This is a genomic window from Verrucomicrobiia bacterium, assembly GCA_035629175.1.
In the GTDB taxonomy this organism is placed as follows: Bacteria; Verrucomicrobiota; Verrucomicrobiia; order Limisphaerales; family DASXHY01; genus DASXHY01.
In genome coordinates this window covers 114,551-172,221 of sequence record DASPIL010000091.1, presented here as the reverse complement: position 1 = coordinate 172,221, position 57,671 = coordinate 114,551, and the positions used below count along the sequence as shown (strand labels likewise).

General features: G+C 59.1%; 44 protein-coding genes (1 of these 44 cut by a window edge). 28 read left to right on the top strand and 16 right to left on the bottom strand.

Annotated features, from left to right (window positions below):
- Positions 1-7 precede the first annotated feature (7 nt).
- From VEH04_16080 to VEH04_16060, 5 genes are all read left to right on the top strand, one after another.
- Positions 8-736, top strand: coding sequence for a PEP-CTERM sorting domain-containing protein (locus VEH04_16080; GenBank protein HYG24298.1), 729 nt, complete (start codon positions 8-10; stop codon positions 734-736).
- A gap of 91 nt (positions 737-827) precedes the next feature.
- Entirely contained in the window at positions 828-3,026 is a 2,199-nt protein-coding gene (locus VEH04_16075) for a BNR-4 repeat-containing protein (protein HYG24297.1), read from the top strand.
- Positions 3,027-3,090: 64 nt separating this feature from the next.
- Positions 3,091-4,698, top strand: a complete 1,608-nt coding sequence (locus VEH04_16070; protein HYG24296.1) for a family 16 glycosylhydrolase — start codon at positions 3,091-3,093, stop codon at positions 4,696-4,698.
- Between the two features lie 193 nt (positions 4,699-4,891).
- Positions 4,892-6,997: an ATP-binding protein gene (locus tag VEH04_16065; protein HYG24295.1), complete on the top strand. Its 2,106-nt coding sequence runs from the start codon at positions 4,892-4,894 to the stop codon at positions 6,995-6,997.
- A complete protein-coding gene (locus VEH04_16060; protein HYG24294.1) occupies positions 6,994-7,620 on the top strand; it encodes a response regulator transcription factor in 627 nt (208 codons plus the stop codon). The genes VEH04_16065 and VEH04_16060 overlap by 4 nt, the downstream gene beginning before the upstream one ends.
- A 15-nt stretch (positions 7,621-7,635) precedes the next feature.
- Here VEH04_16060 and VEH04_16055 read toward each other — a convergent pair whose 3' ends face one another.
- Complete coding sequence (locus VEH04_16055; GenBank protein ID HYG24293.1) at positions 7,636-9,951, bottom strand: glycoside hydrolase family 95 protein; 2,316 nt, start codon at positions 9,949-9,951, stop codon at positions 7,636-7,638.
- A 246-nt stretch (positions 9,952-10,197) separates the two neighbouring features.
- On the opposite strand from VEH04_16055, the gene VEH04_16050 reads away from it, so the two are divergent.
- Positions 10,198-11,763 (top strand): IMP dehydrogenase, encoded by a 1,566-nt coding sequence (locus VEH04_16050; GenBank protein HYG24292.1) that lies wholly within the window; start codon positions 10,198-10,200, stop codon positions 11,761-11,763.
- 49 nt (positions 11,764-11,812) lie between these two features.
- Here the strand turns inward: VEH04_16050 and VEH04_16045 are convergent, their stop codons facing one another.
- Entirely contained in the window at positions 11,813-12,448 is a 636-nt protein-coding gene (locus tag VEH04_16045; protein HYG24291.1) for a peroxiredoxin, read from the bottom strand.
- A 245-nt stretch (positions 12,449-12,693) separates the two neighbouring features.
- Here VEH04_16045 and VEH04_16040 point away from each other — a divergent pair, with 245 nt between their 5' ends.
- The 8 genes from VEH04_16040 to VEH04_16005 all read left to right on the top strand — a co-directional run bounded on the left by VEH04_16040 (position 12,694) and on the right by VEH04_16005 (position 28,611).
- The gene (locus tag VEH04_16040; GenBank protein ID HYG24290.1) at positions 12,694-14,916 is read left to right on the top strand and encodes an immunoglobulin domain-containing protein; all 2,223 of its coding nucleotides are present in this window, start codon (positions 12,694-12,696) and stop codon (positions 14,914-14,916) included.
- A gap of 19 nt (positions 14,917-14,935) precedes the next feature.
- The gene (locus tag VEH04_16035) at positions 14,936-18,478 is read left to right on the top strand and encodes a FecR domain-containing protein (protein HYG24289.1); all 3,543 of its coding nucleotides are present in this window, start codon (positions 14,936-14,938) and stop codon (positions 18,476-18,478) included.
- 47 nt (positions 18,479-18,525) lie between these two features.
- Positions 18,526-20,544, top strand: a complete 2,019-nt coding sequence (locus VEH04_16030; GenBank protein ID HYG24288.1) for a serine/threonine-protein kinase — start codon at positions 18,526-18,528, stop codon at positions 20,542-20,544.
- Positions 20,545-20,747: 203 nt separating this feature from the next.
- A complete protein-coding gene (locus tag VEH04_16025) occupies positions 20,748-21,500 on the top strand; it encodes a sigma-70 family RNA polymerase sigma factor (GenBank protein ID HYG24287.1) in 753 nt (250 codons plus the stop codon).
- Positions 21,501-21,582: 82 nt separating this feature from the next.
- The gene (locus tag VEH04_16020) at positions 21,583-23,955 is read left to right on the top strand and encodes a serine hydrolase (protein ID HYG24286.1); all 2,373 of its coding nucleotides are present in this window, start codon (positions 21,583-21,585) and stop codon (positions 23,953-23,955) included.
- A 442-nt stretch (positions 23,956-24,397) separates the two neighbouring features.
- Positions 24,398-26,212 (top strand): hypothetical protein, encoded by a 1,815-nt coding sequence (locus VEH04_16015; GenBank protein HYG24285.1) that lies wholly within the window; start codon positions 24,398-24,400, stop codon positions 26,210-26,212.
- 33 nt (positions 26,213-26,245) lie between these two features.
- Entirely contained in the window at positions 26,246-28,135 is a 1,890-nt protein-coding gene (locus tag VEH04_16010) for a M4 family metallopeptidase (GenBank protein HYG24284.1), read from the top strand.
- 32 nt (positions 28,136-28,167) lie between these two features.
- Positions 28,168-28,611: a hypothetical protein gene (locus VEH04_16005; GenBank protein HYG24283.1), complete on the top strand. Its 444-nt coding sequence runs from the start codon at positions 28,168-28,170 to the stop codon at positions 28,609-28,611.
- A 54-nt stretch (positions 28,612-28,665) separates the two neighbouring features.
- Here VEH04_16005 and VEH04_16000 read toward each other — a convergent pair whose 3' ends face one another.
- Both VEH04_16000 and VEH04_15995 read right to left on the bottom strand, forming a co-directional pair.
- Entirely contained in the window at positions 28,666-28,917 is a 252-nt protein-coding gene (locus VEH04_16000; protein ID HYG24282.1) for a hypothetical protein, read from the bottom strand.
- On the bottom strand, positions 28,914-29,558 hold the full coding sequence (locus tag VEH04_15995; GenBank protein ID HYG24281.1) for a hypothetical protein: 645 nt from the start codon (positions 29,556-29,558) through the stop codon (positions 28,914-28,916). The genes VEH04_16000 and VEH04_15995 overlap by 4 nt, the downstream gene beginning before the upstream one ends.
- Before the next feature lie 285 nt (positions 29,559-29,843).
- Between VEH04_15995 and VEH04_15990 the strand changes: the two genes are divergently transcribed.
- Positions 29,844-30,416: a thioredoxin family protein gene (locus tag VEH04_15990; GenBank protein ID HYG24280.1), complete on the top strand. Its 573-nt coding sequence runs from the start codon at positions 29,844-29,846 to the stop codon at positions 30,414-30,416.
- A gap of 7 nt (positions 30,417-30,423) precedes the next feature.
- Here the strand turns inward: VEH04_15990 and VEH04_15985 are convergent, their stop codons facing one another.
- On the bottom strand, positions 30,424-30,990 hold the full coding sequence (locus VEH04_15985; protein HYG24279.1) for an SIS domain-containing protein: 567 nt from the start codon (positions 30,988-30,990) through the stop codon (positions 30,424-30,426).
- 92 nt (positions 30,991-31,082) lie between these two features.
- Here VEH04_15985 and VEH04_15980 point away from each other — a divergent pair, with 92 nt between their 5' ends.
- The gene (locus tag VEH04_15980) at positions 31,083-32,735 is read left to right on the top strand and encodes an excinuclease ABC subunit UvrC (protein ID HYG24278.1); all 1,653 of its coding nucleotides are present in this window, start codon (positions 31,083-31,085) and stop codon (positions 32,733-32,735) included.
- A gap of 321 nt (positions 32,736-33,056) precedes the next feature.
- Here VEH04_15980 and VEH04_15975 read toward each other — a convergent pair whose 3' ends face one another.
- From VEH04_15975 to VEH04_15960, 4 genes are all read right to left on the bottom strand, one after another.
- Positions 33,057-33,971, bottom strand: coding sequence for a sugar phosphate isomerase/epimerase family protein (locus VEH04_15975; protein HYG24277.1), 915 nt, complete (start codon positions 33,969-33,971; stop codon positions 33,057-33,059).
- Positions 33,972-34,066: 95 nt separating this feature from the next.
- Positions 34,067-34,264, bottom strand: coding sequence for a 30S ribosomal protein S21 (rpsU, locus tag VEH04_15970; protein ID HYG24276.1), 198 nt, complete (start codon positions 34,262-34,264; stop codon positions 34,067-34,069).
- A 329-nt stretch (positions 34,265-34,593) separates the two neighbouring features.
- On the bottom strand, positions 34,594-35,523 hold the full coding sequence (locus tag VEH04_15965; protein HYG24275.1) for a diguanylate cyclase: 930 nt from the start codon (positions 35,521-35,523) through the stop codon (positions 34,594-34,596).
- Positions 35,524-35,576: 53 nt separating this feature from the next.
- Entirely contained in the window at positions 35,577-35,891 is a 315-nt protein-coding gene (locus tag VEH04_15960) for a hypothetical protein (protein ID HYG24274.1), read from the bottom strand.
- Positions 35,892-36,084: 193 nt separating this feature from the next.
- Between VEH04_15960 and VEH04_15955 the strand changes: the two genes are divergently transcribed.
- Both VEH04_15955 and VEH04_15950 read left to right on the top strand, forming a co-directional pair.
- A complete protein-coding gene (locus VEH04_15955) occupies positions 36,085-36,705 on the top strand; it encodes a DUF2231 domain-containing protein (GenBank protein HYG24273.1) in 621 nt (206 codons plus the stop codon).
- 285 nt (positions 36,706-36,990) lie between these two features.
- Positions 36,991-37,275 carry a DUF983 domain-containing protein gene (locus VEH04_15950; protein HYG24272.1) on the top strand — a complete coding sequence of 95 codons (285 nt, stop codon included), beginning with the start codon at positions 36,991-36,993 and terminating at the stop codon, positions 37,273-37,275.
- Positions 37,276-37,360: 85 nt separating this feature from the next.
- Here VEH04_15950 and VEH04_15945 read toward each other — a convergent pair whose 3' ends face one another.
- Complete coding sequence (locus VEH04_15945; protein HYG24271.1) at positions 37,361-37,966, bottom strand: DinB family protein; 606 nt, start codon at positions 37,964-37,966, stop codon at positions 37,361-37,363.
- 165 nt (positions 37,967-38,131) lie between these two features.
- Here VEH04_15945 and VEH04_15940 point away from each other — a divergent pair, with 165 nt between their 5' ends.
- Complete coding sequence (locus tag VEH04_15940) at positions 38,132-38,659, top strand: hypothetical protein (protein HYG24270.1); 528 nt, start codon at positions 38,132-38,134, stop codon at positions 38,657-38,659.
- A gap of 18 nt (positions 38,660-38,677) precedes the next feature.
- Here the strand turns inward: VEH04_15940 and VEH04_15935 are convergent, their stop codons facing one another.
- Positions 38,678-43,021 (bottom strand): LamG-like jellyroll fold domain-containing protein, encoded by a 4,344-nt coding sequence (locus VEH04_15935; GenBank protein HYG24269.1) that lies wholly within the window; start codon positions 43,019-43,021, stop codon positions 38,678-38,680.
- A gap of 127 nt (positions 43,022-43,148) precedes the next feature.
- Here VEH04_15935 and VEH04_15930 point away from each other — a divergent pair, with 127 nt between their 5' ends.
- Positions 43,149-44,159 (top strand): hypothetical protein, encoded by a 1,011-nt coding sequence (locus VEH04_15930; protein HYG24268.1) that lies wholly within the window; start codon positions 43,149-43,151, stop codon positions 44,157-44,159.
- A gap of 91 nt (positions 44,160-44,250) precedes the next feature.
- Positions 44,251-45,549, top strand: coding sequence for a diaminopimelate decarboxylase (lysA, locus tag VEH04_15925; GenBank protein ID HYG24267.1), 1,299 nt, complete (start codon positions 44,251-44,253; stop codon positions 45,547-45,549).
- A 45-nt stretch (positions 45,550-45,594) separates the two neighbouring features.
- Here lysA and VEH04_15920 read toward each other — a convergent pair whose 3' ends face one another.
- Positions 45,595-46,704 (bottom strand): aminopeptidase, encoded by a 1,110-nt coding sequence (locus VEH04_15920; protein ID HYG24266.1) that lies wholly within the window; start codon positions 46,702-46,704, stop codon positions 45,595-45,597.
- A gap of 170 nt (positions 46,705-46,874) precedes the next feature.
- Between VEH04_15920 and VEH04_15915 the strand changes: the two genes are divergently transcribed.
- From VEH04_15915 to kduD, 5 genes are read left to right on the top strand one after another with little or no spacing between them, the layout of a single operon-like run.
- A complete protein-coding gene (locus tag VEH04_15915; GenBank protein HYG24265.1) occupies positions 46,875-47,588 on the top strand; it encodes a (Fe-S)-binding protein in 714 nt (237 codons plus the stop codon).
- Positions 47,589-47,592: 4 nt separating this feature from the next.
- Positions 47,593-49,002, top strand: coding sequence for a LutB/LldF family L-lactate oxidation iron-sulfur protein (locus VEH04_15910; GenBank protein HYG24264.1), 1,410 nt, complete (start codon positions 47,593-47,595; stop codon positions 49,000-49,002).
- Positions 48,999-49,685: an LUD domain-containing protein gene (locus tag VEH04_15905; protein ID HYG24263.1), complete on the top strand. Its 687-nt coding sequence runs from the start codon at positions 48,999-49,001 to the stop codon at positions 49,683-49,685. Before VEH04_15910 ends, VEH04_15905 begins: the two co-directional genes overlap by 4 nt.
- 11 nt (positions 49,686-49,696) lie before the next feature.
- The gene (kduI, locus tag VEH04_15900; protein HYG24262.1) at positions 49,697-50,527 is read left to right on the top strand and encodes a 5-dehydro-4-deoxy-D-glucuronate isomerase; all 831 of its coding nucleotides are present in this window, start codon (positions 49,697-49,699) and stop codon (positions 50,525-50,527) included.
- Between the two features lie 24 nt (positions 50,528-50,551).
- Positions 50,552-51,313 (top strand): 2-dehydro-3-deoxy-D-gluconate 5-dehydrogenase KduD, encoded by a 762-nt coding sequence (kduD, locus tag VEH04_15895; protein HYG24261.1) that lies wholly within the window; start codon positions 50,552-50,554, stop codon positions 51,311-51,313.
- A 104-nt stretch (positions 51,314-51,417) separates the two neighbouring features.
- Here kduD and VEH04_15890 read toward each other — a convergent pair whose 3' ends face one another.
- From VEH04_15890 to VEH04_15880, 3 genes are read right to left on the bottom strand one after another with little or no spacing between them, the layout of a single operon-like run.
- On the bottom strand, positions 51,418-53,682 hold the full coding sequence (locus tag VEH04_15890) for a bifunctional alpha,alpha-trehalose-phosphate synthase (UDP-forming)/trehalose-phosphatase (protein HYG24260.1): 2,265 nt from the start codon (positions 53,680-53,682) through the stop codon (positions 51,418-51,420).
- Positions 53,683-53,698: 16 nt separating this feature from the next.
- Positions 53,699-53,989, bottom strand: a complete 291-nt coding sequence (locus tag VEH04_15885; protein HYG24259.1) for a hypothetical protein — start codon at positions 53,987-53,989, stop codon at positions 53,699-53,701.
- On the bottom strand, positions 53,986-54,411 hold the full coding sequence (locus tag VEH04_15880) for a response regulator (protein ID HYG24258.1): 426 nt from the start codon (positions 54,409-54,411) through the stop codon (positions 53,986-53,988). Before VEH04_15880 ends, VEH04_15885 begins: the two co-directional genes overlap by 4 nt.
- A gap of 138 nt (positions 54,412-54,549) precedes the next feature.
- Between VEH04_15880 and VEH04_15875 the strand changes: the two genes are divergently transcribed.
- Together VEH04_15875 and VEH04_15870 are read left to right on the top strand one after the other, a co-directional pair.
- Positions 54,550-56,025: an ATP-binding protein gene (locus tag VEH04_15875; protein ID HYG24257.1), complete on the top strand. Its 1,476-nt coding sequence runs from the start codon at positions 54,550-54,552 to the stop codon at positions 56,023-56,025.
- Positions 55,991-57,424: a sigma-54 dependent transcriptional regulator gene (locus VEH04_15870; GenBank protein ID HYG24256.1), complete on the top strand. Its 1,434-nt coding sequence runs from the start codon at positions 55,991-55,993 to the stop codon at positions 57,422-57,424. Before VEH04_15875 ends, VEH04_15870 begins: the two co-directional genes overlap by 35 nt.
- 8 nt (positions 57,425-57,432) lie before the next feature.
- Here VEH04_15870 and VEH04_15865 read toward each other — a convergent pair whose 3' ends face one another.
- Positions 57,433-57,671: the final stretch of a hypothetical protein gene (locus VEH04_15865; protein ID HYG24255.1), read on the bottom strand. 919 nt of this gene lie beyond the right edge of the window; only the last 239 of its 1,158 coding nucleotides appear in the window; the start codon falls outside the window, past its right edge — the gene reads right to left on this strand; its stop codon occupies positions 57,433-57,435.

The following is a 57,671-nucleotide window of genomic DNA, read 5'->3' as shown; positions in this document are numbered from 1 at the left end:
GAAACCTATGTTCAACCTAAACCAGATCCGATTGCTCGCGCTGTCCACAGTGTTGGGCGCTTGCGTGTCGAGCGCCTCGGCGCAAAAAACCTTCGTGAATGCCACTTCCGGCGCGGCGGGGAATACCACCCTTGCCAATGGTGGCTTGTTCTCTCCTCCACTCAACGGCACCACCGGCGCCGATCAACTGTGGGAGGAACGAACCACATTCGCCAGCGGCGGCAATGTGTTTGAATCCCAGGGCGAATCCGCCGGGGAAAATGCCCCGCGCCTCGCCGTCAATCTTTCCCTCGCCAACGGCACCTACAATATCTACGCCTACTTCTGGTCACCCGGAACCGAGACAGCCGATAACCAGCAGCAATGGCTCCTGCGTGCCGGGCTTCAAAACACCGCTGAAGAACTCCAGCTCTACAGCCGCGTTCTCGGCGTGGTCACAACTCCCGTCAACGAACCCGGAATGCAGATCGCAACGCAGGTCACCTCGGGCGACGGCTTTGACGTCGCGCCGACCCTATTCACGGAAAACAGCCGCAACCTGTGGGAGGCTTATCTCGGGCAGGCCGTGGTGAACAACGGCACGTTGCAGGTGTTCATCGATGACTATTCACCCGCGACAACCGTCAACAACCGCACCTGGTTTGATGGCGTCGGCTTCTCCGTCGTTCCTGAGCCATCCTCGATCGCGCTGTTCGGCCTCGGCCTCGCAGGGATGCTGGCGCGCCGCCGAAAGTAACCACTGCGTCGGAGGGTAGATTCACAAAGGACGCCAATCAGCTTTGGCGTCCTTTTTCCTGTAAAACCGAAATCAAACTCGCGTTCCGCGCATGAAATCCCGCCTCGATCCCGCCATTCGACTGATCCTCCTTGCTGCCCTGCTTCATCTGGCGGCAGCTCCTGGCACGGTGGCTCAGACAAATTTCGCGACCATTGCACGGGATGGAGCGTGGACCTGGTACAACGATCCGCGCGCGCTGTTCCACAATGGGAAGCTCTACTTCGGGTTCGTTCGCGCAGCCGACGGAAAAAGTGCCCTCGGCGTTTTCGACCTCGGCACAGGCATCGGCACCAACCTCTGGGCTTCAGACTTCACGCAACTGGACGATCACAACAACCCGGGCCTGCTTTCGAAACGAGACGGCGGGCTGCTCGCGATTTATGCGCGGCACATTTCTGACCAGTTTTTTGCCTATCGCCTTTCCACGTCTCCCGAGCCCGCCACTCCGGCCGATTGGACATCCGAACAACGGATTCCATCGAGCGGCGCAGGGATGACCTACGCCAATCCGTTCCAGCTTTCTGCTGAGGCAGGCACAATCTACAACTACTGCCGCAACCTGAACTTCAATCCCACGGTATATGTGTCAACCAATGGCGGAAGCAATTGGACGTCGCCCCGCCTGTTTATCCAGGCTGGCACGGGCGGCTCGGTTCGTCCTTACGTGAAGTACTCGTCCGACTACGAAAACCGCATCGACTTTCTCTACACGGATGGCCATCCGCGCGATGTCGCAAACTCGCTGTATCATCTCTACTATCGGGATGGCGCTTACCACAAAACCGACGGAACCGTCGTCAAAAGCTTTTCCAACCTGCCAATCCTCCACGATTCCGGCGAGCGTGGATCGGTGATCTACCAGTACAGTGCCGCTGCACAAAGCGATCCCAATCAATGGATTCCCACCGCCCGCGCCTGGTGCTGGGAAACAGCAACCCACACCAATAATCAGCCAGTGTGCGTGTTCACAGTTCAGCGCGACAACGTGATGGGAGGAAACTGGTTCGACGATCGAATCTATTACTATTACGCGCGATGGACTGGAACGAACTGGCAGAAGCGCTTCATTGCTCATGCAGGGCGGCCGCTATATTCGGCTGAAGACGATTACGCGGGCGGCATTTGTGTTGATCCGAAGGATCCCAATGTCATCTACATTTCCAGCAACGCCGCTGATCCATTCAACCTCGCGAATACCGCCAACGTTCCGTTGCGCGCAGCCGAACGATACGAACTCTGGCGGGGCGTGACGAGCGACGGCGGTTTAACGTTTGATTGGACGCAGGTGACACACAACTCGACAGTCGACAACCTGCGTCCCTATATTCCGCGGCGCAATGGCGGCGAGCCTTGCGTCATTTGGTTTCAGGGAAATTATTCCACCTACACGTCGTATTCCACATCTCTCGTGGGTCTCTTTTCCACACGGGTTCCAACGCCTGCTCCCGCGCCGCTGATTACTTACGTGGATGCGACCACCGGAATGTCAGGCAATACCACGCTGGCAAGCGGGGGCGTGTTGAATCCCCCCGCGACATCCAGCGGAACCGACGGCGTCTGGCGCCTGCGAACCCTGGGAAACTCGGCGACCACTTTTGAATCGGGAGGCGACACATCGGCTGCCGGCAATGCTGCGAACGGAAACAGCGAAGACACACCGACTCTAAAAACAACCATCAGCGGTTTGACTCCGGGTGTGGTCTACAACATCTACGCCTATTTCTGGAGTGCCGCCGGATCTCAGGATTGGCGGCTGCGCGCGGGCCTGACTAATCTTGGCGGATCCTTGCCGCTGTTCGCCAATTCGACCCACCCCACGCCGGTCGCGTCTGAGTTCAGCAATCCACCGTTGATCACCGAAGCGGATCGCACGTTGCAGCAGGCACCCCTTGGATTTGCTGTTGCGGATGCAGAGGGGAAGATTGAGGTGTATGTGGATGACGACCCCGCCGCGCGGGCGGGAATGGCGAATGGCTGGAACCTTCGGACGTGGTACGATGGCGTCGGCTACTCGCGCGCAACGAGCTCCACGGCCGCCAAGGTGAACGCCAGCGCGGACGGAGCAAGCCTTTGGATTTCCTGGCCCGAAACGCACATTGGATGGGTGCTGCAATCGCAGACGAACGCATTGGACTTCGGCCTGACAACGGACTGGCACGACGTCAGCGGGACGAGCCTCGTCACGCAGGCTGTCGTCGGCATCGATCCATTGGCGGAAGCCGTGTTTTATCGTCTGCGACATCCCTAGCTGGTGAAGACTACCCACTTGGGGAGCTAGTCGCTGCGAGACACAACGACAACGCTCTCACGTCATGATTGCATCGTTTCAGAGGCTTCGAACGCGTTTGGCCGTCCTGCTGGCGTGCGCCAGCTTTGTTCCACAATTTCTGTCGGCGCAGGCTCCTGTTGGATGGACGTTGATCTGGTCAGACGAGTTCTCGCAACCGAACGGCAGTGCGCCCGCCTCTTCCAATTGGGTTTACGACATCGGCGCCAGCGGATGGGGCAACAACGAATGGCAGTATTACACGTCTCGCACGAACAACTCGCGAATCGAGGACGGACATCTCGTGATTGAGGCGCGCCAGGAAAATTTTGCGAGCAGCAGCTACACCTCTGCCCGGCTGAAAACACAGGGGAAATGGTCGTGGCGCTACGGACGCATTGAGGCGCGGATTAAGATTCCCCGAGGGCAGGGCATCTGGCCTGCGTTCTGGATGCTCGGAACCAACATCGCCTCGGCCGGTTGGCCGTCATGCGGAGAAATCGATATCCTGGAAAACATCGGCAAGGAACCCACCATCGTTCATGGCACAATTCACGGCCCCGGATACTCCGGCGGCAACGCAGTCGGCGGACCCTATTCGCTGGCGAACAACGCTCCCTTTGCTGATGACTTCCATGTCTACGCCGTCGAGTGGACGACCAACTCAATCCAGTGGTTCGTGGACGGCCAGCAGTATTTTAGCGTTACGCCGGCGAGCCTTCCCACAGGAGCCGCTTGGGTGTTCACAGATCCGCAATTCCTGATCCTTAACCTCGCAGTTGGCGGCAACTGGCCCGGATATCCGGATGCGACAACCGTGTTCCCGCAACGCATGACCGTTGACTACGTCCGCGTGTATGCGCCAGCGGCGCTAACCTCGCCGAACACCAATGCCCTGATCAATGCGGGATTCGAAACCGGTTCGCTATCGTCTTGGACGCCCTATGGCGCCGGGTTCAACACACTTCATCAAACCATCAAATCCGGGGCCGTCCACAGCGGAAATCATTCGTTCAAGGTGTTCGGCCGGTTCAACGGAACGGAAAACTATTCCGGCATTTTCCAGGATAGAACGGTCGAACCCGGCCAGGTGGGTCGGGCGGATGCGTGGGCGTTCACACCTGGAAACGATCGTATCGCGGGAGCCAATTCCGCGTGGGTTGAATTGTCGTTCCGCGATGCCGCTGCAAACGTGCTGGCCTTGTATCGCTCGAGATTCCTCGATTCCGCGTCGCCGCCGGGCAGCTGGGTCCGGCTGCGGGTGGATATTCAGTTGAACCCTGCTAACTCTGCCGTGATCGGAACGGTGACCAACCTGATTGCGCCCGCGAATACCAGCGCGATGCGGTATCAGGTTGTTTTCCGCCAGCCCGCCTCGGCCAGCGGTTCAGTTTCTTTTGACGATCTCCGCGTGGAACTCGACCCGGTCACTGAAGTTCCTGCGTTAGCTTCCTTTGCATTGAATGAGAACGGGATGCATTTCCGGTACCCTACCTGCCTCGGCATCCCTTACCAGCTGCAGGCCAAAGATCAGCTCAATAATCCTGTCTGGACTCCGATTTCCACCGCGTCCGGCGACGGCGGCGTGCTTTCGGTCCCTGTCGAAAATGCCGACGATGCCGCTTTTTTCCGCATGGTTCGTTTGTTGGAGTAGCACAGGCGCGCGGCATTCATGCCGCTTCAACACGGTAACTTGCGAATGCGATGGCGGCGGTCTACGCGTCCTGCTCACGACCGCTGAAGCGCCGTGAAACGGGGCGCTCCAGGCGCTTGACTTTTCCCAGGCGGAAAGAGAGAACGAATGCGCCAGAATCTGTTGCCCCGGCACGACCTGACCCGACATGCGCTTGAAGCCGTCTCTCCCCACTCCTCAATCGCGAATCCGCTTTCCACTGAACGCCTTGCTCGCCGTTTGCTGCGCATCGTCGCTCAACGAGGCGATTGCGGCCGAAGGCGTTTTGCGCTCCGCAGCGGCAATCCGCAGCCTCTCCGTTGAGGAGGCGCAGCAAAAACGCAGGGTTCACCTCCGTGCAGTGGTGACGTTCTCCGACTCCCGGCTCTATTCACGCTTCGTTCAGGACGACACCGCTGGCATTTACCTGTTCGACGCAGGTCTTCCGCTGGAAGTCTCGCCAGGCCAGTTGGTCGAGGTCGAAGGCGTCACGAGTCCCGGAGAATACGCACCCATCGTTGTTCCGGAAAAAATCACTGTTGTTGGCGAAGCGCCATTGCCGAAGCCAAAGCCCGTCACTTACGAGCAGCTCGCCAGCGGACAGGAGGACAGCCAGTTTGTCGAAATCTCGGGGATTGTTCGTTCAGCGACTCTTTACGAAGGATTCCCCCATCACGTGATCGAGATCGCGACGGGCGGCGGGCGTCTCACCGCGTTCGCCAGCCAGCTGCCCGTGGAGAGGAATGCCGATTTGCTCGACAGCACGATTCGAGTGCGAGGCGTCTGCTCGACGCAATTCAATCACCAGCGGCAATTGTTTGCCATTCGGCTGATGGTCCCACGGCCGGAGGATCTCGTCATTGAACAACCGGCACCCGCGGATCCATTTGCGATCACGCCGCGTCCCATGTCGAGCCTGCTGCAGTTTGCGCCACGTGAATCATACGGCCACCGGGTGAAAGTTGCGGGCACCGTCATCCTGTATGAGACAGGCCGCCGCATTTTCCTCCAGGACGGCGATCAGGGCGTGGAGGTGCAGACACGCGAGCGCGAACCGCTTGCGCTGGGTGATCGCGTTGAGGCCCTTGGATTCGTTGCGCAGGGCTCGTATACGCCGATGCTGCAGGATGCGGTTTATCGCAAGACCGCACACGGCGCCGCGCCCGCCCCCGCCCGCGTGACTCCCGATGAAGCATTGAAGGGAAAGCATGATTGCCGTTTGATTGAGGTGTCAGGGAAGCTGCTCGACCGCGCAATCCACGGGACCGAACGTTACCTGATCCTGCAGGACGGGGAATTCACATTCCACGCCTACCTCGATCAACCTCTGGGCCAGGATGCGTTCTCGTCAATTGAGAACGGCAGCCGAGTCCTGGTCACCGGCGTCTGCCGCATCGTTCCCGGCGAATGGAGCGCCGGCGATCATTGGCGGGCGCGATCCTTCCGCGTTCAAATGCGTTCCCGCGCCGATGTGCTCGTCTTGCAATCGCCACCGTGGTGGACACTGCAAAAGGTGCTTTGGATGGCAGGCGCGCTGGGCTTCGTCGCGGCGGCGGCGTTCACCTGGGTCATGGTGCTGCGGCGGCGCGTGGCGACCCGAACGCAGGAACTGGAAGTGCAGATCATTGAACGGCAGCGCGCCGAACGCCAGCGCCTCATCGAACAGGAACGGACCCGGGTTGCGCAGGACCTGCATGATGAACTCGGCGCAACACTCACGGAAGTGAGCATTCTGGGATCGCTCATTCGCACGCCGTCGCTTCCTCCTGAAAATCGCGAGCGTTACCTGTCCAAGCTTGCCGAGGTGTCCCGCGCGGTCGTTGCGACGCTCGATGAAATCGTGTGGGCGGTGAATCCCAAATACGATTCTGTCGCTTCACTCGCGAGCTATTATTCCCTTTTCGCCCAGCGCTTCCTCAACCTCGCCGGCATGGCCTGCCGCCTGCACGTAGCGGATTCGTTTCCGAATACCCCGCTGGATTCCCGATTACGCCACGGCGTCTTCCTCGCGTTCAAGGAAGCGCTGAACAATTCCGTCCGCCATTCCGGCGCGTCGGAAGTGCGTATCGCGATGGAAGCAACAGAGGACCAATTGCAGATCACAGTGGCAGACAACGGCCGCGGATTCGCTTCAACTGAGGGATTGCCCGGGAGCGACGGACTGGCAAGCATGACGGAGCGAATGCAAAAGCTCGGGGGGCAATGCCAGGTCCGCAGCGTTCCTGGGGAAGGCACCACGGTGGAACTTTCGCTGCCGCTTTCGGAACACCCGACCTCATGACCAAAGTTGCCATTGTTGAAGATAATCGAACCACCCGCGAGGGACTCGAAACGATCGTCAATCTTTCAAGCGAATTCCGCTGCGTCTGCACCTGTTCCACCGCGGAGGAGGCGCTGCGCGTCCTGCCGAAGCACGCACCCGAGCTCGTGCTCATGGACATTCAATTGCCGAACATGTCGGGAGTCGATTGCGTGGCGAGGCTCAAGGAACTCCTGCCTGCGGTGAAAGCGATCATGGTCACCGTGTATGAAGATCCCGATCGCATTTTCAGCGCGCTGCGTGCCGGCGCTTCCGGCTACCTCTTGAAAAGATCAATGCCCGAGGACGTTCTGAATGCCATGCGCGAAGTGCAGCAGGGCGGCGGAGCGATGAGCGGTGAAATCGCCCGCAAGGTGATCGGCTATTTCCGGGAACAGACGACGATAACAGAAGAGGTGGACCGGCTGACCACGCGCGAGCGCGAAGTCCTGGAACTTGTGGTCCATGGCTTGTCCAACAAGGAGATTGCCGAGCGCCTCAGCGTTACCCTTGCTGCTGTGCGATGGCACCTGAAGCACATCTATCACAAGCTCCACGTCCATTCCCGAACCGAAGCCGCCCTGAAATTCCGGCCAGCCAAATAGCCCGTCACCTCCAGCTCAACGCTGGCTCAGTTCAGCATCCAATTCGATCGCTTTGCCCTTCGAAATTTCAACTGCCGCCGTTCGTTGTCCGTAACGCAGGGTTGCTTGATTGCCGAGCAGCGAACGGACGCGCGCGTGCGTGAGGCGCCCCTCGTGCCAGGCGATGTCGATTTCAAATCCGCCGCGAGCGCGCAGTCCTTTAACGGAACCCGAGGCCCACGCATGAGGCAAAGCGGGCAACAGCGTAATCGCGCCGTCATGACTTTGGATCAGCATCTCGGCAATTCCCGCCGCGCCCCCAAAATTGCCGTCCATCTGGAACGGCGGATGTGTGTCGAACAGGTTTGGGAGGGTCGATTTCTGGAAGAGTGCCACAAGGTTTTCATGCGCCTTTTCCGCATCGCGGAAGCGGGCCCAGAAGTTGATGATCCAGGCACGGCTCCAGCCCGTGTGGCCGCCTCCTTTTGAAAGCCGATGATCGATGCTCTTGCGCGCGGCGGCGACCATGTCAGGCGCATTATCCAGGTTGAACTGGCGGCCGGGGTGCAGCGCGAACAGGTGCGAAATATGGCGATGACCCGGCTCGGCCTCTTCAAATTCCTCCGCCCACTCCATCAGCCGGCCGTCGGATCCGATCGTGGGCAGCGCGAGTTGCGACAGCGCCTTTTCAACGCGGACAGTAAAGTCATCACGAATCCCCAGTTCACGCGCTGCTTCCAGTGTGTTGCTGAAAACGTCCCAGATGATTTCCTGGTCCATGGCGCAGCCCATCGTCAGGTTCACGCGTTTGCCATCCGGCGCAACAAACACGTTTTCGGGTGATGTGCTCGGGCCGGAAACGAGCTTCCCTGTTTTTGGATCCGGCACAAGCCAGTCGAGGTAGAACAATGAAGCCTCGCGTAGGATGGGATACGCGCGATCCCGGAGAAACGCGCGGTTGCCCGTGAACCGGTAGTGCTCCATGAAATGTTGGGAACACCATCCTCCGCCCATCACCCACATGCCCCACTGTGGACTTCCGTAGAGCGCATTCCATCGCCATGGATCGCTCGTCAGGCATGCGGCAAATCCGCCGCAACCGAGAGCCTCCGCCACGCGCCGGCCCGACGGAACCAGTCCATCAATGAAATCGAAGAAGGGTTGATGACATTCACTGAGGTTTGCGACTTCAGCGTGCCAGTAGTTCATCTGCAGGTTCACATTGATGTGGTAATCGCTGTTCCAGGGGGCGCGCATGTGTTCGTTCCAGAGCCCCTGCAGGTTCGCGGGCAGGCCGCCAGGACGCGAACATCCCATCAACAGATAACGGCCATACTGAAAATACAGCGCTGCCAGCGCGGGATCGTCCGAACCTGCCTTGACGGCTTCGAGTCGCGCGCGAGTGGATTTCGCGGGCGTTGCTCCGAGAGCCAGATGCACGCGGCGGAAGATCTCCCGATGCGCCGCGACGTTCCTCGCACGCGCGTTGGCGTAGCGACGATCCACCTTGTTCAACGCCGCGTCACAATCATCACCCAGATCGCGCCTCAGCGGCTGCAGCGGCTCGTCGCGATTGTAATCCGTCGCCGCCGCAAGGATGAGCGTGACTGCGTCGGCGTCCACAATCTCCAACTGATTGGACGAGGCGTAATTCGCGCCCCCTTCATTGAGAACCCGAAGCCGCGCTTCAAAGCGCACGCCTTTGTGCTCGAGGCCGTGTGCCGCCTGTCCGCGCATGACGAGCATGTTTTGCTGCGCGACCACTGTCACACCGGGTCGCGACAGCGATACGCGAAAGGAAATCTGCTTCGGCCTGCTGGCAGTGAGCCTTACGAGAATCACATCGTCGATGCGGCTTGCGAAGACTTCACGGCGGAACTCCACGCCGCCCTGTTCGTACACGGTGGTTGCGATGGCATCATCGAGATTTAACGAACGCCGGTAGCGTGCTGGTTCGCTGGCCTTGCCGAAGTCGAGTGTCAAGTCCCCCAGCGGCTGGTAACTGCGTGGTTCAACGGGTGAGGACATGATCTGCCGATGCACGAGTTCCTGTGCTTCGCTGAACTTTCGATCGAACAGCAATTGCCGCGACTGCGCGAGCAGTGCGGCGCGATTAGTTCGCGGTTCCGGCACCGGCGGTCCCGCCCAGATGGTTTGCTCATTCAGCTGAATGCGTTCGCGCTCGATTCCGCCAAACACCATCGCCCCCAGCCGCCCGTTTCCGACGGGAAGCGCCTCATTCCATTCCCCTGCAGGTTTATCGTACCAAAGCGTGAGCGCATCTGCTGCAGGCGCCGCGGCCGCGATTGAAACCGCGCAGAACAGAATTGGAAGGAGGCTGAATGGGTTCATAAGCAGTTCCTGAATGCGTCGCAGGTACTGCAGCGCCCGGGCAGTTAATCGCGAAGCACGGCGCGGTTCAACGGCAATTGACGGCGAACCTCGCCGGAATCTGTAATGAAAAGTAACGGCAACGGCTGCAGCGTTGGCAGGCGCAGCGCATGTTGAAACCGTTGTTGCTTTCTTCCTCACCCCTGCGCCGGCGTTGCGTGCCAAATCCCGCTTGCCAAGTTCCGGACCCACGCGGCAATCTTGCACATGGCAGCAAGCAAAGATTTCGACAGTGTTGATTCCCGATTTTACAAGGCCGCGGATGCTTTTTTTCCCAGCTACAGCGGCATCGGCCTGACGTTCGACGACATCACCCTTGCCACGCAGTATTCGGAGGTTCTGCCGCGCGACACCCACCTGGAAGTTCAGCTTGCGGACAGCCTGCAACTGAACATTCCCGTGATCTCTTCCGACATGGACACGGTCACCGAATCGCGTATGGCCATCGCCATGGCTCTGAATGGCGGGCTCGGATTGATTCATTACAACATGCCTGAACGCCAGCAATTGTCCGAGGTGAGCCGCGTCAAGAATCATGTTCACGGCCTGATCCAGGATCCGATTCGGGTTTCCCCGGACCAGTACATCGGCGACGTGCTGGAATTGATCGAACAGAAGCGTTTTGGATTCAGCACCTTTCCCGTTGTGGACAACAGCGGCCGCTTGATGGGTTTGCTTTCGGGCCACGTCGTCAAACCGCGTTACGCCAAGCAGAAGGTTGCCGAGGCACTCACTCCGCGGGACCAGGTGGAAACCATCAACAGGAAGGAACTGGGCAAGGACGCAATCGCCCGCGCTGACCGGTTCTTCACCGAGCATCCTGGCATTCACAAGCTTCTGGTTGTCGACGAGAAGGATCATCTGCACGGCTTGTTCACGATGAGCGATGTCGAGCGCATCACCCAGGAACGCAACGCGCAGTTCAAGGCGGCACGCGACGCGCAGTTCCGCCTGATCTGTGGCGCGGCCGTTTCAGCGACGCGCAACGCATTCGGCGAATTGGATCGCGAACGAATCCTGAACCACGTGGGAGCGCTGGTCGAACGCGGGCTGGACGTGGTGGCGGTCTCCACGGCGCATGGTCACAGCAAAGGCGTTGGGGATACGGTGCGGATGTTGCATGATGCGTTTCCGAAGCTTCCGATCGTAGCCGGCAATGTGACGAGCGCTGATGGCGTGCAATTCCTCGCGGATTCCGGCGCGGCCGCGGTCAAAGTGGGCCAGGGTCCGGGCTCGATTTGCACCACGCGCATTGTTGCGGGGGTTGGAATTCCCCAGATGACCGCGCTCTATGTCGCTTCGCAAGCGGCCAGAAAGAAAAAGGTGTGCATTCTCGCCGACGGCGGCATCACCAAATCCGGCGACATCGTGAAAGCATTGACCCTCGCGCACGGCGTGATTTGCGGCGGAATTCTCGCAGGCTGCACGGAAGCGCCGGGCGAGGTCATGGAAATCAGCGGCAAACTCTACAAACAGTATCGAGGGATGGGCAGCATGGCCGCGATGAAATCAGGCTCGGCCGCGCGCTACGGTCATGAAAAAAATCCCACCCAAAAGGTGGCGCCCGAAGGCGTTGAAGCGTTGAAGGAAGTGGCGGGGCCAGTCGACCGCGTCCTCGCGCAGTTGATCGGCGGCATCCAATCCGGCATGGGCTATCTCGGCGCGGCCAACCTTCTCCAGCTGCGGGAGAAGGCGCGTTACATTCGGGTCAGCCCCGCGGGACAGCGCGAAGCAGCGCCACACGACGTTGTTGAACTGAAGACGGGACGCTAGACCAAGCGGCGCTCGAACAAGCGCTGCAGCAGTGGCCGGCTGCGGCGAATCAGCGATTCGGCTGCGGCGTGTAGCGCAAATAAGGTTTCACCTTGCGCACGCCCTTCGGGAACAGCTTCGCCGCTTCGTCGTCGGATACCGCCGGTGTCACGATGCAGTCCTGCCCATCTTCCCAATTGGCAGGCGTCGCGACGCGATGCTTGGCCGTAAGTTGCAGCGAATCAATTACGCGCAGGATTTCCATAAAGTTGCGGCCCGTGCTTGCCGGGTAGGTGATGGTCAGCTTGATCTTCTTGTCCGGGCCAATCACGAAAACCGACCGCACGGTCGCCCTGTCGTCCGCGTTGGGGTGGATCATGTCATAGGCCGCCGCCACCTTGCGTTCGGGATCCGCGATGATGGGAAAGTTCATTGCGCACGCCTGCGTTTCGTTGATGTCCCTGATCCAGCCGTGATGGGAATCAAGCGGATCAACGCTGATTGCAAGAACCTTCACATTGCGCTTCTCGAATTCGGCTTTGATCTTTGCGACGGCTCCCAGTTCGGTCGTGCAGACCGGGGTGTAATCGGCAGGATGGGAAAAAAGAACGCCCCATGAATCGCCGAGCCAATTGTGGAAATCGATTTCTCCCTCCGTCGTCACCGCGGTGAAATTCGGAGCCATGTCGCCTAATCGTAATGCCATAAAATCTAAAGCTGTGATGACTCCGTCAGCGCGATGTCATCGGGTAATGCCCTGCTTTGTAAGGCATCCGGGCATTTCGTTCAAGGTCAAGCTTCGCCGTTCAGACCCTCCAAACGGAAACCTGTAATAGCGAGGTGGCGATTGCTTCTGTAATGGCTGGAAACGAACAACGATAAATGCCGCTTTGTCTCAGAAGGAAAACAGGTTATCCATGCAAGCACACCAACTGATGGAGTGAAAAGCGCATGAGAGTGTTGCCAGCTCGATCTCTTTTTCCATGGACTTTGCTTGTCGCCTGGATATTCACGGCCGCGGACTTGCCCCTGGCAGGAGCGCAGGAACCGCCGTCGATCCTCCAGCAACCCGGCAGTCAAACCGTGTTTCCCGGCAACACCGTAACGTTCAGCGTCGTCGTGACTGGAACGCCTCCCTTCAGCTTTCAATGGCTTCGCAATGGAAACGTTCTCGTGCCTTGGAGCCAGGCGGGCCCCGCCTTGACGCTCACGAACGTGCAGGTATCCAATGCAGGCCAATACGCCGTGATGATTGCCAATGACGCCGCTCCGCGCGGAATCGTCAGCAGCAGTGCAGTCCTCAACCTCTTCGGGCCGTTGACGCTCGTCGAAACCCCGGAAAATATCAACGCGCTGCCGGGAGAAGACGTGAGATTGGAAGTGGTCGCAGCCGGGAATCCACCCATCTTTTATCAATGGCAGTTGAACGGAGTTCCGCTCGCAAACGAAACCAATTCTGCATTGGATTTCACGAACCTGAATGCACAGGACGGTGGAGCGTTCAGCGTCATGGTTGTGAACCCCGAGCAGGCGATCATGCCAGCGCCCGCATTGCTCGTCGTCAAGGACGCTACCGATCCCGCACCTGCGGACGCCTTCGAATCACGACCGCACCTTCAAGGAATGCAGGGAATCCTGCAGGGGAACAGCGCGAACGCAACCAGCGTCAAGGGAGAGCCTGTCTTCACTGGCGGGGGCCGGACGGTCTGGTTCGAATGGCTCTGCCCGACGGATGGCATTGCAACCATCACTGCGCGCGGCAGCGGGTTCGACACGCTGCTCGGCGTGTTTACCGGCAGTTCGCTGTCAACCCTCAATCTCGTTGCATTCGATGATGATGCAGGTGGATTCAAGACGAGCCGGCTGGAGTTTAACGGAAAAAAGGGAACGAGTTATCAGATCATGTTGGATGGCTTTGACGTGGCGGGAGTGGGCGGGCCATTCACGCTCACCTGGGGAATCCTTTCCACCACAGATGTCGTTCCAATGTTCCTGTCCCCGCCAATGTCGCAAGCTGTGCTCAACGGCAGCAACGCAACCTTCCAGGTCGCGGCCGGACCGCCGGGAATTGCGTATCAATGGTTTTTTGAAGGCACGGCGATCAACGGCGCAACTGGCCGCGTGTTTCGTGTAATGGACGCCGGGCCTGATGATGTCGGCTTCTACTCAGTTCGCACAAAGAGCAGCACCGGGATCGAACGGGAAAGCGGGCGGGCGGAACTGCAGATTGCAACAACCTCAGGCGCCCTCTTGCACCCCAAGTTCCAAAGTGTTTCGCAACCCTCGGCAAACGGCAACCGCCCGGGCGCGGGTTTCATATCGATCGGCATTGGCGGCACCGACTCGCTTCATGCACCCGCGACCAACGCCGGCGCGGTGCACCTGACTCCGTGTAATAATCCGTTTTCAAGCAAGTATCGTTACCGCGGACTCCAGGCAACCAACACGGGCTCCATCCACGTAACATCCGCTGGCAGCGATGTCCTGACGCGTTTGGCAGTCTACCTGGATCCAATGAGCATTCACACCACACCCCTGGCGTGCGACACGAGCAGCGCGCTCGTCGAGCAGCCTGGAAAAATTCTGTTCCAGGCGACGAACGGGGCCAAATACATGATCGTGGTCGAGGCATATCAGTCGAATGGTGATCTTGACCTGACGTCCTCAATGGGCATCGCGCCAGCGATTCCCGAAGCGCCCGGCTACCACTGGCTTCCTGAAGGCGGCGGCATGGTGTTGAACATGCCCGCCACCAACTGGGTTCCCGCGCCTGCATGTCGATGGCGCCTCAATGGGCAGGACATCACTGGCGCGACGGGGCCGGCGCTCGCGATCACTGGTTTCAACGAGGCGAAGGTGGGCACGTATTCAGTCGTGATGAGCAACTTCGTGGGTGTGGCGACCAACACGGTTGCGATCATCAATCTGCTGGATCCGCCCGTGTTGCGCGCATCGTTAATCTCCCAAACCACGAATCCTGCGCTGTTGATTGCCGTGAGCAACGCAGTTCCATTTGTGCTTGTCACCAAAACGAACTTGAGCCCTGGCCTTCCGTGGCAGCCGCTCGTGACGAACCAGCAAACAGGGGGAACATTCCTGTTCACCAACGGCAACCTGCTGGCAGATCCAATCCGTTTCTTTGGCGCTCTCCCATGGCCTCCAACGGGGCCCTGAACTGCGTCGCACTGCCACCATGAAATCGCCACGTGCAGCGAACGCGGTGCCCTCGTTTGGCATCTTGCTGATGATGGTGGCGCTCATGCCGGGTTCGCTGCGCGCGCAAACCTCGTCTCAATCATCCCGGGCTGTTGAGCCGCCCATTGTTCTTACCGTCGAAGGAACCAACGTGTGGATCCAGCGTCATCGTTCAAACGCCTGGAGCGCCGCTTACCCACGACAACGGCTCAACGTGCGGGACCGCGGCCGCACCGGTGCCGACAGCCGAACATCCATTCGCCTGTCAGATCTCAGCGTCCTTCGGATTGGCTGGCACAGTGAGTTTGAAATCCAACCGCTTCCGTCTCCCGAAGTCGATGCAGAGTTCAGCCTCAGCCGCGGGCTGATGCGCCTGTTGAATCGGGATCGCCCGGGCAGGCACAGATTCGTCACCCCGACGGCGACCGCCGCAACGAGAGGAACTGAGTTCGTTCTGAAGGTGGATGAAGGGAGTGGACGAACAACCCTGACAGTTTTCGCGGGCTTGGCGACCATGACAAACGGGCTCGGCGCCGTGGAACTGAATCCTGGCGAACAGGGCATTGCTGAAGCAGGCCAGCCGCCGCGAAAGACAGCCGTGATCGATGCAACTGCGATCGTGCAGTGGTGCCTCTACTATCCAGGTGTGCTCGACCTCGATGACCTGTCGCTCACCGCGAATGAAACTGCAGCACTTGCCGCCTCCCTTTCGGATTATCGCAGCGGTGATGTGTTGCGGGCACTGTCATCGTATCCACCGAATCGGACTCCCACCTCAGATTCGGAACGCATCTTTCTCGCGGCGCTGCTTCTGGCGGCCGGCCAGGTCGAACGTTCAGAAACAATTCTCGCCACGCTTGAGCAAAACGCCTTCGAATCCTGGAGCCAGCGTCTGGCGCCGGCACTGAAGGTGGTTATCAACGCAGTCTCCGGCCGTCCAACCGGCAGCGCAGCGCGATCCTCAACGACCGCGACGGAACTGCTCGCCGAATCCTATGCGCATCAGGCGCGGTTCGAGCTCGAGCCCGCACTGGAAGCGGCGCGGCGCAGCGTCAGGCAATCTCCGCAATTTGCATTTGGATGGGCTCGCGTTGCAGAGCTCGAGTTCAGTTTTGGCCGGATCAAACCCGCACTCGCAGCTCTCGACAAAAGCCTCGCGCCTGCCCCGCGGAACGCGCAGGCCGTGGCTTTGCGCGGATTCATGCTCAGCGCGCAGAACAATTTGCGGGAGGCGCAGAGCTGGTTCGAACGTGCCATCGAACTGGATGGCGGACTCGGCAATGCATGGCTGGGGAAAGGTTTGTGCCAGATTCGCCGGGGCAGGCGCGAGGAAGGCCGTTTCGATCTTCAGGTCGCAGCCGCAATGGAACCGCAACGTTCGCTGCTTCGGAGTTACCTCGGCAAAGCCTTCAACGACACAGCTGATTACGCGCGTGCGGGAAAGGAATTCTCGATTGGCAAAAACCTTGATGACATGGATCCGACAGCGTGGCTCTATTCCGCCCTGCTGATGCACGATCTCAATCGTGTAAATGAATCCGTCTGCAACCTGGAACGCTCGCAGGAGTTGAACGATAATCGACGCGTCTTCCGATCGCGGCTGCTGCTGGACCAGGATCGAGCGGTTCGCGGTGCGAACCTCGCCAGGGTATATCGCGATGCAGGAATGACCGAGGTGAGCGTTCGCGAGGCTGGCCGCGCCGTTAATGCGGATTACGCCAATTACTCCGCGCATCGATTTCTCGCCGACAGCTACAACGAGCTGCGCGACATCAACCAGATCAACCTGCGTTACGAGACCGCCTGGTTCACGGAATACCTGCTGGCAAATTTGCTCGCGCCTGTTGGTGCGGGCCCGTTGTCGCAATCCGTCTCGCAACATGAATACTCCAAGCTCTTCCAGCGCGACGGATTCGGCATCACGTCCGCAACGGAATACCTGAGCCATGGCGAATGGGTTCAAAACACGGCGCAGTTCGGCACTTTTGGCGACAGCAGTTACGCAGCGGAATTCTTCTATCACTCCGACGCCGGTCACCGCCCCAATAACGACCTGGAACAACTTGCGGCCGTGGTCAATCTCAAGCAGCAACTGACGCCACAGGACAGCGTGTATCTGCGCCTCAGCTACTCGGAGAACGAATACGGCGACGTGAATCATTACTATCGCGACTCCGACGCAAACCCGGGCCTGCGGTTCACCGATGATTACGCGCCATCCGTGCTGGCTGGATATCATCGAGAATGGAGTCCCGGTCATCACACGCTTTTGCTTGCCGGGCGTATGGAGGAAACCCTGGAAGTCAGGAACCCAACGCAAAGCACGTTGCTGCTGGATCGCGGTTTCACGGGAGTCATCGGCGCTGTGACGCCGCTGTTGTACGAGCAGCACTACCGCAGCAAGTTCGAACTTTACACGGCCGAACTGCAACAGATCGCGCAAGTCGGGGATCACTCGTTCGTGTTCGGCGGCCGCTTTCAATCGGGTGATTTTAAAACGCGCAACGCGCAATTCAACGGCCGCCTTTTTAACGGGCTTCCCTTCGACGTTCCCATTACAAACCAGGTGGCGCCATCGATGGAGCGGCGAAGTGTCTATCTCTACGATCATTGGCAGCTGGTTCCGTCGCTCCTCTTCGCGGGCGGGATCACTTACGACTGGCTGTCCTATCCTGGAAATTATCGATACGCCCCACTCATCGAGAAGGAGCGGGAAAGCGAGCATCTGCTTCCCAAGGCGGGCTTGATCTGGACGCCCACGGCGACAACTACATTCCGAGGCGCCTGGTTGCGCAGCGTGGGCGGCGTGAGCATTGATCAAAGCGTGCGCCTTGAACCTTCACAAATCGCCGGTTTCAACCAGGTGTTCCGCAGCGTTGTTCCGGAATCCGTCGCGGGCGCGAATTCGGCGCCGGAATTTGAAACCTGGGGCGCGTCGATCGAACAGAAGATCGGGCGCCGAACGTTCGTTGGAGTGTTCGGAGAACTGGCCTCTTCGGCCGTGGAGCGAACGATTGGCGTCGTCAGTCTCTCCACGTTCACGGGTCTCATACCCGCAAGCACGCGGGAGAAACTGGATTTCGAGGAACGTTCGCTGGGCATCACCTTTAATCAGTTGATTGGCGATGAATGGTCGGTTGGCGCGCGTTACCGTGTGAGCCAGGCGGAGCTGAATCGCGCTTTCCCGGAAATTCCCACGTCGGCAATCACTGCCGGTGGATTGGAAACCCGCCAGGATCTGGAAGCTGTGATTTATCAGGCGGAACTCTTTGCGCTGTTTCACCATGCATCGGGTTTCTTCGCGGGCGCCAGCGCAACCTGGACAGGGCAGCACAACCGCGGTTATTCGCCAGGCCGGCCAGGAGACACCTTTTGGCAGTTCAATGTGGAGGCGGGTTATCGCTTTCCAAGGCGCCGTGCAGAACTGCGGCTGGGATTGCTGAATCTCACAGACGAGGATTACCGGCTCAATCCGCTGAACCTCACCCAGGACCTTCCGCGCGAGCGCACCATAGCAGTGAGCGTGGTTCTCAACTTCTAAGAGTTCAGACTGTCGCGCTTCGTTGAACTTTCCTAGGCTGCGCCTGGATGATTCCCAGCCGCGCAGAGTCGAATGTTCCGCCTGCAACAGGCAGGCGCGGCTGGCGTACTGCGGTGCTGGCAGGCGTGGCCTGCGCCGCAATTGGGCTGGGCTGCATTCGATGGGCGCACGAGCTGGTTTACCTCAGTTACGACCTGCTCTTCTTTTTCCGCATTGCCCATGCTCCCGAGGAAGTGGTGGTTGTGTATCTCGATGACCGCTCGCACGCTGAGTTGGTTCAAACGGGCACCGCGGGATGGGATCGGAATCTGCATGCCGAACTGGTGGACAGATTGACCGCGGCCCGCGCCCGCATGGTTGTTTTTGACATACTGCTCAATCTTCCTGCGACTCCAGAAGCCAACAGCAATCTCGCCCGCGCGATCACCGCCAACGGCCAGGTGGTGCTTGCCGCCGCGCTGGAATCGGTGTTTCGCCCCCAGGTTGAAGCGCGCAGCGCGGTGCTGCCTTTGCCTGAATTTTTGAAGGCCGCCGCTGGGTGGGGCATCACGGAAATGATGACGCCCGAGAAGGCGGTGGCGCGGCAATATTACGTGGGAACTGAAACCCTTCCCGGGCTGCCGCGCCGGGCCGCCGAGTTGCTCGGCGTCACGCTGGACAACACCGATGAAACCCAGCTGGCGAATACGTGGCTGAACTACTACGGGCCGGCATTGACGTTGAAAAATGTGAGCTACTCGGATGCGCTGGGCGAAGAGCCAATGCAAACGTTCCGCGACAGAGTCGTTTTTGTCGGCGCCCGCCCACGGACACTGCAACCCGGCGACGAGGCCGACGCCTTTAAAACACCGCATACGCTCTGGCGCGACCAATTCATGCCGGGTGTTGAAATCGGGGCCACAGCGTTTCTGAACATTCTGCGCAACGACAGCTTGCGTCTGCTGACATGGAAGGCGCAGGTGGTGATTGTCCTGCTCTCGGGCTTGCTGCTAGGAGGAATCATCGGATGGCTGCGGCCGATACACGCGTTCGGCGCCGCAGTCGGTGCGATTTTTTTCCTGGTCGCCGCAGCCGTCCACCAGGCAGGCAATCACGTCTGGTTTCCATGGACAGTCATCTGCTTCGCACAAATTCCGGCCGCGCTCGCATGGACCATGGGAAGGCACGCGTATCGCCTGAAGTTCGAAAAGGAAGTCCTGGAGCGCACGCTGGAACACAGCCGCGTTTCCCCAAGCCAATCAAAAACATCGCTCGGTCCCGCCATTCCCGATCACACGCTGCTGCGTTGTGTGGGGCGCGGCGCCTATGGCGAAGTCTGGCTTGCGCGCAACGCCATCGGCGCTTTCCACGCCGTCAAGATCGTGCAGCGCCGCGCGTTCACATCGGACGATCCGTTTGAGAGAGAGTTCCGCGGCCTCCAGCGGTTCATGCCCATTTCTCGGTCGCATCCGGGCTTCGTCAATGTGCTCCACGTTGGGCGCGTTGAGGAACCCAGCTACTTTTTCCAGATCATGGAAGCGGCCGACGACGAAACGCGCGGACAACAGATTGATCCTGAAAAGTATTCCCCGCGCACGCTCGCAAGGGAACTGATGCGCCGCGGGCAGCTTCCGCCCGCGGAATGCGTGGAACTCGGCCTGGCCCTGAGCCTGGCACTGGAACATCTGCACCGCCAGCAGCTGGTGCATCGCGACATCAAACCGGGGAACATCATCTACGTGAACGGCACTCCGAAGCTGGCCGATATCGGACTGGTGGCCGATCAGGCCGTGAATGGAAACGATAACTCACTCGTTGGAACGGAAGGGTACATTCCCCCCGAAGGGCCAGGCACCGCTTCAGCCGATATCTACGCCCTCGGAAAGTTACTTTATGAAGCCGCGATGGGACGCGATCGATTGCTTTTCCCGGAGGTTCCCACCGCTGTTTGGGAGGAGCGGGATGACAGCGCGATACGTCGGTTGAACGAGGTGATTGGCAAGGCCTGCGCATCGAATCCCTCCGAACGCTACGCCTCAGCAGGGGAGATGCACGCAGCATTGCTGCCGTTGCGCGCGCCGTCGTAGCGCAGGTGGAAACCGGTCAAAGAATCTCCTTAAAATCCGGGATTCCCCCACCGAATGACGCTCCACGGATTTATCGGCCGCCTGGATCAAAGTTCCATCGCCTCGGTCACATAGCAGGCAGGAGAACCTGCCTTACGTGGCGACGCTGAGGGGTATCGCAGAAAGGATGGCGCGCATCGCTGCGGCTCAGTAGTGTTCGTGTCATGAATCCTCCGGAGCAGAATGCCTCGCCCAACACGGCGCTCGGCGCGCGCTTTGCCGCGACTTCGTGGAGCAATGTCATCGCAGCGCAACGCCAGGGTTCGCCCGAAGCCGAGGCCGCGCTGGAACGTTTGTGCCGGACGTATTGGTACCCGCTGTATGCGTACCTTCGACGCAAGGGCCACGATTCGCATCGGGCGCAGGATCTCACGCAGGAGTTCCTTTACCGCCTTATCAAGGAAAACTATCTCGAGGCCGCCGACCGCCGCCGCGGCAAGTTCCGCTCGTTCCTTCTGGCGTCCCTCAACCATTTCGTTTCGAACCAGCGCGATCATGACAACGCTGTGAAACGCGGGGGACGCGCAACGGTTGTGTCACTGGACGACACCGACAGTGAAGGCCGCTTTCTGCGCGAGCCTGCATCGGGGATGTCTCCTGAGAAGATATTCGAGCGCAATTGGTTCCTGTCATTGTTCGAGGAAGCCCTGTCGCGCCTGCGGGAAGAACAGTCCTCGGCAGGCAAATTGGAATTGTTCACGCAACTGCAGTCCTTTGTGATCGAGGATGCCGAGCCTGGCGATTACACGAAGGCAGCGCCGCTGGTGAAGATGACACCCAATGCCGTCGCCGTGACCGTCCATCGGATGCGGGAGCGTTACAAGAAGCTGGTGTATGAAGAAGTCGTGCGGACAGTTGCCGATGATTCGGAAATCGCCGATGAACTGCGCCGCTTCTTTGCCGTGATGGAAGGATGAGTCATTCGCGCCGGAATTCTGTAATCTTCGGCATCCGCCTGCTTTAGTACGGGCATCGCATGAACCAAAGGATTTTTCATGAATGCTCAAGCTTCTCATTTTCTCGCCGCCAGTCGGACAGGCCGCATCGTGTTGCACGTGCTCTGCATGCTTCGCCAGCCGCGGCACGCTCGATGGCACTGGCACGGAATTGCGCGCGAATGCGGGTTGTAATCGTCGGAGGTCCGTTTCTTCAGTAACAGGCATGAACGGAATTGTTTCAAACTCTGCACCCGGGAATCCCGGCCTCCGTGCCCTCGTTGCATCGCTCCTGATTCTTTCCACCCTGCACACGTTCGCCGTGAATTGGGTGTCGCGTCACAACATGACTGCCGCGAGCTACCAGACGGAGTTCAATCAATGGACGCAGGCCCCCTACAATTACAGGCTGATCTCGGTCTGCGGATACGAACAAGCGGGGCAGGCGCGCTACGCCGCTGTGTGGGAAGAACGGGCGGGGCCCAACTGGGTGACCCATCCCGGCATGACCGAAGCGCAGTTTGATGCAAACAACGCAACGTATGCGCTGCAGGGATACGTCCCGGCGTTTTTGAGCGCGTTCGGCATTGGCAACAACGTGTATTACAACGCCATTTGGGAGCACTCGCCCGGCGCCGACGTCGTTGCCGAGACTGGCCTGACACACGCAGGCTACCAGGCGTTTCACGCGGCTCGGATCGCCCAGGGGTACAAGCTCGTTCACATCTGGACCTGTAACGCGGGGGGCGTCGATTATTACGCGGGCATCTGGCGCAAGGGAGAAACCGCAACGTACGCGGTTCGCACGCGGCGCACTTCGGCGCAATACCAGCAGGAGTTCAACTCACTCGGCAACCAGGGTTACCAACTGATCGCGGTGAGCGCCGCCGTAGTCAGCGGACAGCCGCTCTATGCAGGCCTTTGGAAGAATCCGGGCAACGGCAGCGCCTCGTTCAGCCACCATGGCCTGACGGACCAAAATTACCAGGCACAGAGCCTCAACTGGAATTACCAGGGGTATCGGCCCGTGTTCGCAAGCGCGTTCACAACGGCGTCGGGCCCGCACTTCAGCGCCATCTTTCAGCGCAACGGAGGCCTGATCCCGGCGCACCTCGCGCTAATCGACAACGCCATCAACGGCTACATGCAAAGCAACGGCATTCCCGGCCTGTCCCTCGCCATCTCACGCAACGGGCGTCTCGTGTACGCGAAGGGCTTCGGGTTGGCGGATCAATCGGCCAACGAATGGGTGCATCCATTGCATCGGTTCCGAATCGCCAGTGTTTCCAAGCCGATCACGGCGGCCGCTGTTCTGAAAATGCGAGACCTGTGCGGTGTCAGCCTGGATGCCACCGTATTTGGCCCTGGCGCGTTGCTCGGTGAATCGTTTGGCACTCCACCTTACAGCAACCGTGAGCGCAACATCACCCTGCGCAGGCTCTTGCAACACACGACAGGATGGACGACGGACGGAATCTGGCAGGTCGGCGGCGATGATCCCGATGCAGCGATCGACTGGCAGCTCAACGACGCCGACGGCGAGCCCACTTCGACCCCGGGCACGCGCTACACTTACATGAATATCGGCTTCTGCGCAGCAGGGCGCGTGATCGAGCGCAGGACGGGGCGCACGTATGAGCAGTTTGTGAAGGACGAACTGATGGCGCCCTCTTGCGTGACGGAGATGGAAATCGGCGGCAGCACCCTGGCGCAGCGCAAGGCAAATGAAGTGGTTTATTATCAGTCGGATGGCGGATCGCCCTACGATCTCAGCCCTTCGCGCATGGATGCGCATGGAGGCTGGATTGCCAAGCCGCTGGATCTGCTGCTGTTCCTGCGGCGGATCGACAGCAGCACGAACCAGGCTGAATTGCTGCAACCCGACAGCCTCACGGCCATGCGAACGCCTTCAATGGCTCCGGGTCCCGGCAGCGGCGGCACTAATTATGGATTGGGACTCGCGCTCGGCGGCTCTGGCTGGGGCCATAACGGGGCAATGAACGGCACAATCGCGGATCTGAGCTATCGCAACGACGGTTTCGGATTCGCCGTCGCGTGCAACATTCGTCCTGCGAACGACCAGTTCGCAGGCGTCGTGAAGGCAGTCATCAACAACGCCATCAACGCGCTCACCACTTCAAACGCCTGGCCCGCCTACGACTTGTTTCCGTGCACTGTGGCGCCTGGCGAACCGCCGCAGACGATGGCCAAGACAAGGGACATCTACGTGGACGGTGCGTGCTCCAGTCCCATTCCCAACGGCCAGGCTGGTTGCACAGTGCTGTTTGGACCCTATCGAAACGTCAACCAGGGCGCCTCTGCAGTGTGCGCCGGAGATCGGCTCTGGATTCGGACGGGAACCTACGATGAAGCCGTTGTCCTGGATCGATTCACGACGGTGCGTTCGTATGACGGGGCTGCAGTCGTGGGCGAATGAGTGATCCCCTTGCAATGTGTGCCGTTGGATCCGGGAAAAGTTTCGCGATTGCTTTTTGATCACGTCGCCGCCCGAAACCGCCATTTCGCGTTTCAAGGCTAAATCCCGCGCCTTTCCCGACGCCAGTCTTCCGTTCTACAGGCTGTTGGGCCACCTGAACTCGCAATTCGGACTTCTTTCGGATTCAGACCTTCGAACTTCCGCTTCCGTCGCACCACGCCGGTGCACTTGAATCCACAAATCAGTTTATTCGGCCTGTAATAGTCATCCCTCCATTTCTTCTTTTCACAGTGACGGCGGGAATGCCTCTCGCGGATGCGGGCAGGTGATTCCGGGGAAGCGGTGATCGGCTGGCAAAAAAACGTGTGTGTGCCAGCCGCCGCTTACCCGGATCCGCCGGTTGAAAACGCAAACGCAACCAAAACGAAAACTCGATATCTGTATGAAGACCTCAATTGTTTCCGCATTGATCGGAAGCCTCACCCTGGCCTCCGCGCTGCACGCGCAGACCGTCCCAAATCAACTCAGCTACCAGGGCCACGTCACAGCGGGCGGCGTGGACTTTACAGGCACAGGGCAGTTCAAATTCGCGCTCATCAACAACAACGGCAGTGTTTCCCACTGGAGCAATGATGGCACCAGCATCGGCGGCAGCGAACCCTCAGGCACCCTGTCACTGCCTGTTGCTGGCGGGCTTTACTCCCTCGGCATAGGTGACACCAACCTCGCGAACATGCTTCCAGTGCCGTCGTGGGTCTTCACAAACAACCCCGTCAAACTGCGAATTTGGTTCAATGACGGCACGAACGGCTTCCAGGCGCTCGCCCCCGACCAGAGCATTCTCTCCGTTGGTTACGCAATGATGGCTGAACGCGTCGCGGCAGGCGCCATTTCTGGAAACCAGATCGTTGACGGCGGCATTGGTTCAAGCGATCTCGCGCCCAACTCAGTTAATTCGGGCCATATCATCAACGGCGAAGTGAATACAGTGGACATCGCCAATCTTGCGGTGACCACGGCGAAACTTGGCGACAACTCTGTAACATCCGCGAAACTCGCCGACAGCATTGACCTCGGCGGCACCGCAACCAGCGGTCTCCTGGATGTCTGGAACAGCGTGGCCGACCTGCGCACCGTCCAATTGAACGGCAGCGCCCATCGCATCAGCACCTATGGCGGCGACGGATTGGAACAGATTCGACTCTATGGCCCTTCATGGGGTGAACTGTGGATGAACGATGACGTCGGCAACACCCGCACGGTGTACCTGACCGCAGGCAACGACGGAACTCTCGATCCCCAATTGAATCTGCTTTCAGCCAGTGGGAGCGACCGCGCGGATCTTGTCGCGGGGGACAGTGGCGGCACATTGACCCTTTACGGATCCGGCGGACGAACAGTTGGACCGGGTGCGATTCTTTATGGAGATGACGGCACGGGTGTCGGCGCTTTGAGCCTGCGCAACTCGGCCAGCAGCCCGCGCCTGCGCCTTTACGGTGGTCCCGCCGGCCGGATGCTTCTTTACAACAACGTCGGCGAACTCAATGTCGCAGCGAGCAGCTGGGATGGCGAAGAAGGCCTCGTGCAGATTTACAACAAGACTGGAAACGAAACGATCTACCTCTGGGGCCGCGACTCTGCCGATGTGAATGGCGGGCAGATCGGTCTGAAGGAAAGCGACGGAACAGAGACGCTCACATTGCAGGCATCTGAAATCGCCGGCAACGGCGCCCAGATCGTGCTGCGCAAGAGCGATGGCACAGCAACGATCGTTCTCGACGCCGACCAGGGTGGCGACGGCCGAATTACGACCCAGGTGTTGCAGATTACTGGCGGCAGCGACCTTTCCGAGGGATTCGAAATTCAAGCGCCCAACGACAGCGTTCAGGCAGGAATGGTCGTGAGCATTGATCCCCTCAATCCTGGAAAGCTGGCGGCTTGTTCCTCACCGTACGATCGGAACGCCGCGGGAGTCATCAGCGGGGCGGGCGGCATCAACCCCGGCATGATCATGGGACAGAGCGGAAGCATCGCTGACGGCAAGCATCCCGTTGCGCTCACGGGCCGTGTTTATTGCCTTGTGGATGCAAGCTACGGCGAAGTCCGTCCCGGGGATCTCATCACGACGTCAGCGACCCCTGGACACGGAATGAAAGTCACCGAACACGCGCGCGCGCAGGGCGCCATTGTTGGAAAAGCCATGACGAGCCTTGAGTCGGGCAAGGGGCTCGTGCTCGTCCTCGTCAGCCTTCAGTAAAACCGTCGGCCAACCCTCATGTGGGAGACCATCATGAAATATCAAACACGAAAACGGGTTCATCTTCTCGCGCTCTCCGTCGCGCTGATGGCAGCCAGCGGGCTGGTGACATCGCAGGTGCGGGCGCAGGTCAGTTCCACGAATCAACTGGAACTCTCGCGTGTGCTCTCGACCATGCGGTTTTACACGGGAAGGGGAACGACCGAACCCTCCCGCACCAACGAATCGCCGCGTTTGAACTTTGATTCGAGCGGCATTCTCAGGCACCTCGGGGCATCGCCCGGCCACGCCTTCATGCCACAACGCACTGTCCCTGGGCAGCCGGGCCAGACTGCGCGGTTCTTCATCCAGGACAACCGGCATCCGCTCGGCATCCTCAGTTCGAACATCGACGTGACCGCTTTTCAAACCCGCGAGTCGCTGTCACGAACCTTTGTTCGGCTGCAGCAAACCTACCGCGGCCTTCCCGTGTTCGGCGGACAGATGGCGGTCCAGCTCAACAACGATCTCGGTGTTGAATTCCTGAGTTCCGATCTCGGACTTGAAGTTAATAACGCCGATGCACAACCGCAGTGGATCGCGCCGGCGATCACGGGGCCGCAGGCTGTGGCCATTGTTTCCACGAAGGTTGCCGCAGAAAATCCCGGAGTGCCGTTCTCAACAGGCGCGCCTCAACTCATGGTCTACGCGCCTTCCGTGTTCGACACGACTGGGCCCGCGCAGCTTGTGTGGGTCTTTGTGCTGGGCAGTGACCTGGAACCCGACCTGGATGCGCGCTGGTTCATCAACGCGCATACAGGCGCAATCGTGGCGCGGCACGCATTGTCTCATTCAGCGCTCAACCGCCAGATTCGCAACTCCAACAACACGACGAACTGGCCCGGCACACTCGTGCGTTCGGAGGGCAATCCACCCACGGGGAACGTCGACGTCGACAACGCCTACACGTTTCTGGGCCAGGCTTATAACTGGTTCCAGAACAATCACAGTCGCGACAGTTACAACGGCTTGGGGGCGACCATCAATGGGACTGTTCGTTACTGTCCGAATCCCGCGAGTTGTCCCTGGGGAAATGCGCAATGGAATTCAAGTTCGGGACGCATGCGCTTCGGCCAGGGATTCGCGACGGACGACGTCACGGGCCATGAATTCACGCACGCGGTCACGGAGTTTACCTCGGGGCTCGTTTATGAAAATCAGTCGGGGGCGATCAACGAATCGTTGTCCGACATTTTTGGGGAATTCATCGACCTGTCCAACGCCAACGGCAACGACAATGCAAACATCCGCTGGCAAATGGGCGAGGACCTGGCGGGCGGCGCGATTCGTGACATGAGCTTTCCCAACAACCAGAACGATCCCGACCGAGTGGGCAGCGGCAATTATGTCGCGGCTGTTCCCGCAGGAACGGGAAACAACGGCAATGACTTCGGTGGTGTCCACAGCAACAGCGGCGTCAACAACAAGCTCTGCTACCTGCTCGTCGACGGCGACACCTTCAACGGCCAGACCGTAACGGGAATGGGCATCAATGCCGTGGCCGACCTGTATTACGAAGCCAATGCAAACCTTCTCACCTCAGGTTCGGGATGGAACGACCTGTTCGAGGCATTGCGCCAGACTGCAGTAAACCTCGGATGGAATGCCGATCAGCGAAACAATCTGTACCGCGCCTGCCGCGCGGTGGAGATTGCGTCGCCAAACAACCTTTACGTCGATGGCACGAGCAATTGCCTGATCAAGAATGGGAACCAGTCATGTCTCGGGTTTGTCGGTCCGTTCGAAACCGTGGTGCAGGGCGTCGTCGGGGCCCATCCGGGAGACAACCTCTACATTCGGGGCGGGACGTACTCGGAGACGCTGACGTTTACCGAGATCACAACGTTGCGATCTTACAACGGCAGCGCCGTCATCGGGGACTGAACCCGTGAGATAATTCCAAACGATTAAATGTTATGAAAAGAATACTTACACTTCTCCTTCTATGCGCCGCCAACGTGCATGCGCAGTATGTCGCGAACTGGTCGGAGTTCGATAGCGGCCGCGCCCATTACCAGGGCGGAAACATCAGCGGCACTGGCGTGTTCAGCGGCTGGCTAAGAAAGCCGATGAGCAGCGCGAGCTACGGAAACCAGCAAGGTTATCCCTCGCTGCCCATGCCGGCAGGAACCGCTGGAATTCCGTTGCTTACGATCACGCTGGCGGGGAGCAACGCGCGAGTGGCGTGGCCATTGTGGGCGGCGAACTTCTCGCTCGAGGAATCCGTCGTCGTGGGCACCGGGGTCTTTTGGACTAATGTTCCAGGACCCTACCAAATGGATGCCACGCAATTCTTCATGGTTGTTCCCGCAACCCAGGACGGACGGTTCTATCGGTTGACGGCGCCGGTCGCACCTTGAACAGGCGAAAAGGAATGAATCGACCCGGCGTCGTCAAGGCGCCGGGTCTCGCGTTTACATGGGCTTCCGGCGCCGCGCTGCGGCGGCGTCGGAATGATTTGCAATGTGATGTGTGAAATGAATGCGGGCTGTCGCAGGCCGTGCCGAGAATCTCCTGGCCCGGAACACACTGGCAAACGAGCCAAACCGCGTGCGTTTCGCGGCCTCTATGGAGAAGGGCCGGCTGACAATCCTCAGCAAGCCGCCGTCAGTGAGCGAGCCGATGTCGTTATCCACCGGCGCGTGAAGATTTAATTCAGGCTTCATTCCCACCAACCTGTCAGGGGCGACTTGAACGTCCCGGAGATCAGGATGTATTTGCCACCGATGAAGCCTGACCCGATGCCCGTCATCGAGAGCGAGCCAGTCGAGGGATTCAACCCCTGGGAATTTTCCCGCCCGCGGATGTATCGTTCCATGGTATTGGCAGTGAACGTGAAGGATGTGCCCTCGGGCGAGGGGTCGTTGAACTGGATCGTCGATTGATAAAAATACGTGAGGTTCAGCGACTCGTTATCGATGTGCTCCCTGCCCTGGAACAGGAAGTTCGTCTGGCTGTAGGTGTCGGTGTAGGTGAGATACGGCGAGGTGTTTTCCACCAGCACGATCCCGCTCGGGGATTTCACTTGGAAATATTGGTAGTTGACGAGAACCAGACGGGATCCGAGCGGAAATCCATTCGGAACCGTGCCCGTATAAAACGGCTGCAGCAGCCCCAGAAGATAATTATTGCTGAGGCGGGTGGTCCTGATCGTGTCCGTGTAGGTGCGGGTTTTTTCGGAGAACTTGCTGGGTAGCTGTTCCTTGAGGACGAGCCGCGCGGATAGCGTGTATTCCTGCGCTGCGGCCCCGGCCGTCCCGGCGAGAACTGCCATGGCGATGGCTGCTGCGGATATGAACGTTTTCATAAAGGTCGTTCCGTAAAACTGCAATGGTTCCGACGTCGAATATCGCCAAATATTCAGCGATCCGCGTCTCAAATGATTCGCGCCGAGTGTACAGCAGACGCAGGGCGGGTCGACATTTGAATTTAGAGGAGGCGTTCACGCGCCGCTTCCGCCGGTCGCAAGCGCACGGCGTTGGGTTCGCCCACCCATCCGCCAAACTTTCACGCGCTAGCGCCCTGAAGGCAGGCGCTCCTTTCACTCGAACTTCGACTGGACATTGGATGCCTCTCGACACATTTTGCGCCCATGGTTGCTGTCAATTCCACGATGCTCCCTCTGGGCACAGATGCCCCGCATTTTCAATTGCCCGACGTGAGCGGCAGGATTGTTTCCATTGAGGAGTTCCGCGGCAAACCGTTGCTCGTCATGTTCGTCTGCAACCATTGTCCCTACGTCAAGCACGTGCGCAGCGAACTTGCGCAACTCGGCCGCGAATTTCTTCCGCGGGACGTGGCGATTGTCGCGATCAGTTCAAACGACGCCACCGAGTATCCGCAGGACGGTCCGGAGCTCATGAAGCAGGAAGCCAAGGAAGCGGGCTATGTTTTCCCTTATGTTTATGACGCGACCCAAAGTGTCGCAAAGGCGTATCGGGCCGCATGCACGCCGGACTTCTTCCTCTTCGACCGCGATCACAAGCTGGCGTACCGGGGGCAGCTTGATGACAGCCGGCCCAAGAATGGGATCCCAGTCACGGGCAAGGATTTGCGGGACGCGCTGGAGGCCGTGCTCGCGGGCAAACCGGTGTCAACAACTCAGAAGCCCAGCATCGGCTGCAACATCAAATGGCGCGCTGGCAACCAGCCGGATTACTTCTGAGACCCAGTCATTCCTTCGCCAAACCGCTGTCCACCATTTCACAAAGTGCATGGTAGAGCAGCTTCTGAGCTTCCTGGATGCGCGCGGTGTTCTGCCCCTGGACGATAAACTCAATCGTCGCGATCCCCTTGGTGAAACCGCCATCGCGGCCCAGGAAACAAATGCTTGGAATGTCGCGCTTGCGGGCTTCTTCCAGCGCACGCAGAACGTTCCGGGACTTCCCGCTCGTCGTGAGCGCAATCAGCACATCACCCGGCTGTCCCAATCCCCAAATCTGGCGCGCAAAGATTTCCTCGCTGTGATAGTCGTTGCATACCGCCGTCATGAACTCGCCATTTGCAGTCAGCGAAATCGCGGGGTAAGGACGCCGATCATCGCAGAAGCGGCAAAGGAATTCGGTGGCGAGATGCGTGGCGTCGGAGGCGCTGCCGCCATTGCCGCACACGAGAAGTTTGCGACCCTGGCCCAGGCATTCGCGAACCATCTGTGCCGCCTGATTCAATTGCGGTTCGAACACAGAAAGGGCGCGCGTCGTGGCGATCGATTCATCAATGCAGCGCTGGAGCGGTGTCATGGGAGACAGGGTAGTTTCCGCGCCGCGAAACCGGAAGTGATTTTCATAATCCCCTTGCGCGGGCAGGGTGCTATGGAAGAGTTTCGGTTGCCGTGACGGAAATCATCCGCCAGAAACTCAGCACACTGCCGCATAAACCGGGCGTCTACCTGCACAAGGATCGCTTCGGAACGGTGATTTATGTCGGCAAGGCGCGGGACCTTCGCAAGCGGGTCAGCCAGTACTTCCACCCTTCCCGCCGCATGGGATGGGATTTGAAATTCCGGGCGCACGTGGAGGCCATCCATGACTTTGATTTCCATCTTGTGCGCAGCGAGCCCGAAGCGTTGCTGTTGGAAAGCAAGCTGATCAAGGACCTCCATCCGCGTTACAACGTCAGTTTTCGCGATGACAAACGGTACCTGATGCTGAAGGTCAACCTGAACGATCCCATCCCGCGATTCACGCTCACCCGCATCAAGCAGCAGGACGGCGCGCGTTACTTCGGCCCGTTTCCCAATTCCGGCGCGCTTCGCAGCACGCTCTCGCTCGTTCGCCGACAGTATCATCTTCGAGGCTGCCGCCCGCTGACTCCGACGGAGAGGGATTACACGCACTGCCTGTATGCGCATTTGAAATTCTGCACTGCGCCCTGCATCAACAACGTGACGCGGGAGCAATATCTCGAGCAGGTGACGGCAGCGTGCGACTTTCTCGCGGGCCAATGCCAGGAAATGCAGGGGCAGCTCGAAACCGAGATGCGCAAGGCTGCCGCAAACCAGGAGTATGAGCGAGCCGCTGAACTGCGGGACTTGATCGCCGACTTGAAACGCACGACGCGGAAAACAGAAAAGTTCGAAAGAATGCCTTACACGCTCCCGCTTGCCATCGAGCCTGTGCGTGATCTGGCGCAACTCGCGGAAGCCCTCGGCCTTCCAGAACCACCCCAGCGGATTGAAGGCTTCGATATCTCAAACATCAGCGGGACGTTCGCAGTCGCCTCGATGGTCCGATTCAAAAGCGGCCGGCCTGATCGCGCGAATTACAGGCGATTCAAGATCAAGTCTGTTACGGGACAGAACGATTTTGCAGCCATCGCAGAGGTGGTTCGCCGCCGTTACACACGGCTGCTGAAGGAAGCAACCGGCGCAAGCACGAGGCCGTCCGAAGAAGGCGGCGAAGCCGTGCCGCAGGCGTTGCAGGAACTGGTCGACGACGTCAGTGCTGCGTCGCGTAACAGGCCGCTGAACAGCGAGAGCGACGCCTCGGCCGCCGCTGTTCAGCAGAATCGTTCGCCCGGAGAAATGCCGGTTGCAGGCAAATCCAACCTGCCGGACTTGATCCTGATCGACGGTGGGAAAGGCCAGTTGAACATGGCGTGCGCGGAACTGAAAAAGCTCGGCCTGGAACACATTCCGATCATCGGCCTTGCAAAGGAGTTTGAGGAAATCTATCGGCCGGGCGAAAGCGAGCCACTGCGGCTGTCGCACGACACCGGCGCGCTCAAGTTGCTGCAGCGCGTGCGCGACGAATCGCATCGCTTCGCCAACACCTATAACGCGCAACTCCGCCTCAAGCGCATTTCCGAAAGCATCCTCGACGAATTTCCAAACATTGGCGAACGACGCAAGGCCGCGCTGCTCAAGAAATTTGGATCGGTCCAGCGCATCCGCATTGCAACTGAGGAACAGATCGCGGAAGTGCCGGGGTTCGGCGGAAAAGCTGCCGCGGAGTTGAAAGCGTTCCTCCTCGCGCGCACGGTCTAGTCCTGGCGCGACGTAGCGCAGCTTTCCCAAAATCCCCTAACGCCAGCTCGGCGCGCATCAGATGACAGCAGAAGCGGGTTAGTCCCCCTCTCTTCCGCTCGGAGCGGAGGAGAGGGCCGGGGAGAGGAGGCGTATGAACTTCGAAACGACGCACCCTGCCGAACAAATCAGAGCACCCTCTCCCCCTGCCCCTCTCCCGCTCCTGCGTCGCAGGCGAGGGGAGAAACACGAAAAGCGTAAAATTCTGGCCCAGCACCAGAGTCACAATACTGAAAACCTGCGATACACCACCAGACTTGGAACTTAGCGCTAGGACCGCGGTTACTCGTCTCCCCACATTGACTTCAGGTGAGCCACACCTTTTCGAACCTCTTCCACGGGAAGCTTCGGGCTGAGCTCAAATACCTTGATGTGCTCAGGTTTCACCATGGGTTTCAGTGCTGCGTAATCGATCATCCCGGTGCCTGGCGCGCAATGGTCGCGTCCAGGGAATTGCACGTCGTGAATGTGAAAACCGGCGAGCCTGTCGGCCATGCTCTCCAGATGCATCGCGTGCATGATGAACCCCATGTTCTCCTTGATTTGCGCATGCCCCGTGTCGTGCCAGTAGGCCAGGTTCGGACTCGTGATTTCCTGGAACAGCGTCCAGTAATCGCTCTCGAACGGCAGCTCCTCCAGGCCTTCACGATTCTCAATGCCCAGCTTGATCCCCGCCGCTTCCGCTGCGGGGAGAACTTTGCGCAAGGATTCAATCGTGCGGGCAAGATACTTCTCTTTCTTCGCCTCGCGTTTCTCATCGAACTCAGCGCAGAGCTTCTGGTATTTGGGCGAGTCCTTCTCCCCTCGCGCCAGCATTTCCATGAGCTTCGCCTCGTAATCCTTGATTTCTATGCTGCCGCTGTGCAGCACGACCAACTGCGCTTTGACGCGCGCGGCAAATTCAATGGTTTTGAACGTGTAGCGTTCCGCCAGTTCCCGTTCGCGCGGACGTTCATCCGAGAATTGAAACAGGTTCGGGGCGGCATGGTTCACGCCCAGCGGAAGCGGACAGAAATTGTGAACGGTGGAAATCCGAATCTCGCCGGCATCGACGGCTTCCAGGATTCCAGGAACGAGGCTGATGCGGGTGCCGTGGCTGAGTTCGGCGAACTCGAATCCCAGCTCGCGGACTTCCCGGAGCATGGCGCGGCCGTCGGTGTGGCGGTGAGAATTCCAGCAGGTGGAGAACGAATACATGCGTCGATTGGACCCGGAAAATGTTAAACCGTTGAATCGACAAATCGTTTGCGCGATTTCCGATTCAACGGTTTAACGTGAGAAACCTTGCGGCTTTACATGTCCGCGTAACGCGCGCTCAACATGGCGGAGAAGCGGGCGGCCTTTTCCTTGCGGCGACGGCGTTCACTCGGCTTTTCGAAATGCCGGTGATTGCGCACAACCTTGAGGGTGCCTTCGCGGTCGATTTTCTTTTTCAACCGGCGCAGCGCCTTTTCCACGGACTCGCCTTTTTTCAGCTTAATCTCTGTCAAACTAAACTCACTTCCTCTCAATGGACTCGGAACAGCGCCACCATGGCAGAGGTTCCTCTCGAGTCAGGGCTGAAAAGCCTATTTCCCCGATGAAGAAAGTCAACCGCGGTTTTGCTCCTCCACGAAATTTACGAGGAACGTCTCAAACTACTGGATTGCCCGCCGGAATACACTGGGATAATCGTCGCAAGTCATTGATTCTCTGCAAGTTGCGACGCTCGAAGATTCAAGAGCCCAGGCTGGAATGTTTTTAGCTATTCACAGTAAGGGGTCCCGCCGTCCGCCGAAATACCCCCGGAAATGCCCTTGGAAAGCGGAGCAAGCCACAACTATTCGGCAACAACCACAGAATCCTCGAGACGCTCAACATCACGCGGGACGGAAATCCTGTTTTTCCCCGCGGCCTTGCTGCGGAACAGTCCATTGTCGGCAGCGGCCAGCAGTTGATGTTTGTCACCCGCATCGTGCGGGTACGTCGCGATGCCGAAGGACGCAGTCAAATGCACGTTCACCTTCTCTCTTTGCAGGAAGGGTGTCTCCGTGAGCATTCGCTTCAGCCGCTGCACCTTCCCTGTCGCCATGGCGCGATTGTGCCTTGGCATGATCAGCACGAACTCGTCACCGCCGTAACGGACGATTCTATCATCCTGATCCAGCTCATGATGCAGCGCCTGCGCCACTTCTTTTAACACCTTGCTCCCAAGCAGGTGCCCGTGCTCGTCGACAACGCATTTGAAATTGTCGAGATCCAGGAAAACCAGCGACAACTCCTCGGGTTTCGACGCTGCCATGAAACGGTCGAGGTATCGGTGGAGGTAACGTGTGTTGTTGAAACCTGAAACGTCGTCGGTGACGGACAACTTCAAAACGCGGTCGTGCTCCTTCTTCAGCTCGACCGAGAGCCGCCGCAAGCGCAGAAGGTTTGCCACCCGCGCGCGCAGTTCCTGTTCGTCGATCGGGCGAATGATGAGGTCATCGACCAAACGTCCAAGATGCCGCGTGGGCTTGCTGCCAATGCGACGATACGTCAAAAGGAGAAACGGCAGGAGCACAGGTTCCTCGGCTTTGCGCCGGTTGCGAATGGGCTCGAAGAGCGTCTTCAGCGATGGGCCATCCACTATGGCCAGGTCAAACCTCTCGGCCAGCAGTTCATCGCTGCGCATCGAGACGATCTCATGCTTCGGAGACAGCCAGTCCTCCAGCAGGTGGCGGTCAGCCTTCGATTTAACCTGGATGAGGATGCGCTGTGGCGATTCCACGGACTAACTTAGCTTCTCCTGCGAATTCGCAAGCGAGGAAATTCCCCCAAAGCTCAGCGCACGACCTTAACTTCCCGCTCCACGATCAGCACATCCGCCTGTTCCAGTCCACGCATCAGTTCGATACGCAGTTCAGCGAAGAATCGGCGGGCGCGTTCGGGTTCATCCGACAACACGCGCAGGATTACGACGCGGTCTCTGAAAACAACGCCGCCAACTTTCCACATGCCTTCGTTCTCCTGGGGGAAATGGGTGAACCCGCCAAATGAATCGAGCAACATCCTGCGGTAACGCGCCAGCGCATTCTCGGGAATGGCCGATCCATCGTTGCGCGTCAACGGAACATAAATGTCATATTCGCTCACCACCGTGATGATCTCTGCCCATCCTATCGCCGGCAGCGGGGTATCGGCCCCACTTGAACGAGAGTTCTTTGACAGGTTTCTTAGTGAAACCGTTTTGAATCATGGTTCCTCACGCCAAACGAGAGCACTGCTCCCGGCATTCATGGTTGTCTTTGAATGACGGGGGGCTCGGCGCTGTGTCGAAGGGAGGAGCGGGATGAATATTCCCCCAATCCACCCTGCGCTCGTTCATTTGCCGATTGCATTCGTGATCCTGTCCGTTGCCGCAGATTTCGGAGCACGGCTTTCGCGCGACGAACGGCGCCGAGCTATCCTGCGGACCTTGGGGTTCTGGTCTCTTGTTGCCGCGCTCGGAGGCGGGGTCCTTACGATTGTCGCTGGCTATATTGACCTGAACCGCGCCGCGCTCACCCCCGAGCTCGAGGAATTTGTTCAGGTGCATATTGTTGTGGGTTGGATTTTAGCCGGAATCCTCGCGTTGTTGACGGCCTGGCGATGGTTGATCTGGCACCGCGGGCAAATGACGATTAATTCGTCGTACCTCGTCGGCAGTTTTCTGCTGCTTTCAATCACGCTGTTCCAGGGATGGTATGGCGGCGAAATGGTTTACTCGTACGGCGCAGGCGTAGCACCGATGGGCCACGGAACGGAATCGGCGGATGCGGCGCAGCGGCGTCTGCTCGCGGTGAGAAACCTATTGCAACCCGGTTCTGCAATCGGAGGCGCCAACCCGCCCGACGGGATAATGACCGATACAAACGGGGCTTCGGGAGGTTCGACGTCAACGAACCTGAGCACTTCCGAGGCCCCGCGATGATGGCGTCGCGCAGGTTTCCAAACCTGCTGTACCTCGAGCGAAGCCGGACGAATGGGGAGGATCCTGAGTCTGCTCGTGCTTAACGGTTTTTCCGGGCGGCAGGGATGCCGCGCCCTCTGCATCAAGCAAGATGCCTGACGCCACCCTGATGCGGCACCCGGAGGCTGGACACTTTCCTGGGTCGAACTAAATTTGGATGTGTCCGCACCCCAACCGACCTGGAAAACCTTGCTGTTGCGAGGCTTGTCACGGCGATGTCCACGTTGCGCCAAAGGTGCGCTCTTCGTGCGGTATTTTCGATTGCGGGATGAATGCCCGGAATGCGGTTTGCGGTACCTCGAGAATCAAGGCGACCTGTGGGGGATGTTGCTCTTCGCAGACCGTGTTTTCTTCATGGTGCCCCTGGTAGTCGTGTTTTTCGTGGGACAAGGGGCCAATTCCAGATGGCCCTACGTGTTTGGTGCCTTGCTGGCAGTTGCCCTGATCGCCACGTTCCCGCATCGCATGGGTTTGAGCGTGGCGCTGGACTACCTCATTCGCACAAAATCGACAGACCTCGCGGAACGATAATAGCTCGTGCAGGGTGATTCACCGGCCGCGAGCAGAGGCAGTTGAGGGGCCGCCCGCTGCTCGCGCGAATGCAAATGCGGAGACCTTACGACTTTGGAAAGCCAGGGCTGGATTTCAGTTCAAGAAGCTGGCGGGTATGACGTTCGCTGTGGGCAGCCATAAACAACAGCCACTGATAGGCGTCGAGCTTCTTGCCCAACGGGCTGTCTACTGCGTGCTTCCGAAGATCGGATGATTCCTTCAGCAGGGCGAGACTGGTCGCGCGGCTCTCTTTGAAATGCTTTAGAGCATCTTGGGCGCCGCCAAAGCGATTCTTCGGCACCAGCGGTTCAGGGGCTTGGAACTTCTGCGTCCGATCAGGAACGTTCTTGATGATGAATTCATCGATCGCGCGCGCGTCTTCACCTTCCGCTCTTGGCGGCGCCTTCATGACGCTATTCCGCACGGTGTCCATCATGAAGTCCTCGCTCGCCGCAATGTGTTCGGCAATCTGGGCAGCCGACCACTTGTTCGTCTCCGGCTTGAACTGCCATTGAGCCGGTGAGAAATCCTTCGAGGCCTCAACAAAGGCGTCCCGGGTCTTTTCGAGATACTTGATCCCGCGTTCGCGGTCTTCAGATGACAATTCCTGCGCCAACAGGCCGGACGCAGTGAGGGCTAGGATCGTGAGCGTTAATAGTAGTTTTTTCATGGTTGTTATTCCGACGGCTGATGTGGCGGAACATAAACGCAGTCAGAAAACGCGCAAGTTTCGTCTTCGCACGTGGCGGGCCACTCCAACGAGTTCGATGTCGGCGATGTTCGTCGCTCATTTTTCGATTCACACTCGCTTTGCAGAAGCGTCAGGATCGCTCCTATGAAAAGGAACTCGATCTTCCCGCAAATCACAGCCGCTCCAATGCTCGCGCTCGCGCTTGTATCGGCCAAGGCGCAAACCAATGCCCTGCGTGTCGGCGTTTACGACTCCCGTGCGGTCGCCGTCGCCTACGGCAACTCAACCGCCTTTCGCGACCTCAACAAGGGGATCAACGCTGACTTTGAAAAGGCCAGGGCGTCGAAAGACGAAAAACGGATGGCGGACATCAAAAGCAGAATGAATCTGAAGCAGCAGCACGCTCACGAGCAGGCGTTCAGCACAGGATCCGTCATTCCGATCATGGCGACCCTCAGCAATGCCATGCCCGCCGTCGCGGAGGCCGCGGGTGTGCAGGTCATCCTCAGCAAATGGGAGTTAAATTATCACGCGCCCAATGTGCAAACAGTTGACGTCACGGATCGCATCGTCGCGCTGTTCGATGTCAGCGGACGGGGAAAGCAGTGGTCCAGGGATATTCAAAGGAAGCCGCCCATCGCGCTCGATGATCCGGCGTTGCACAAACACTGAGTGACGTTCAGTAATGGCTTAAGGCTCGATCAGGCGCGCGCGGAAAAATTCAGAACCTCGTTGTGGCGCCTGCAGCGAAGTCGTTCCTGGCTGCGCGCCGAAGGAAGGTTGATTTCCCGGAACGTTCCATGGCGCCCAGTGAAACAGATTCGTGCTGTATTCGACGATTACGCCCAGGTTCGGCACCCGAGGATAATTCAGATGAACCCTTCCCGAAGCAGCGGAAACGTTCATGGACCAGGCATCCCCCGCATTCTGCGGATGAGTTCCCGTCAGGTGTTCCTCGCGATTCGGAACTCCGTCATTGTCGGGATCAGCCAGGGGCACGGCCAACGGATGGTTCGTTGAACCAAAATAAGTCACCTGCCATTCGCCGAACGTGACGCGGTTTGTCAGCTCAGTCGTAATCCATTGTGAAAGGAGCTGAATGGCTTCGTGATCGAGTTGATGCGTCGCCAGTGGCGGCATGCGCTGAAAGCCATCGCCGCTCACGCGCCGCAACAGGACAGAATGCGCGGTGTCGCCGGGTACCAGGAGTTTGTTCGCGGGATCGCCGCCATTATTGCTCAATGGCGCGTCGAGCAGGCCGGTCTGCTTCAGCGTGAGGTAGGCGCGCGCGTCCCACGTCGGGCCCGTGCCGCCGCTTTGATGGCATTGAACGCAATTGACCGACAAATACGAACGCACCCGATATTCCAGGCTGTGATTAGTGTCGGCCGCCTTCGCAAAAGCGGGAAGCGTATGAATATTTTCAACCGGGACTGTGAAGTAACCGGCCTGGCTCAGGGCCGCGATCTGGTTTGTGACCACGCCATTCAGGTTCGCAAACTGATTCAGTTCGCGCGTGTTGAAACTTAACACATGGCCAGCCACAGGCGTGTGACATTGCAGGCAGGCCGAGCGCGATGGAATTTCCCACAATTGCTGGATCGTGTTGCTGCCCGTCTGGACGGTCACCGTGAAATTGGTTCCGTTATCTCCTACGAGAAACGCCTCGGTTCCTGCCGGGTTCCACATGTAACTCACGCCGTACGTCCCGGCATCGGTCTTCACCAATACCCGCGTCTCCAAACGGCGCTTGCTTGCCGGATTCCCCCGCTCCAGCTCGAGATCGAAGTGCTTGATCCATTGCATGCCCGTCGGAAAATCCCAGCTGTCTTCCACCGCAAAATCAATCGTGTTCGTTGCGTCGGGAATGGTGAACCAGCGCCGCTTCAGCGCGTAATCCGACCAGAACGCGACGATCGGCTCATAGGTTACAACGCCCGGATTTGGCGTCAGCGTCGCCAGATCTGCAAAGATTCCTGTGTCGCTGAGCCGCGCGGGAAAATCGGAAACCGCAGCATCAGTGCGGATCAGCCGTCGAAGTCTGTTCTGGAAGTAGTTTGCGATCAGCAGGTCGCCATTGCTCGGATCGATTCCAAACGCTGCGACGCCCGATTCGCCAGCGATGCGCTCCACGCGAACGGTCGAGTGCGTTCGCCATAGCGCCCAAATGTTTGCCGAAACGAAATCAGCAAACACATAAGCGCCGTGCAGCTCCGGGATGCGGCCGCCGCGGTAAACGTAACCGCCTGTTACCGAATTTCCCTTGAACAGCGGGTCGCCACCCGCGACGCCCGTATGCGCGTATTCGTAGATCGGATCAAGGCTCACAAATCCAGGCGGAGGCGGGTTCGTGGTGACCGTGATCTGATTGGGATACAACGTTGCTGTCGAATGCTGCGCGCCTTCGAAAAACGCCCAGCCCGCGTTGTCGCCCGCTTGCACAATATTGATCTCTTCATATCGATCCTGTCCCACATCGGGAATCCACAACTCGCCATTGATGTCGAACGAGAACCTCCATGGGTGCCGAAATCCGATCGCGTAGAATTCCCCACGGCGTGTCGCGGGGTTCACGGGCCGTCCAGCGATGCTCGCCGCGCTGAGAAAAGGATTGTCGGCGGGAATGCTGTAGAAGGCCTGCCCGTTGCCGCCCGTAGGGATTCCGTAGTGCGGCGCGGGCTCGAGGTTTCCGGGACGCTTGTCCACGTCGATGCGCAGAATTCCGGAATAGAAATCCTTGTCGATGCGTTGCGCGTTCTGCATGCGGTTGTATTGGTCCCCCTCGTCGCCCATGCCAATGTAGAGGTACCCATCCGGCCCGAAATGCAAGTCGCCGCCGTTGTGATTGAATTGTTCATCAATCACGCTGAACAACACCTGTTGTGTGTTCGTCTCGGCGGTCAGCGTGTTCGGATTGGCAGTAAAACGGGCAAGGCGATTGAAAAATGGCGAGCCGCTCGTGGGCGTCACGTAATACACAAAGAAGTGTCCGTTCGTGGCAAAACCCGGATGAAAGTCGAGGCCGATCAATCCCATTTCGCCTTCCACTGTGTTATCGAAACGCACCTGGCTGTTGATGTTTAACAACACCTGCCGGACCGGATTGGGCGAGGTGACATCGGGAATGTACGACACAGTGCCCCGCCGTTCGCACACGAACAGATGATTCGGAAAGGCGGGATGCGTCCTGAGCGCAACAGCGTCCTCAAAGGTCAGACCCGGGAAAGCATCGACCACCTGGAATCCAACGGGCGGCGGCGTGTTGGGAATTGTTATCGTGGTGTTCGGCAAGCGCAGCGACGAATCCAACGTCAGCGACACGGTTCCGATATTGGATGTGCGACCCAGTGAATTTTGTACGGAGTAAGTGAACGCATCGAAAGCGCCCGAGCTTCCATTATGCGTGTAAAGGACTCGGCCATCCGCTTTCACCTGCGCTGTCCCGGCATTCGGTGGCTCCACAATGGACACGGTTCCCGGGAGCAGCGCCGTTCCCGTGTCGTTCTTTAAAACAGGAATCAATGCCATCGCACCAGGGTTCAACGTCATTGCATCGTTCACAGCCACAGGCGGTGGAATGTCGAACATGTCGGGGCCATTGATCCGATTGAAGTTGATCTCAGCAGGGGTGAGCGCGCGGTTGTAGATCCGCAGTTCATTGAAGTCTGCGTTCGCCGTCGCATCAGCCGCATATTGCGATCGCCCAAGCCAGAGCACGGAATCGTTCACGCTGCTGATCGTGGTGGCGCCCGTGTCCACGCCTCCCATCAACACGCCGTCTCGGTACCATTCCAATCGCCCGCTGCCACCCGCACCGTTGGTGGCGCCCCACGTCACCACGTAATGATACTGCTGCCCGGGCGCAGTCGGAATGGCGGTATTGATCGTGAACTCCGCGGGCGCGCCGAACTCAAGGCGCTGCAGGTCCAGTGACGTTCCCCGCGTCAATGAAAGGAAAAATGTCCCGGCGGTGGAACCATCCCCCGCCCCGAAGTCGAACAATCGCGACCAGTTCTGCGCCGAATGTGGCGTGGCCCAGATTTCCACCGTGACGCTGCTCAAACCGTCCAGAAGACCGGCGGGAAATTCCAGGTAATCGGCTGTATCCCGCGCACCGCCAGGCAAACGCACCTGGCCGTTCGTGACGCTAAAATCCGGTCCCGTCCCTGCCACAATGACGGACCCCACCACGTCGCCCACGCTATCCTGGATTAACGTTCCGTTGGTTTCCGCAAAGCTCCATCGATGCACCAATCCTTCAACGCTCTCTGGACCATCGAAATTCGGACCGCGCAACACGTTCGCCAGCACAGCGGCAGAATCAAAGGCAGTGTTGTAAATCCGCACCGCATGAAACGTCGCATTCGCAGTCGCGTCAGCCGTCGCAGCCGAACGCCCCAAGTAGATCAACGTCTGCGGAAGGGCAGCCAGGGTGCCGATGCTCGTAGCACCTGTTTCAAGGCCTGCCACAAAGCTGCCATCCCGATACCATTCCAATCGCCCGCCCCCATTCGAGCCGCCGTTGGAGGACCAGACGATTGTGTAGAGATACGTTTGGTCGATGGCCGTCGGCAGTGCGGTGTCGACAGGATCAAAAGGGCGCAACCCGAACCGTTGTTGCTGGCCGTCTGTTGCCACGGAAAATGAGAGTCGAAGATTGTTCGCGATGGGATTATCGCCGGGATTGATGTCCAGCACGCGGCCCCAGTTCGGAAAGGAATGGGGCGTGGCCCAAATCTCAATCGTGACATTGGTCAGGCCATCGAACGTCTGCTCCGGAAGCCGGATGTAATCGGCAGAACCGCGCGTGCCGCCCTCCAATTGCACGCCTCCACCCGCAAGCGAATGTTCGCCACCGCCTGCCAGCACCACGATTTCAGCATGGGCCCCATTGAGTGAATTGGAGAGCGTTGTTCCAGAAGCTTCATCGAATCGCCATTCATGCACCATCGCTGCGCGACCCGCTGGTGCGATGAGAACACAAACCAGAATTGATATCCGAACACAGTTTGAGAAACCGAAAGGAAGCATCATAAAAAGGAAATGCGCGTGGCGGCTGAATGGTGCTATGGCATGAACTCTGATCGAACGCGCTGCGCTTGTAAACCAATTCGTGATCGGTATTGCATCACTGTATGATTTCCCGTAAAAGAGCAGCCATATGCAGATTTCAAGACGCATTCTTCTGGCCTGCGCCGTGACCATCCTTCTCCTGCCCAGCATCCTTCAGGCTGACACGGAAGCACAGGAGAAGGCCCGGGAAGCGCTGAGTCGAAAAATGCAGGAACTCAATTCAGGCGGGCCTGCGGAGCCAGCCACTCCGGCTCCCGCACAACGGCCGCGTCCCGCGCAAGCTCCCGCCGCGCCTGCGGCTCCAGCTGCGCCCGCTCCGGCCACCGCGCCTCCGACGCGAAGCACAGCCGCTCCCTTCCGGCCTTCTGCCGCATCAACGGCAAACCAGCAGAAGGCTCTCGAAGCATTGCGCCAGCACCTTGGTACAACGTCCGAATCCGCTCCGTCTGTGAGCGCTCCGTCGCGGCCCGCCCAGCCGGCGACACCGCCTTCTGTCGCCCAGCCCACGCGCCCCGCAACTCCCCCAGCGGCAACACCGCAAGTCCAGCCACCGGCGCGTTCAACCGTTTCGACCCCAGCCGCTTCTCCCGCGAACCAGGATAAAGCACTGCAAGCTTTGCGCGAACGCATGGGCGCCACCCAGGTCGCGACAACGAACTCCGCGGCCGCTCCGACCGCTGCAACTCCCGCTGGTTCCACCGGCGCATTCGTCGAGATTCCGTCGACCGCTGAGAACGAGGCGAATATCGAGAAGGCGCGGCAGGCGCTTCGTCAGAAGACCCAGGAGCTTGAAAAGCAACAGCAGCAGGAAAGAGTCGTCACACGGCCAAAGTCCGAGCCGCAGCCTCAGCCGCAGGTTACGATCGCGCAGCCGCCCGTCGAACGGGCAGCGCCGACGGCAAAACCAGCTCCGCAACCACCTGCCGCACGCGCGAGCCGGAACGCACAGGAACCCTGGACGCAGATGCAAGGGCCGCCCACCGGATTGTCCGCTGAGAAGGAACAGAAGCTTAAGGCGATTCTTGACGAGTATCGGGCCGATCGTTTGACTCCCGCCCAATACCACGCTGAACGCGCAAAGATCCTGGCGGAACCCTGATTGAAGCATCTTTCAAAACCCGCCAGATGCTTCTGGCGGGTTTTCTGTTTTTCGAAGCAGCATTTGAACTGAACCTTAATTCCCATTACACATGCACGGATTTCATTACGCTGGCAACCGGCTGTTCTGCGAGGACGTCGCCATTGATTCACTTGCCGAAAAATTCGGCACTCCCCTCTACGTTTATTCGCAGGGAACGCTGACCGATCATTTCGAAAAATTGGACCAGGCGCTCGCGCCGCTCGATCACCTGATCTGTTATGCGATGAAGTCCAACTCGAATCTCGCCGTGCTGAGAACGCTGGCAGATCTCGGAAGCGGGTTTGACATCGTCAGCGGTGGCGAATTGCAGCGCGTTATCGCGGCGGGCGGGGACCCGATCCGCTGCGTGTTTGCCGGAGTCGGCAAATCGTCCGATGAAATTGCGCTGGCGCTGCGCCACGGCGTGTACTCGTTCAATGTGGAAAGTGAAGCGGAACTGGAGCGCATCAACACGGTCGCGGCTCGGCTGCGCAAGGTCGCACCAATCGCAGTGCGCGTGAATCCGAATGTCGCAGCCAAGACCCACGCGAAGATCACGACGGGGACGTATGAAAACAAATTCGGAATTGCCTACGAGAACGTCCAGGCAGTGTATGCCCGTGCCAGCCGCCTGAAAAACATCCGCTTGCGCGGCGTGCAGATGCACATCGGTTCCCAGATCACAACCGTCGATCCTTTCCATCAGGCTGTCCGGAAAGTGCTTCCGCTCGTCCAGGAGTTGAAGGCGCGTTACGACCTCGAATTCCTCAGCATTGGAGGCGGCCTTGGAATCGTATATGACCCCGCATTGGAAAGCGGTTCCTCGCAATGGTGGCAGGCGGGTGCAGCCAAAAAGATCCTGACGCCGCAACGTTATGCGGATCGGCTCCTCCCCTTGCTGCAGCCGCTGGGCTTGCGCATCCTCATCGAGCCCGGCCGTTTCATTTCAGGCAATGCCGGCATTCTCGTGACCCGGGTGGAATACGTGAAACGGACGGGCAAGAAAAACTTCCTGATCGTGGATGCTGCGATGAACGACTTGATCCGCCCCGCGTTCTACGACGCGTATCACGAAATCGTGCCGCTGCGCCGCCGCAGTGGAGCACGCATCGACACCGACGTCGTCGGCCCTATTTGCGAATCGGGCGATTATTTCTGCAAGGACCGTCCACTGCCGAAGCTCGGCGAAGGGGATTACCTCGCGCTGCTGAGCGCGGGCGCGTATGGATCCGTGATGGCATCGAACTACAACACCCGCGCTATTTCCGCTGAGGTGCTCGTGAACGGAAAGCGATTCGCCCTCGTCCGCGAACGCCAGGACATCCCCGAAATCTGGGCATCCGAGAAACTCGCCACGTGGCAGAAGTAGTCAGGGACTAAAGGACTAAGGGACTAAGGGACCACTGACAAAAACTCACTTCAGATTCTGAGGATTGAGCGGCTTCAAATCTTTCGTCAGGAATATGCCGTCCTTGCGAATCAGCTCGCCATCGAACCAAATCTCACCGCCGCCCCATTCGGGGCGCTGAATCAGCACCATGTCCCAATGCACCGCTGAGCGGTTGCCGTTGTCGCAATCCTCATAAGCCTGCCCCGGCGTGAAGTGCATCGATCCCGCGATCTTCTCATCGAACAGGATGTCGCACATCGGATTCTGGATGTAAGGATTGAATCCGAGTGAAAACTCGCCGACGTAACGCGCTCCCGGATCGGTGTCCAGGATCTGGTTCAGGCGTTTCGTGTTGTTGGACGTCGCCTTCACCACCTTGCCATCTCGAAACTCCAGGAAGACGTTCTCGAACTTCGTTCCCGAATAAAGCGTTGGCGTGTTGAACTGGATCGTGCCATTCACTGAATTCTTCACGGGACAGGAGAACACTTCGCCGTCGGGAATGTTTCGATCCCCCTTGCACATCTGGGCGCCAATATCCTTGATGCTGAATCGCAGGTCCGTGCCCGGGCCTTTGATATGAACCTTATCTGTCCGCCGCATCCTGCGTTCGAGCGGCGCCATCGCGCGCGCCATCCGGCGGTAATCCATCGTGCAGACGTCAAAGTAAAGGTTTTCAAACGCTTCCGTGCTCATCCCCGCCGCCTGCGCCATGCTGGGTGTTGGCCATCGCAGCACGCACCAGCGAGTCTTGTTCACGCGGTGATTCAACACGGGGCGGATCGTGCGCGAATACATCGACATGCGATCGCTCGGGACATCGGAATTCTCACTGGCATTCTCACTGCCGCGGACTGCGATGTAAGCCTGCATGCGTTTCATCCGAAACAGTTCCAGGTCACGCGCGAGTTTTGCATGGGCCTCGGTGCTCGCACGCAGCAACTCGCGCCCTACCCGCGTATGGCGCGTCTCAACAATCGGGATGGCCCCTGCCTTTCGCACCGCACGGACCAGCTCAATGGTGAACTCATCCGGCACGTCGATCATGTCGAGCAGGATGTTGTCGCCCTTCTTGAGCGCAGTTGAATACTCCACGAGCAACTGGGCCAGTTTCGCGAAACGCGGGTCGGTCATAATTCCGCCAAGCTAAGCGAAAGGCGTCCCAGTTCAAAGTTCAACGTTCGACCTGGGAATGGCTTCGGCCCGAAGGCCGGCCCGCCTTTTTGCTTGGTTTGAGGTGCTTCGCTTCTATCATTTCGCCTTGCACTGAACCGGCCCCCGAGCCCATTCGGCGCTCCAAGCAAATGATTGTCAGCCTGTTCATTCCATGCTTCGTCGATCTGCTGTATCCGCGGGTGGGGATCAGCATCGTGCAGATTCTCGAACAACTCGGGCACCAGGTCGATTTCGCGGAGGAACTCAATTGCTGCGGGCAGCCCGCATTCAACTCAGGGTATTGGGACGAAGCGCGCGAACTCGCCGCGCCCGCCGTAAATCGGCTCAAGAATGCGGACGCCGTCGTCATCGCTTCAGGCTCGTGCGGCGCAATGCTCAAGGTGTTTTATCCGCAATTGTTCGCTGGCACTGAGCTCGAAGCGGACGCCCGCCAGCTCTCCGAATCGTGTTACGAGTTCTCGGATTTTCTCGTGCGCAAACTCGGAGTCACCGATCTCGGCGCCCGCTTTCCCGCCCGGGTGACATTTCATGACGGCTGCCACGGCCTGCGTGAATTGGGCATCAAGACAGCGCCACGCGCCCTGCTGCAACACGTCAAGGGCCTGGAATTGGTTGAGATGAAAGAGGAAGTCTGCTGCGGATTCGGCGGCACTTTCGCGGCAAAGTTTCCAATGATCTCCACGGCGATGGGCGAAGTGAAATGCGCGCAGGCTGCTGAAACGGGCGCGGAATACATCGTGTCGAATGACTCCAGCTGCCTGATGCACATCCAGGGCCTGGCAGACAAGCAGCACAAGAAACTGAAGACCATTCATCTTGCGGAAGTATTGACCAGCCGTTAGCGCGATGAGTGCTCCCGAACAACAGTTCAAGCGGCAGGCCGACGTCCTCACGCACGACTTGCGCCATCGGGAGATCATCCAGGTGGCGCTCGGCAAATACGCGGTGGTCAGGGACAAGAACCGGGGCGCGTTCCAGGATTACCAAGCCGCCCGGCAGGCCGCCGCGGAAATCAAGTGGGACGCGATCAATCACCTGGACCGTCATCTCGAGCAGCTCACGGCAAAGTTGGAAGCCCGCGGCACCAAGGTACATTGGGCGAGCACTGGCGACCAGGCACGGGAACTCATTCAGAAGATCATTCGCGAAAAGAAGGCTCGCTCCATCATCAAGTCGAAGGCGATGACTTCGGAGGAGATTCACTTGAATCACGCGCTGGAGGAGGAAGGTTTCGAGGTCGTTGAATCCGACCTGGGTGAATTCATTGTTCAGCTTAAAAAGGAAACCCCGTATCACATCGTGTTTCCTGCCATGCATCTGACGCGCGGCGAGATCAGGGATTTGTTCAATCGCGAACTCGGCATCAAGTCGACGGACAGCCCCGAGGAACTCACGATGGTGGCGCGCCGCGTGATGCGCCAGAAATACATCACGGCGGACATCGGCTTCACTGGCGCCAACTTTGCCATTGCCGAGACGGGGATGATTTCGATCACGGAAAATGAGGGCAATGCCCGGCTGACGGCGGCCCTTCCGAAAACGATGATCACGCTGCTGGGCATCGAGAAAGTTCTGCCGCGGATGGAGGATCTCGCGCTCTTTCTGCCGATGCTGGCAACGTCCGGAACCGGCCAGCCTTTGACCTGTTACAACTCCATGTATTCCGGTCCGCGGCAGCCTGGCGAATCCGACGGCCCGGAGGAATGGCATGTCGTGCTCCTGGATAATCGGCGGACGGAACTGCTCGCCGATCCCGAGCAGCGTGATTCCCTTCATTGCATTCGATGTGGCGCCTGCCTGAACGTGTGTCCGATTTTCCGGAACGTAGGCGGGCACACGTATGGGACCACGTATTCGGGCCCGATCGGTTCAGTCATCACGCCACATCTGCGCGGGCTGCAATCGTGGAAGCATCTTTCGTATTCCAGTTCGCTGTGCGGCGCCTGCACGGAAACGTGCCCGGTCAAGATCGACCTCGCGCATCACCTGCTCCAAAACCGCCGCAACTCGGTCCGCCAGAAACCTTCAACGACATGGCGCTTCAGTTTTCAATTGATGAACTTCGTGTTCAAGAGGCCTGCCTTGTATTCAATGCTGCCGAAGTTCGGACGTGCGGGCCAAACCGTGCATCCGCTTGTTGCGGGACGCATGTTTGATCCCGCTTATCCGTGGACCAAGACGCGTTCCGCGCCAAAGATTGCGAAGCAAACCTTCCGTGAGTTCTGGCGGAATCGAAAGCGCGGGGGAACGCCATGAGCGAACGCGCAAAGATCCTCGGGCGCATTCGCGAGGCGTTATCAGTCGCCGCTCCGTTTCCCGGCGCACATGAACCGGCCGCACATCCCATCGCCGCCACGACTGCGTCTGCACGCGCTGGCGAATGGCTTCCGCGGGTGGGCCAGAGCCGTGACGAGCAGATCGCGGCGTTTGCTGCGAACGCGGCCGATCTGCGCGCGGAGTTCTTCCCGCTCGCCAGCGGCGCCGAGCTTGTCGCGCAGCTTCAGAAGATGCGTTATGTCGATGCCTGGAAAAAGATCGCAACGCATTCAGGGGAGCTGACGGGACTGATACAGCGCGCGCTCGATCTTCCCACGGTCTTCACGGATGCGGTTTACGATGGCAACGCGCTGGAAAGCTGCGACGTGGGAATCACGGAATGCGACGCGCTGGTCGCGCAGACTGGCAGCGTTCTTGTAACGAATCGGACCTGCGGCGGCCGGGCGCTTTCCGTGCTGCCGCCGCACCACATTGTTTTGGCACGGCGAGACCAGCTCGTGCGCGATCTGCCTGCTGCATTCCAGTGGTTGCGCCGGACCTACGACGGGAATTATCCCAGCATGATTTCGTTCATTACCGGCCCAAGCCGGACGGGGGACATTGAACGTATTCTCGTTTTGGGGGCGCACGGTCCCAGGCGCTTGACGATCTTCATGGTTTGAAAGGTAACTTTATGGAAATACGCTATTCACCCAACCCCAAGGACTATCAACGGCTCACCACCGACGAATTACGCGCGGCGTTCCTGATCGAAAACCTGTTCGCGCCAGGCAAGCTCGAACTCGTCTACAGCGACGCCGATCGTGCGATTACCGGGTCCGCGGTGCCCACTAATGCAGGCATCGAGTTGAGTGCCGACGCCGAACTGCGAGCGGCGTATTTCTGCGAGCGTCGCGAACTCGGGATTCTCAGCGTGGACGGCGATGGCGCGGTGGAGGTGGATGGAAAAGTGTACCCGATGGGCAAGCTCGATTGCCTGTATGTCGGGCGCGGCAGCCAGGCCGTCAAGTTCACCAGCAGCAATGCCGCCGAACCTGCCGCATTTTTCCTTCTCAGTTATCCTGCGCACACCGCGTATCCGACCACGCACGCGCAGATGAAGGATGCGACTCCCGTTGAACTCGGCTCAGTCGCCGATGCAAATCGCCGGACGATCTACAAATACATCCACACGGGCGGCATCAAGAGCTGCCAGCTGGTCATGGGCTTTACGAAGTTGCAGGAGGGCGCTGTTTGGAACACGATGCCGCCGCACACTCACACGCGGCGTTCTGAAATCTATTTGTATTTCGACATGACGCCGGCGAGGCGCGTCATGCATTTCATGGGCACTCCGCAGGAGACGCGGCACCTGGTTGTCGCGAACCGCCAGGCGGTGATCTCGCCGAGCTGGAGCATCCATTGCGGATGCGGCACGGGTGCCTACACCTTTTGCTGGGCGATGGGCGGCGAGAACCAGGCGTTCGAAGACATGGACGCCGCGCCCGTGCAACAACTCAGGTAACAGGCTGCGAACATTGATCAATTTATGATACTCGAAAAATTCAAACTGGACGGAAAAGTGGCGGTGGTGACGGGAGCGGGACGTGGACTCGGACAGGCTGCGGCCGTCGGATTCGCCGAAGCCGGCGCTGATGTAGCAATCGTCGATGTCATCAGCACGGAGGAAACCGCCGCCAAGGTGCGGGCGCTCGGACGCCGCGCGTGCGAAGTCCCGGCCAACCTGATGGAACGGGCGAGCGCACAAAAAGTCGCTGATGCCGTCGTCAAGGAACTGGGCGGGATCGACATCCTCCTGAACAACGCGGGCATCATCCGGCGCGCACCCGTTCTGGAATTCTCGGAAAAGGACTGGGACGAAGTCATCAAGATCAACCAGGACATGGTGTTCTTCCTGACCCAGGCCGTGGGCCGTCAGATGGTGGCCCAGGGTCGTGGCGGAAAAATCATCAACATCGCCTCAATGCTCTCGTTCCAGGGCGGCATCCGCGTGCCGTCATACACCGCGAGCAAGAGCGCGGTGATGGGATTGACCAAGCTGTTCGCCACGGAGCTCGCGCCGCACCGCATCAACGTCAACGCCGTTGCCCCCGGCTACATGGCCACAGACAACACCGCTCCGCTTCGCGCAGACGCTTCCCGCAGTGCAGAGATTCTCGGACGCATTCCCGCGGGCCGCTGGGGCGAACCGCAGGATCTGCAGGGAGCCCTTGTGTTCCTTGCCTCTGCCGCATCGGATTACGTGACCGGCTACACGATTGCTGTCGATGGCGGCTGGCTCGCGCGCTAGGCGCGGCATTCATGCAGCTTGAGTTCTGTCAAAACGGGCGCGTGGGCATTTCCACGCGCCCGAGAACGTTCCACGCTGAACCAGCCTGAGCCTCCGCGGCTCGGCTACGCGAGCAGCTGCACGGGCCCCGGGTTCCGCAACAGGATCTTGCGCGTCTCCTTGCGTCGCGGTGCTTCGGTGAATTCCTTCAGCAACCGCCGAACGGCGGCATGGCTGGCGAGATGGAACTGAGCCGATGTCTTCGCCATGCCCACGCGAATGGAACACGCAGGCGGCGGCAGCGCGCGGAAGAGATCCTCATCCGTCCAGTCATCGCCGACACCCAGGATGAAGTCCGATGCCTGGTTGCCCAGCCATTCCAGGGCCGCCGTTCCCTTGTTCACACCCGTGTTGCGGATTTCGATCACCTTGTTTCCTTCGAGCACCTGCACGTCAATATTGCGCGTGTAGCCTGAAAGGTCATCCATCAACTCCTGCGCGCGCAGCGAAGCCTGCTCGGGATCAGCGCGGCGATAGTGCCACGCAAGAGAATATTCCTTCTCCTCAAGCAGCGCTCCGGGAAGCCGGTCAACATACAACTGCAGGATCGGCCTGACGCGCTCCTTCCAGTCGATCGATACGGGCCGGAGCACACGCCACTCGCCGCCGCGCGCTCGCAACCACATCCCGTGCTCGGCAATGAGCGAAATTGGAAACGATCCAAACCATTCCTCCAGGTCCACGCGGGGACGGCCGCTCACGATGGCAACCTCGTTCGCCGGTTCGGCTGCGAGCGCGCTGATGATGTCCAGCAACTCCGCGTCCGGCCGCGCAGCTTTGGGGTTGTCGGCAAACGGCACGAGCGTGCCGTCGTAATCCAAAAGGAGCGCTCGCCGGGATGTGGCGCGATACTGCTGAACCAACCCAATCTGCGCCCGCCCGTTCAATGTTCGCGCGCGCCGGGCCGCCTCGGTTTTTTGCGACACCAGCGTCGCCTGGATAAATTCATCCGCCCAGCGGTTCACGTCGTAGCGGCGCAACCGATCCTGCAGCACCTGGTTGCGCTTCACCTGTTCCTCCACGGGCATGGTCAGCGCCTGCTCGAGCGCCCGCGCGAAGTCGTCACTGTGGAACGGATTCACAATCAGGGCCTCGCCCATTTCCTTGGCGGCGCCCGCCATCTCGCTCAGAATCAAGACACCCGTCTGGTCTGGACGCGATGCTACGAATTCCTTTGCAACCAGGTTCATTCCGTCCCGCAGCGGGGTGATCAGTGCAACATCGCAGGCGCGATAGAGCGCAACGATTTCGTTGAATGAAAGGTTGCGGTATTGGTAAACGAGGGGCGTCCAGTTCACTGTGCCATACGCGCCCACAATCCGTCCGACGGTCTCCTCAATCTCCTGCTTCATCGCGCGGTAGCTGTCCACGCCAATGCGTGAGGGCGCAACCGAGACAACAAACAGAACCTTGCCGTGCCATTGCGGATTGCGTTTAAGGAACATCTCGTAACCGCGCAGGCGATTGATGATGCCCTTCGTATAATCGAGCCGGTCGACCGAGAAGATGAGGCGCTGCGCGGAAGAGCGGGCCCGCAGTTCGGCCACCTGGTTTTCCGTTTCGCGCGAGCACGCTGCCTGGGCGAAGCGTTCGAAATCGATGCCCATCGGGAAGGTGTCCACCTTCACAACGCGATCCCTCAGGCTGAGGCTGCCGAGCTGGTGTTCGTAGCCAAGTGTCCGCATGACCGATGTGAGGAAGTCCCGCGTGTAATCGTGCGTGTGGAACCCAACCAGATTTGCCCCGAGCACGCCTTCCAGCAATTCAGCCCGCCAAAGCCGCGGCAGCAGTCGAAACACTTCAAACGACGGAAACGGGATGTGCAGAAAAAAGCCAATCGGCATTTCAGGAAAATGATTCCGGATCAGCCGCGGCAGAAGCATGAGCTGGTAATCATGAACCCAGACGATGTCATCGGGCCGCAGAATCTGCAGCAGCGCCTCGGCGAAGGTGGCGTTCACGCTCTGGTAATTCTGCCAGTCCTCCTCCTCGTACTGCGTCACGCTCGGAAAATAATGGAACAGCGGCCAGAGGGTCTTGTTGCAGAACCCGTGATAGAAACGGTCCGCGCTGTTTTCGGAAAGAAAAACCGGCGCCGCGCGAAATTGTTCGCCATGCGCCCGCACCGCGTCCACGTGCTCAGGTGCGACGCTCGCTCCCGGCCAGCCCATCCACACAAATTCGCAACCTTTTCCCGGGTCGATCGCCATTCGCTCCAGGAAACTCCACAACCCCGTGGTCAGCCCGCCCGGACTCATCCGGAACTGCGGCTGGCCTTCCTCCATGGAAACCGTGAACGGCAGACGATTGGAAACAATGATTATTCGCATAAAAAAAACCCGAAAATTACTGGCTTGCACAATTGATGCAGGCCGACCAGAAAGCGATGCCCAAACCGACGCTGCTCAGCGCGAATACCGTCGCCAGCAACCGATGTTTGGGCGGAATATTCCGGACCATGAGGCGAAACGCCTGCGGCGTCCGGCTGATCAGGAATCCGGCGAGCAGCCCCGCAGTGCAGCCCAACGGCGCGGCGATCAGGCCCGCGACCCAGCCGGTCTGCGCTCCATACAGCCAGCCTGCGCAAAGACCAATCAGGCCGTGAAACAAGACCGCCATGTCCGAAAACCGGCTCATCCTCCGACGCGTGTCCAGGGTTCCACGTGCCGCGCTGCCGTCGCCCTTCCGAGGCGTTGTTCAAAGGTTTCACTCAGCGCGCCCTCGATCGCTTTCATCAACGGCGGCACATCGATCGGCTTCTTCAGCAGGGCCGCGACGCCAGGAAAAACCGTTGAATCCAGCTGATCAAACATCCCCGTCACGATGATGACCGGCATCATCGGATAGGCAGCACTGGCCGCTCCAAGAACATCCCACCCATCGCGCCCCGGCATGTTCAAATCGAGAATCGTCAGGTCGAACGCACCCGACGCAAGCCGGGCCTCGCCGTCGTTTCCATCGACCGCCAGCGTCACATCGTAGCCAGCGTCCTCGAGGATGCGCCTGAGCGATTCCCTGACCGACTCGTCGTCGTCGACCATCAATATTCGTTTCTTCATAACTCTTCTATTCGAGCCATCGTGTCTTTACGATGGCGTGCGATCTTATTGGCACACGGCGTGCCAACAACGTCCGGACGGGGCGAAGTAATTGGCTGTCCCGGGGAAAATCATTGAAACGCCCTCTGTAAAATCAGGATGACAGGAACAAATCATTCCACTGGTGGGTTCCGGAGAATCACCCGGCTCGTGCCGCAGGTGAAAATCCGGTTTGTCGGCTTCATGCTCGTCGTGGCATGCGGAACCATTCTTCTTTCGTGGATCACCCGCAGCCTCTGGAGCCAGCTTGACAAACTTCAGAAGGAGCACGCCGCGGTGAAAAGCGAGAGCTTCTACCTGGGCGTGCATCTCCGCGGCGCCATCCGCAGCCTGAATGACAAACTCCTGCAGCACGGCGTTTCGCGCGATCCCCTGCTGCGCAGCGCCTTCACTGATGAAGCGGGCGAGTTGAAATTGTGGATCGAGACCAACCGCTTTCACCTCGATCAGATGGTCGACGTGCAGCTTCTCAAAAGCCTGCAGGTTTCGCGGCAACTTGAAATTTTGAAGCAGGCCGAAGCCGAATACGACCGTTACGTCACGAATGCGATGGAGGTGCTCGCGCAAACGTCGGCTGTTCCCGAGGACGAAGAAATCCGGTTTGAGGCGCTGTACCGGAAGGTGCGGGAGATTTCGAGCAGCGTGTTTCCATTGTGCGACAACCTGGTGAAGGCACAACGGCAGGGCTTCAGCGAATTCCTCGATGAAACCCAGCGCACATTGATCAACCATCAGCGCTTGCTCAAGCTGTGTTCCGCCCTGATCCTCGGGCTCGCCATCGCGCTCGCTCTCCTGGTCTACCGCGGGATGATCGCGCCATTGCGCGTCGGCTTAAGCGAGAGCGAGACGATCATTGAACGCCAGGAGAAGCTCGCCTCGCTGGGAATCCTTGCATCAGGCGTTGCGCACGAAATCCGGAATCCTCTCACCGCAATCAAGTTCCGCCTGTTCAGCCTGCGCAAATCACTGCCGGCCGTTGCGCAGCACGAGGACGCCGCCATCATCGGCAACGAAATCAACCGCCTGGAGCGGATCGTCCAGGACTTCCTGCAATTCGCGCGGCCGTCGGAACCGCGCCTCGCCAAAATCTCCGCCATCCAGATCGCCCGCGGCGTCCACGAGCTATTCCGGACGCAATTGGAAAAGTCCGCCATAGAACTCAAGCTGGAAGCAGACGAGAATGTGGAGGTGTATGCCGACGCGCAGCAGATCAAACAGGTGCTGATCAATCTCGTGCAGAACTCGGCTGAAAATATTGGCCGCAATGGGACGGTTACCTTGCGCATCAGCCGGGGCACCGATGAACTCGAGGGACGCAACCGCTCTGTCGTGATACTGGCAGTGGCCGACTCGGGCAACGGCATTCCGCCTGAAGTCGAGGCTCGGCTCTTTGACCCGTTCTTCACCACGAAGGAAGGTGGAACAGGACTTGGCCTCGCCATCTCGGCACGCATCGTCGAGAAGCACGGCGGCATTCTGCGCTACGAAACCGAACTGAACTACGGCACCACGTTCGAGGTGGTCTTGCCAGGCCTTGAAAATGAAGCAAGCGAACATAGTCCTAATCGAGGATGACCCCAGCACCGCGTCGGCTCTGCACAATGTCCTGTCTGCCGAAGGCTATGACGTGACCATTGCGCGGCGCGGTGATGACGGCCTCGAGCAGGCAAAGCAGCGCAACTGCGACCTCGTCATCACGGACCTGCGTCTTCCGGGCCTCAGCGGCCTGGAACTGATTGCGAAGCTGCACGCCGCGAAGCCCAAGCTTCCGATCATCATGATGACCGCCCATGGCACCACGGAAACAGCGATCGAGGCGATGAAACTCGGCGCGTGCGAATACCTCGTGAAGCCGTTTGAAGCGGATGAACTGCTCGATCTCGCGGCAGCAACCGTCGCGAGCTCGCGCCGCATGTCGGAATCCATCGAGATCGGCGAGGCACGGAGTTCCCCGCGCGCGATCGTGGGAACCAGCCGCGTGATGCAGAACATTTACAAGGAGATTGGGCGGGTCGCGGCAACGCCCGTTACGGTCCTGATTCGCGGTGCCACGGGCACTGGCAAGGAACTGATCGCGCGGGCGATCTATCAGCACAGCAATCGCGCCAGCGAGCCGTTCATCGCCGTGAATTGCGCCGCCATTCCCGAGACGCTGCTGGAAAGCGAGCTGTTCGGACACGAACGCGGAAGCTTCAGTGGAGCGCACACACGCCGCATCGGACGCTTTGAACAGGCGCAAAACGGGACCATTTTCCTGGATGAGATCGGAGACCTTGCGCCCAACACACAGGCAAAGCTGCTGCGGGTGCTGCAGGAAAAATCCTTCCAGCGGCTGGGAGGCGATGAGGTCATCAGCGTCGATGTCCGCGTGCTCGCGGCAACGCACAGGAATTTGGAAGCCGCAATCCAGGAAGGCGAATTCCGGGAAGATCTGCTTTATCGGCTCAGCGTGGTGACGATCACCCTCCCAGCCCTGTCCGAGCGTGTGGAAGACATTCCAGAGCTCGTGAAGTTTTTCATCAGCCGCTACGCGCGCGAACTCGGAATGGAGTCATCGTCCATTCAACCCGATGCAATTGCCTGGCTGCAAACCCAGCCGTGGCCCGGCAACGTGCGGGAACTTGAAAACGTGGTGCGCCGCGCGATGCTCATGGCGCGGCCGTTCGGCATCAGCCTCGAGCACGTCCAACAGGTGGTGAATCGCGACCGCAAACCGCCAGCGGCCGGCAGCCAGACTCACACGGCCTACGTGGCCGACCTCCTCGATCGCGTGCAACGCGGCGAAGCCGAGAACGCCTATTCCATGATGATTGGCGAAATGGAACCTGAATTGTTTCGCCAGGCAATCCAGCTTGCCCAGGGGAACCAGGCCAAGGCCGCGCGGTGGCTTGGAGTCACGCGATTGAAAATGCGCGAAAAGCTCAGCGAGTTCGGCCTGCATCCCGGTTCAACCAACGGTCCTGAACCGGGGTGAACCCGCCCTCATTTCTGCAGGCCCATGAACAGCACGATCAAGTCGATGATGAACAGCAGGACGATCGTCGCCTCCAGGATCAACATCCAGCGGTTCGTTCGATCGTGGCTCAGCATCTGATAGAGGTCGTCCAGCGTTTGCAACTTTCGATCGAGCGTCTTGTGCCAGTCGGCGAGGTGAAATCGTGCGGCAATGTTCTCGTAGATGCGCGCGAGATGCCAGTCGCCGAAGAACTTCGTGATGTTCG

Coding starts and splice junctions, on each gene's coding strand:
- VEH04_15990 (HYG24280.1), top strand. CDS start 29,844: ATGGTTGCTGTCAATTCCACGATGCTCCCTCTGGGCACAGATGCCCCG.
- VEH04_16035 (HYG24289.1), top strand. CDS start 14,936: ATGAAATCGCCACGTGCAGCGAACGCGGTGCCCTCGTTTGGCATCTTG.
- VEH04_16075 (HYG24297.1), top strand. CDS start 828: ATGAAATCCCGCCTCGATCCCGCCATTCGACTGATCCTCCTTGCTGCC.
- VEH04_15885 (HYG24259.1), bottom strand. CDS start 53,989: ATGAGCCGGTTTTCGGACATGGCGGTCTTGTTTCACGGCCTGATTGGT.
- VEH04_15940 (HYG24270.1), top strand. CDS start 38,132: ATGAAAAGGAACTCGATCTTCCCGCAAATCACAGCCGCTCCAATGCTC.
- VEH04_16025 (HYG24287.1), top strand. CDS start 20,748: ATGAATCCTCCGGAGCAGAATGCCTCGCCCAACACGGCGCTCGGCGCG.
- VEH04_15880 (HYG24258.1), bottom strand. CDS start 54,411: ATGAAGAAACGAATATTGATGGTCGACGACGACGAGTCGGTCAGGGAA.
- VEH04_16050 (HYG24292.1), top strand. CDS start 10,198: ATGGCAGCAAGCAAAGATTTCGACAGTGTTGATTCCCGATTTTACAAG.
- VEH04_16020 (HYG24286.1), top strand. CDS start 21,583: ATGCTCAAGCTTCTCATTTTCTCGCCGCCAGTCGGACAGGCCGCATCG.
- VEH04_16060 (HYG24294.1), top strand. CDS start 6,994: ATGACCAAAGTTGCCATTGTTGAAGATAATCGAACCACCCGCGAGGGA.
- VEH04_16070 (HYG24296.1), top strand. CDS start 3,091: ATGATTGCATCGTTTCAGAGGCTTCGAACGCGTTTGGCCGTCCTGCTG.
- VEH04_15920 (HYG24266.1), bottom strand. CDS start 46,704: ATGACCGACCCGCGTTTCGCGAAACTGGCCCAGTTGCTCGTGGAGTAT.
- VEH04_15875 (HYG24257.1), top strand. CDS start 54,550: ATGACAGGAACAAATCATTCCACTGGTGGGTTCCGGAGAATCACCCGG.
- VEH04_16040 (HYG24290.1), top strand. CDS start 12,694: ATGAGAGTGTTGCCAGCTCGATCTCTTTTTCCATGGACTTTGCTTGTC.
- VEH04_15935 (HYG24269.1), bottom strand. CDS start 43,021: ATGATGCTTCCTTTCGGTTTCTCAAACTGTGTTCGGATATCAATTCTG.
- VEH04_15910 (HYG24264.1), top strand. CDS start 47,593: ATGAGTGCTCCCGAACAACAGTTCAAGCGGCAGGCCGACGTCCTCACG.
- VEH04_16005 (HYG24283.1), top strand. CDS start 28,168: ATGAAAAGAATACTTACACTTCTCCTTCTATGCGCCGCCAACGTGCAT.
- kduD (HYG24261.1), top strand. CDS start 50,552: ATGATACTCGAAAAATTCAAACTGGACGGAAAAGTGGCGGTGGTGACG.
- VEH04_15975 (HYG24277.1), bottom strand. CDS start 33,971: ATGTATTCGTTCTCCACCTGCTGGAATTCTCACCGCCACACCGACGGC.
- VEH04_16045 (HYG24291.1), bottom strand. CDS start 12,448: ATGGCATTACGATTAGGCGACATGGCTCCGAATTTCACCGCGGTGACG.
- VEH04_15945 (HYG24271.1), bottom strand. CDS start 37,966: ATGAAAAAACTACTATTAACGCTCACGATCCTAGCCCTCACTGCGTCC.
- lysA (HYG24267.1), top strand. CDS start 44,251: ATGCACGGATTTCATTACGCTGGCAACCGGCTGTTCTGCGAGGACGTC.
- VEH04_15985 (HYG24279.1), bottom strand. CDS start 30,990: ATGACACCGCTCCAGCGCTGCATTGATGAATCGATCGCCACGACGCGC.
- VEH04_16010 (HYG24284.1), top strand. CDS start 26,246: ATGAAATATCAAACACGAAAACGGGTTCATCTTCTCGCGCTCTCCGTC.
- VEH04_15905 (HYG24263.1), top strand. CDS start 48,999: ATGAGCGAACGCGCAAAGATCCTCGGGCGCATTCGCGAGGCGTTATCA.
- VEH04_16015 (HYG24285.1), top strand. CDS start 24,398: ATGAAGACCTCAATTGTTTCCGCATTGATCGGAAGCCTCACCCTGGCC.
- VEH04_15930 (HYG24268.1), top strand. CDS start 43,149: ATGCAGATTTCAAGACGCATTCTTCTGGCCTGCGCCGTGACCATCCTT.
- VEH04_16030 (HYG24288.1), top strand. CDS start 18,526: ATGATTCCCAGCCGCGCAGAGTCGAATGTTCCGCCTGCAACAGGCAGG.
- VEH04_16000 (HYG24282.1), bottom strand. CDS start 28,917: ATGAAGCCTGAATTAAATCTTCACGCGCCGGTGGATAACGACATCGGC.
- VEH04_15890 (HYG24260.1), bottom strand. CDS start 53,682: ATGCGAATAATCATTGTTTCCAATCGTCTGCCGTTCACGGTTTCCATG.
- VEH04_15870 (HYG24256.1), top strand. CDS start 55,991: ATGAAGCAAGCGAACATAGTCCTAATCGAGGATGACCCCAGCACCGCG.
- VEH04_16080 (HYG24298.1), top strand. CDS start 8: ATGTTCAACCTAAACCAGATCCGATTGCTCGCGCTGTCCACAGTGTTG.
- VEH04_16055 (HYG24293.1), bottom strand. CDS start 9,951: ATGAACCCATTCAGCCTCCTTCCAATTCTGTTCTGCGCGGTTTCAATC.
- kduI (HYG24262.1), top strand. CDS start 49,697: ATGGAAATACGCTATTCACCCAACCCCAAGGACTATCAACGGCTCACC.
- VEH04_15955 (HYG24273.1), top strand. CDS start 36,085: ATGAATATTCCCCCAATCCACCCTGCGCTCGTTCATTTGCCGATTGCA.
- VEH04_15995 (HYG24281.1), bottom strand. CDS start 29,558: ATGAAAACGTTCATATCCGCAGCAGCCATCGCCATGGCAGTTCTCGCC.
- VEH04_15915 (HYG24265.1), top strand. CDS start 46,875: ATGATTGTCAGCCTGTTCATTCCATGCTTCGTCGATCTGCTGTATCCG.